Below are 57,671 nucleotides of genomic sequence, written 5' to 3' on the forward strand. Positions count from 1 at the left end.
GTCTACGAGGATGCTTGAGTCTCTTTGTCGATTGCTTGTAGCAAGGTTGCTTCGAACTCACCGTCTTCGATGGCGGCGGCGATCTCGAACGCCAGACGTTGTAGCGATTTTTGCTGCTGCTCTGTCAATGGATAGAGCCGAGCGAGGCGATCACCGCGCGCAATCGGAAGATTGTAACTTTCCCCCACTTTTGCCCACAAGTAAGCATGTTCAAAGCGTTTTAGCGCATGATTAGTGGTCGCCAGTGACTTAATTGCTTCTGGGATCACCTCTTTGCGAACCGTGTCATTCTCACCGTCATAAAGCGACAATGCATGGAGTAGGATCTCTACCGTTTTCGCTTTGTTGCGTGACACATAATAGGTGGCAAGTCCGAGCTGCAATTGTGGCGTTTCGAGGTGGCGTGTTCCCTCTAGCTTTAAAAACTGTGGTAACGCACTGTTATCGCCTTGAGACCAGCGATAGTAAATCACGGGCGGTTGGTAAGATTCTTTCAGTTCGTTCTCTAGTCGCTCAATGGCGTCGTAAGCATGATATACCGCCTCGGTACGCTTAGTTTTGCGCTGTTTTAAGGTGGTGGGCTCAATTTCTGCCACCAGTTCCATGCAGCGCAGGTAGACTTTGGTTTGTTTAAGCTCGGCCAGCTTGTTCATATCGGTGGGGTTTTGATAGACAGATAAGCGATCGAAAATCAAATCAGAGCGCTCAAATCGGCATTGCCCATCACCGGTGTTCAGTCCTGCACATAGCTCTGGGTGGGTTTCGCAGACTTGATTCGTGGTCGGTTCACCTTCACAGCCGGCGAGTAGCAGTAAACTCGCAATCAGACCCAATGGGTAAAAACAACGCGTGAGTAATCGTAAATCCATGGTTTATCGTATCCTGAGTCAGTTGCGATGAGTATACGTGATCTTTGAGTGTAGTTGATGGTCTAAAGCGTGATAAAGCGCACTGAACCAAGCATGCCGTCCACCCACCAAGTTCAGGCATAATAGTCTAATGAGGATCGCCAAGAGGTAATCATGGATATTGAACAAGTGTTAAAGGCAATGACGCCTGAAGTATATGATCGGTTGTGCTATGCCGTGGAGACGGGCAAATGGCCAGACGGTACCAGCTTAAACCAAGCGCAACGTGACCAGGCCTTGCAAGCCGTTATGTTGTATCAATCACGTCACAACAGCCAGCCCCAACACATGACCGTCGCGAAAGGGGGCAATGTGACGTGGAAATCGAAAGCGGAACTGAAGCGTGAATTCGCTCGTCCAGACGAAGCTCGAATTGAGGTTACGACTCAGGACAGTCACACAAAGCACTAGCGATCAGCGATCACGGCGATGGCCGCATCTATCATTGAATCGGCCATTAGCATGCTGATACCTAGATTGTCGCTAGGCTAATCGGGCTGGCGAAAAACGGCGTTAATTGATGATTTTCTTCCTGCGCATAGGCATCGAACAAAGGGTGTTGGTCGAGGGCTAAGAGGTAATCACTCAGTGCGGCGAATCGGTCGTCCAGCACCAATCCTGCCATTTTTGCGCAACGAAACAGACTCCACACACTGATACTCGCCATCGTCACTGTCTGGGTGGGCATTGCCTTTACCTGCTCACCTAAATATTGGCAGCATGCGGGTAATGTTTGCAGGGCTTGGTTCACCGCTTGGTGATCCACCGTTTTGTCTAAAATATGCCCGCGTACTACCCGCTGATAAAACAAGGTATCTGTGATTAAGGGATCAAGCTGATAGCGACAAAACCATTCAATCCAGCGAATCTCGGCGCGATGGGTGGGGTTACCGGGATAAAGCAGCGGATCAGGATAGGCATCATCTAGGTAGGCCGTAATCACTGTGTCTTGGTAAATGGTATGTGATGCTTCGGCGAGCGCGACCACCGTTTGCATCGGTGGGTGATGAATGACACGTTCATGCGCCTCAAAGGGCGAGGTAGGCGCGAGTTGATAGGTGAGATGTTTCAATCTCAATGCGAGTGCGATCTTCCTTGTATGCGGCGACAATGAGTCACCATGTAATACCCTCATTTTGCGCTCCTTTGAGTGGCAACCAATATAAAATGATTGGCTCTGTCTATACGTTAGCAAATAAAAACGCCGGCAACCTTGCCGGCGTCACACACTGAGTGATTTGCTTGGATAGCAACGCATCAGTAATAGCTGAGTTCACCGCGGAGATCTTTTTGTACAAAGGTACGTAGGGTCTCAAACGGCAAGGACTGACTAAGCAGGAAATGAAGCTTAGCCAACGCCGCTTCTGGCGTCATGTCGTAGCCGCTCAATACGCCAGCGTCAGCCAATGCACAGCCTGTGGCATAACCGCCCATATTCACGCGTCCCGCCAAACACTGGGTCAAGTTAAGCACCAAGACGCCACGATCGGTGGCTTGTTTGAGCAAGTCCAGAAGTTCGGGCTGCTGGGGCGCATTGCCCACCCCAAAGGTTAACAAAATCATGGCATTGACCGGCTGCTTGAGTGCGTTTTTCACCACATCGGGAGAGATGCCGGGGTACATCATGATCACCGCAACCGGTTGATCATTGATGGTATGCACTTTAAACGGGCCGACGGATGGCTGGTTAAGCTTATCTGCTTTTACCTCGATATGAATGCCGGCTTCAAGCAGCGCGGGTAGGTTGGGCGAGGTAAAGGCATTAAAGCCATCGGCATGGGACTTGGTACTGCGATTGCCACGTAATAACTGGTTATTGAAAAACAAGGTCACTTCATTGACCGGATAATTGGCCGCAATATGAAGTGCATTTAATAGATTGGCTTGCCCGTCTGAGCGTAACTCTGCGATCGGAATTTGCGAGCCGGTCACGATCACTGGCTTTTCTAGGTTTTCAAGCATGAACGACAGGGCTGACGCGGTGTAAGCCATGGTGTCGGTACCATGTAAGATCACAAAGCCATCGTACTGATGATAATTCTCGCCAATATCGTCCGCAATCCGTTGCCAATCCGTTGGCGTCATATCCGATGAATCAATGAGTGGTTCGTACTCATGAATAGTAAAAAGCGGCATTTCTGGACGATGGAATTCGGGCATTTTCTCCAATTGTTGTTGAAGAAAACCTGACACAGGGACATACCCATGATCGGATTTTTGCATACCGATCGTGCCGCCTGTGTAAGCGATATAAATGTGTTTACGTTCCATCATGTCAAATCTGCATTAAATGAGCGTGGGCACAGTATACATGTAACGATTACATCGATAACACCGAGCGGCACACAGAATAGAAGAAAAACAGGAAAAAGCCCTGACTGTATGGTCAGGGCTAGTCGATTTTATTGGTACTGACAGTTCAAGCAGAATAAGTAACGCCCTTGCGGGTCGTTAAATTTTTCCAACAAGGTCAATGACTGCCACTGTGGTGACGACGCCAGTTGTTGCGCTATCGATGGCATGTTCGCCTGGACCGTCTTGCCAAGCACACTCGCACTTTGTCCGAGCATGTCATTAATAAACTGCTCGAAGGGTGTGAGTGGCTGTTGCATCCAATCGAGCTGGTAGCTCTCAATGCCAGCGAGTTCGGCAGCGGTTGATACCGCATCGTCAAAGTCACCCAACTTATCCACTAAGCCGAGATTCAATGCGTCTTGTCCCGTCCAGACGCGGCCTTGCGCGACCTGATCGGCTTGTTCCATCGACATGTTACGGTGGTTACTGACAACGGAGAGGAAGCGGTGATAGCCGTGCTCGATGCCGAGTTGCATGATTTCTCCTACCTCATCAGGGAGCGCGCGAGTCAGCCCCACTCCGGCAAACGGGGTGGTGCCCACACCATCCGACTGGATACCCAAATCATCTAGCGTGTTCTCAAAGGTGGTGAATAGGCTAAAAATACCAATTGAACCAGTGATCGTCGTCGGTTGGGCAATGATTTGGTCGGCACTGGCCGATAACCAATATCCACCGGAAGCGGCGACGCTTGACATGGAAACCACCACGGGTTTGCCTGCCTCACGCAATGCATCCACCTCATTACGAATGACTTCAGAGGCGAAAGCGCTACCTCCAGGGCTATCAACACGTAGCACCACGGCTTTAACACTGTTGTCTAGACGCGCATCGCGAAGCAAGGCTGCGGTGGTATCCCCCCCCACCGTACCCGGGCGTTGTTGCCCGTCCATGATGGGGCCGCTGGCGACGACGACGGCAATGTTATTGTTGCCTGGCAAGCTAAACCCATTTTGTATCTTCGGCAGGTAATCGTAATAACCTGTGTATTCAAAGCTGTCTTTGCCATCGCTCCCGAACGTCTCGGCGAGATAGCGACGGATTTGCTGGCGCGTCATTAACTTATCGACGATTCCCACGTCTTTAGATAACGCGGCGAAGTCACCTTCGAAACGGCGTAATCGCGTGAGGAGTTGCTCTGCGCTGGGAGACAACATACCGGCTTGGATACCACGGTTCTCCGCGACATCGCGCACATAAGCATCCCACAGCTGAGATAGCCAGGCTTGATTCGCCTCGCGGGCGGGATCAGACATGTTGTTGCGCGTGTAAGGCTCAACAAACGATTTATATGTTCCCACTCGGAACACATGGGTAGAGACATCCAATTTATCGAGTAAGTCCTTCCAGTAAAGGTTGTAGCTACCATAGCCTTGCAGCATCACCATGCCATCAGGTGACATCAACACTTCATCGGCATAGCTGGCCAAATAGTACTGGCTTTGGCTATAGGTGCCGCCGATGGCAATCACGGGTTTGCCACTCTCTTTAAACGTATTGATGGCTTTGGCGATATACCTCAGCTTGGTCAAGCTGGTGGACGGCATGTCGCCTAGGCTGAGTACAATCCCATTGATCTGCTCGTCGGTGGCGGCATGGCGTATGGTGTCGACAATGTCAAACAACACATTTTCACTTTCAACCGGCTGGCCGAGCGCGTTGCGCGACAGCGTATCAATTGGGCTAAGCCGTTGACGCTGTTCAACAATCGGGCCATCAATATTCAGCAAAAGCGCGCGTGGCTCGGGATCAGACTGTGCCACCTTCACGGACTCTGCCTCTTTTTTGGGCGTTAGGGGTGTTTCTGAGGTGAGCGCAAAGTAGATGGCAACAATCACGCCTATGAAAAGGACGTTTAACAAAAGTTGCCGCGCGAAACTGAGCGCACGCCACAGCCATTTAAAAAGGGATGCAATAAAGCGGAACAGTTTTTTCATACTTGAGTCCATCGGTGCATGTCGCTGATATCCTAGCTGATCAGAGCCAAGAGCGATAGGTGCTAGCGATTGTCGATATACGCTAATACTGGGTGAAAGTCCTACCTAGATCATAAATCGCGACACCATGTTGCTAACTTGTAAACGAATGTTTGAAATCACGTATCTGTCAGCGGTATAGTCTGGTCAGACCACAAACAATAAGTGAGCAAGCAATGGAACAGCACCCTTATCCCCACATGCTAGCCCCACTCGACCTTGGGTTTACCACCCTAAAAAATCGGGTCCTAATGGGCTCTATGCATACTGGGCTTGAAGAAGCAAACGATGGTTTTAAAAAGCTAGCGGCCTTCTACGCCGAGCGTGCGAAAGGCGATGTAGGGTTGATTGTCACAGGTGGCTTCTCGCCCAATTTTCGCGGTCGCTTGACCCCATTTAGCGCGCAATTTAGCTCCGGACGCGCGGCACGTGCACATCGTGCCATCACTGAAGCGGTCCATGCCAATGGCGGGAAAATTGCGCTTCAGCTTCTGCATGCGGGGCGTTATGCCTTTCATCCTTTCGCGCAAAGTGCGTCAGCCATTCGCGCACCTATCAGTAAATTCACCCCGTTTGAAATGAGTGAGCGGGCGATTTGGCGCACGATTAAAGCCTTTGGTCGCAGTGCCGCGCTCGCCCGAGAAGCGGGCTATGATGGCGTCGAGATCATGGGATCGGAAGGATACCTCATTAATCAATTTTTCTGTCACCGCGCTAATCGTCGGTATGACCAGTGGGGCGGGGCGGTTGAAAATCGAATGCGCTTTGCCGTTGAAGTGATGCGTGCGGTCCGTCAGGCTGCTGGCGACGACTTTATCGTGATATTCCGCCTATCGATGCTGGACTTGGTCGAGCAAGGCAATACCTTCGAGGATGTGGTTGCCTTAGCCAAAGGCCTTGAACAAGCGGGCGTGACCATTATCAATACGGGGATCGGTTGGCATGAAGCGCGCGTGCCCACCATTGCCACCCAGGTACCACGTGGTGCGTTTAGCTGGGTGACCGAAAAACTTAAAGGTGAAGTGTCGGTGCCCCTAGTCACTTGTAACCGCATTAATACACCGGAGGTCGCCGAATCGATTTTGGCGAGCGGGCAGGCGGATATGGTATCGATGGCACGACCCTTTTTGGCCGATGCGGAGTTTGTTGCCAAAGCTAAGGCGGGACAGCCGGATGACATCAATACCTGTATTGCTTGTAACCAAGCCTGCTTAGATCACGTGTTCAAAGGAAAACGGGCAAGCTGCCTGGTGAACCCGAAAGCCTGTTACGAAACGGAACTAGTGGCGACGCCTGTTCGGCAAGTGAAACGAGTAGCGGTGATTGGGGGAGGCATGGCGGGGATTAGCTGTGCCACCGAAGCGGCTGAGCGGGGTCATGACGTGACCTTATTCGAAAAGTCGGATCGTCTAGGCGGGCAATTTAATTTGGCGATGGCCATTCCAGGAAAAGAAGAGTTTAAAGAAACCATTCGCTATTACCTTCGAAGGCTAGAAAAAGCGGGGGTGACGGTGACACTCAATCAGTCTGTGGATGTGGACGCCTTGCGCGAATTCGACGACATTGTTATCGCAACAGGCGTCAAACCGCGCCGCCCCGCGATTGAAGGTATCGACCATCCAAAAGTGATTGATTACCAAGCGTTTATTCGCGAGAAGCCAGCCCTTGGCAGCCATGTTGCCATCATTGGTGCGGGAGGCATTGGGGTCGATGTTGCCACCATGATCACCGAGCCCAGCGATCAAAGCTTGGATGATTGGCTTAAAGAGTGGGGCATTGATAAAACCATAAGCCACGAAGGCGGCTTGTATCCTGGCCATGATACCCATAGCGATAAGCAGGTGTGGGTGCTACAGCGTCGCGAGGGACGTGTTGGCAAAGGGCCGGGCAAAACCACTGGCTGGATCCATCGTAAAACCTTGCAAAAACGGGGTGTGAATCTTGTAGGAGGGGTGACCTATCACAAAATTGATGATGAGGGGCTGCACGTCAGTATCAAAGACGAGGCGCACTTGATTCCTGCCACTGAGATCATCTTGTGTGCAGGGCAAGAGTCCGTTAACCAGCTCGCTGAGCAGTTGGATGAGGCGAAGGTGTCTTACCATTTGATTGGCGGCGCAGAGCATGCGGGCGAATTGGACGCGAAACGCGCGATTCGCCAAGGGATTGAAACGGCGTTGGCACTCTAAATCCATACACATTGCACGATTTTATCTGTTCACAGCTGTGTTAATCTATTGTAACCGAGTTATACATGGCCGTTTAACGGCAAAAAGGATGAATCATGGACGCACTTGAAATGCTCTTACAGCGTCGCTCGATACCGCGTCTTGCCGCGCCTGCACCGAGCGGTGACGTGCTTGAAAACATCATTCAAGCAGGACTGCGCGCCCCTGACCACGGCGCGTTGACGCCATGGCAATTTGTGATCTGTGAAGGTGAGGGGCTCACCCGGCTTTCCACCATTCTTGCCGACGCCGCACAAACCAATGGCGCGGATGAGGCGGCGATTGAGAAAGCGCGTAATGCCCCGTTTCGAGCGCCTATGGTGGTCGCAGTGATTGCCCGTACGCGTCCGCACGATAAAGTTCCTACCATTGAGCAACATATCTCGGCGGGATGTGCCACGCAAGCGATGCAAATGGCCGCTGTCGCGCAGGGCTTTCAAGGGTTTTGGCGCACTGGCGCCTTTGCTTATCACCCTGCTGTGCGCGACGCGCTGTCGGTAGAAGGTGACGATCAGATTGTGGGCTTTTTATACTTAGGAACGCCAGATTGCGCCCCAGCCAATGCCCCAAAGCGCGATGCCAGCAAGTATGTCACTTATCTCTGAGTGCATACCCATCGCGCTCACCTCGAAAAACCTGTGCATATGTACAGGTTTTTTATTGCGCCCTGATCGGCCTTTGCATACCATGCGCTCAGCGACGGTTAAAAAGGCTTTGTCATGGCACGATTGTTTATAGCGGAAAAACCCAGTCTCGGACGCGCAATTGCGGCTGGATTACCCAAACCGCACAAAAATCACAAAGGTTACATCGAGACCGCTCAAGGCGACGTGGTGACCTGGTGTATTGGCCATTTACTGGAGCAGGTTGAGCCGGATGCGTATGACAGCCGCTATAAAAAGTGGGATCTGGCTGATCTGCCTATTGTGCCTGAAAAATGGCAGCTCCGTCCTCGTCAAGCCGCCGCGGCGCAACTGGCTATTGTTAAAAAGCTGATCAAGCAGTTTGACCAACTGGTGCACGCGGGCGATCCCGATCGAGAAGGGCAGCTGTTGGTTGATGAAGTGATTGATTACGCCAAGGTCAGTGCTAACAAAAAAGCTAACATTAAGCGCCTTTTAATCAGTGACTTAAACCTTTCTGCGGTGAAGAAAGCCCTCGCGCAACTGCAAGACAACAAAGCCTACATGCCACTGTCCGTATCTGCCTTAGCGCGCTCACGGGCCGACTGGTTGTATGGGATGAATTTGTCTCGTGCGTATACCTTGTTAGGGAAACAGGCCGGCTACCAAGGCGTGTTATCAGTCGGACGTGTGCAAACGCCAGTGTTAGGGCTGGTGGTGCGCCGTGATCAGGCGATAGACAGCTTTGTGCCACACCCATTTTTTCAACTGGATGCGATCATTGCTCATCCAGAGGGAGAGATACGGGCACGTTGGCAGCCCAGTGAGGCATGTGCAAAGTGGCAAGATGAACAGGGACGCGTCCTGTCTCGTCCCTTGGCAGAAAATGTCGCACAACGCATCGCAGGACAAACCGCGACCGTCACTGAAGCGGAGCGTCAACAACGCAAACAGACCGCGCCGTTGCCGTACAATTTGTCGGCATTACAAATTGACGCTTCAAAGCGGTTTGGTTTTAGTGCGCAAAAAGCACTGGATGTGTGCCAACAGCTTTACGAACGCCACAAACTGATCACTTACCCGCGCTCAGACTGTCGTTATTTGCCCAAAGGCCACTTCGCCGAGGCAAATAAGATACTCGGTGCCATTAAGCAAGGCTGTGAGGCGCTTAGCCAGGCGTGTGATGAGGCTGATCCTCAGCGTAAAGGTAAGGCATGGAACGACAGTAAAGTAGGCGCTCACCATGCGATCATCCCCACGGCGAAAGTCGCGCCGACAAGCTTGTCAGCCGATGAAGCAAAGATTTATCAGCTCATCGCATGCCAATACGTGATGCAGTTTTACCCTGCTGCCGAATACGCGGAAGGCAAGCTCATATTTGATATCGCAGGCGGCTGTTTTATCGCCAAAGGGAAGGTGCTGACGTTAGCAGGCTGGCGTGCTTTGTTGCCGACTCGACAAACGGCTGACAGTGACGCCGCCCCCTTGCCGCTGATGAATAAAGGCGATCAAGAACGCTGTGAACGCGGTGAGATTAAAGATTGCATGACAGAGCCGCCTGCGGCGTTTACGGAATCGACCCTGCTGCAAGCGATGACAGGCATTGGTCGCTATGTACAAAACAAAGCCCTGAAAGAGATATTGCGTGAGACTGACGGCTTAGGCACCGAAGCAACCCGTGCGGGTATCATTGAGTTATTGGTGAAACGTGGGTTATTAACGCGGCAAGGAAAAACGTTACACGCCAGCGCCAGTGGTAAAGGGCTTATCGCCGCACTGCCAGACAGTGCCACGTATCCGGATATGACGGCGGATTGGGAGCGGCAACTGCAAGATATGGCGGATCGTCAGTGTGGATATCATCCTTTTATGCAAGGATTAACGGCACAAGTGACAGGCTTAATTGAAACCGTGAAAACATCGCCACCGCCGGCCTCGTTAAGCGACTTGCCTGCCGCCCCCTCTAAATCTTTCACGCGTAAAGGGCGGCGTACGTCCGGCTACCGAAAGCGAACAACGAAAGCAAAGCCGGCTGCTAATCAAAAGTCAACGGCGACATCAACGCGTGCCACAAAACGCACACGCAAAGCCACGAGATAGCCTCATGCAGCGGCATATTGCGTAGCCGGTGAGCAAGTGTCGCGCCTGGTCATGCGGCCACCTGACACACAGGCCGGGCGTTAGAACGCATAGGCGGCGATGCAGCCGATCAAGGTCATCACAAATAAGAAGGTTTTTAGCACCTTGGGGTTGGCGGAAATGGCAAAGCGTACCGCAACCCGTGCCCCTAGCATGGCGCCCAATGCCAATATTAATCCGGGAACCCAACGCACCAGGTCATCGGCAATAAACACCACTAAGGATAACGTCGTAAAAGCGAGCGTACAGGCCAGCTTGAGCGCATTGCCACGCACTAAGTCGTAGTGCAGTGTGCCGCACAGCGCTGCCAGTAGTACAAATCCTACCCCGGCTTGCACGAAGCCGCCATAGAAGCCAGCCAGTAAGAGACCCAACCAAGCCATGGGCGTATCTTTCACGCGTTTTGTCGGTGTTCCCTCTGGGGGGCCAAAGGTCGCGGGTTTAATCAGCATCACCAGCGTCATGGTCAGTAAGGTACCAAGCAACAAGGGTTTCACCCAGCTGGTCGGGAGCCAAGCGGCGGCTAATGCACCGCAAAGGCCACCGAGTAAATTGGGGATCAAAACGGGGATAATGTCTTGTGTCTCTAGCTTATTGTGTTGGCGAAAGCCTGACATGCCAGATACACACTGTAACCAAACCGCTACACGATTGGTGGCGTTAGCAACATCAGCCGGCATGCCCATCACCATCAACGCGGGTAAGGTTAAGTTCGAGCCGCCGCCCGCCAACGTATTAATAATCCCTGCGACCAGTCCTAAGCTGACCAGTAGCAGACCATACTCGATGGTCATTGCCATGCACACTCCTTGTTTTGCATCGCTGCGTTGGTGTGGTTACCTTGAGTGAAAGGGGTAACCGCTTGATAGAAAAGCCCCATCAAGCATACTGTTTATGCGCAATGTTGTGAAACCTAATAGTAATACTGGCGAAACTATTCACGCCCTTTATAATCACGTGCTACACCTGAAGTTTGGTTATTTTCGCCCTATTAGTCGTGCGAAATAAGGTTATATCACGTCATGCAGCAAGCTGTTCCATCCGCGCTTGATAAAGTCGCGCGCCGCTCCGCGCGAGTGGGGTTTGTTTATAATGTGCTTATCTCCATCATGGTCTTTGCTTTCTCTGTGGTCTCGGTGGAGTTTTGGCTTTACCAGCAAGCGCATGACCAAGAGGTGAAAGAAGTGCAGCGTGCGCTATTGGCCTATCGCTCTCGTATTGAGCTGAAAGTGACGCAGAATTTGGATTTAAGCCACGGGCTTGCCACCTACATCAGCCTTAATCCGGATTTGGACCAAGAGGATTTTTCTCAGTTTGCGGGCCAGCTTCAAGACAAAACCCCCTATATTCTTAATTTTGGTGCCGCGCGAAACTGGGTGATCAGCCACGTTTACCCCAACACGTTAGAAACTTCCGTATTGGGTACCCATTATCATGATATTCCCGAGCAACTAGAGAGTGTTCGTGCCGCCTATGGCTCGAGACAGCCGGTCATCTCCGGCCCTGTTGAGCTTATACAAGGCGGGACGGCGTTGATTGCCAGGCAGTCAATCGTTAACCAAAACACCGGTCTGCCTTGGGGGGTGTTATCCACGGTGTTAGATATTGATGGTTTGTTCTCCGCCAGTTTTAAGCAAGGTGAAAACTATCCTGTCCGCGCGGTATTACAAGAAAAACGCGAATCAGAATCAGTATTCACGACGGTTTATGGTGACACGTCAGTACTCAGCCAGTCGCCTGAGACGGTCACGGTCAATTTGCCCTCGGGGGATTGGCGTTTACTGGGGGTACCGCAATCGGGGTGGAAAGGGTTGCATCCTCACCCCACGGTCTGGGTTGTGGGTACGATTATTTTGCTTTTTTGGCTGGGTGGCCTGTATGGCCGTTACAATGCGGGGCGCAGTTTTGCCCAATCGATCGGGCGTGTGGTGGATGATAGCTACCGCTTTAGAAGCATTTTTAAACGTCACGATGCGGCGATGATGCTCCTCGATGCGAAAACGGGCGATATTCTTGATGCCAATGACAGTGCGCAGCAGTTCTATGGCTATGACCATGCTGCTCTGACGTCGATGCAGATCAGTGATATCAATACTCAAACCGATAGTGTCCTCAGAGAAAGCCTCTCGCAGGCACAACAGCGCGCGAAAAATTGTTTTATCTTCTCACATCGGCTGAAAAGTGGTGAGGTGCGGCAAGTGGAAGTTCATTCTTCACCGATCACCATTGGCCATGCCAAGCTGCTTTTTTCTGTCATTCATGATGTGTCAGAACGTCTTGAAGTAGAGAGAAAGCTCATGCTGAATGCAAAAATATTTGAGCAGTCCAGTGAAGGGGTGCTGATTACCGATGCGGCGGGAAGGATTGTCACGGTAAATGGCGGATTTAGCGCGATTACTGGGTATAAAGAGGAAGAAGTGCTGGGTGCCACGCCAGCCATTTTGAACTCAGGGCGTCATGATCACGCGTTTTTCAGTGAGATGTGGCAACAAATCGCCGACGAAGGGCGTTGGAAAGGCGAAATATGGAACCGACGTAAAGATGGCGTGGTATATCCCCAATTGCTTTCTATTAGCGTAGTGAAAGACGAGAGCGGAGAGGCCGTTAACTATATTGGTGTCTTCTCTGACATCACTAAGCTTAAGGACTCGGAGAAAAAGTTGATTGATTTGGCCCATTATGACGCGCTGACCGGGTTACCGAATCGTCTGTTGCTAACATCCCGTGTTCGTCAAGCGATGAACATGCAGTCCGTTCAGCGCAATCAGATAGCCTTGATGTTTCTGGATCTCGACCAGTTTAAATTCGTTAATGACAGCCATGGCCATGCGGTGGGCGACGCACTATTGAAGTTGGTCAGTGAGCGCCTGCATGGTTTGCTTGATGAAGGTGACACCTTGGCACGTTTGGGGGGCGATGAGTTTGTCATTCTTCGTTTGATTCACACTGATGACACCGCGTGTATTCGCTTGTCTGAAAACGTGATCCATGCCATGAACCGTTTGTTTGTCCTCGATGGTGGCATTGATGCGCAAATCGGGGTAAGCATTGGTATTGCGCAATACCCAGACGATACGTCGAGTACCGAAGAGCTCCTCACATTCGCCGATTCGGCCATGTATCACGCCAAAAAATCGGGCCGCAACACCTATGCGTTCTATGATGATGCGTTGACCATTGATGCCAACCACAAGCTACGTTTGGCGGTGGAGTTACGCCAATGTGTGCAAAATGAAGAACTGGAGCTCTTTTACCAGCCGCAAGTGGATCTGATGACGGGGCTGATTGTGGGTGTCGAGGCATTATTGCGCTGGCATCATCCTGAGCGCGGCCTGCTGTCTCCCATTGATTTTATCGAGGTCGCCGAAGAGCGTTCAATCATTCATGATATCACGCGATGGGTGGTGGAAACCGGCTGTCGCCAACTAAAGGCTTGGCATGATGCGGGGGCGCCGATCTCCATGGCCGTGAATATTTCACCGCGTAACCTCGCGGATGTCACTTTCACCCAGGTGGTGGCCGAAGCCATCGCACGCACCGGCGCCGATCCACGCTTTTTAGAGCTGGAAATAACGGAAAACACCTTGATCGAAAACCAAGCCAATGCGCTGCGTGTTCTCGAAAAATTGCGTGAGAAAGGTGTCGGGATAGCGATCGATGATTTTGGTACGGGCTACTCGTCCATGGCGTATCTAAAACGTTATCCGATCTCGAAACTAAAAATTGACCGTCACTTTATCAAAGATATTCAAAGCCAGTCTCCCGACGAAGAAGAAGTCGCGATTGTGTCAGCGATGATAGCGATGGCGGATAGTCTCGGGATCGGCGTGGTGGCAGAAGGAATAGAAACGCTACATCAACAAGCCATATTGCATGAGCTAGGCTGCACCTTTGGGCAAGGTTATTTATATCGTCGTCCAGCCCCTGCTGCCGATATTGGCGAGCTTTTGGGGGTGGATAATGATTAATATCTCACTATGCGGTTGCCGATTACGCGCGCAAGGGATAACTGGCTTAGCTCATCCTTTGATGGTCATGGCTCACAGTTTTAGGGCGCAGAAGCAGGAATGATGTCAATCGCTTGCGGTTTTTTTACCCTAAAAGAAAATCGCAAGGAGCACGATCATGACCCCTGTTTTTACTTGGCAGCGGCTCGCTATCGCGATAGCCGCTTCGCTGTCAATGACAGCCGCAGCCTCTCCCCATATCACAGTGACCACCTCAACCACACAAGCCGATAAGCCACTCAACGCAGACGCACCGGCGGTCTTTGCATTGGGAAAAACCACTTACCAAATCACGGTGGACGGTGTGGATGGCGAGTGCCAAGCGAATACACCCTCGAGCGCCAAGTTTAATACGCCGATACCGCTGGTGTGCGGCACGGCCAGCACCTTTGATCTCACCATTCGTTTTGCCGGTGACTATGGGTTTTATTATCAATCGGATACGCGCACATTACGGGTAAAACGAGAGCCGAAAAAGACGGCCTCCACCTTTAAACGGCCTTTGCCGGATGTGCAATGCCAGCAGTATCAAGGCGGGCCTGTCACTTTGCAGCTTGGCGATAGCTTTGCTGAAGGCACTCAGCTAAAAGAAGCACTCAGTGGCCAAGTGGTGCGTGTAAAGGATCACAGTGTCACGCTGACGCCGGCAGCGAACAGCGGTGGCTTGGTGCTGCTGGCCCCCGTTGACGCGCCTTCTTCTGCGTTTAGTTATCGGAATGCCAATATCTATTTTGTGATGGTAGACAGGTTTAACAATGGCGATCCGAGCAACGATCACAGTTATGGGCGTCATCAAGATGATGCACAGAACATCGGCACTTTTCATGGTGGGGATTTGCAAGGCGTGATTGATAAACTGGATTATATCCAGTCGCTCGGCACAGATGTGATCTGGCTATCCCCGATTGTCGAGCAAGTGCATGGCTTTGTCGGCGGTGGTAGCCAAGGCAGTTTTCCTTTTTATGCCTACCACGGTTATTGGTCACGTGATTTTACTCAAGTGGACAACAACTTTGGTGATGATGCCGTGCTCAAAACCCTCGTGGATGAAGCGCATCAGCGCGGCCTAAAAGTGTTCCTAGACGCTGTGGTCAACCATCCAGGTTATGCCACGCTCGCGGACTTACAGCAAGATGGGATTAACGTCGTCAATGACGCTGAGTTGCCAGAGAAATGGCAAGATTGGCAGCCCGATAAGGGGCAAAGTTGGCATGACTTTCATGAGGCCATTGACTACAAGAGCACCCACTGGCACCAATGGTGGGGCAAAGACTGGGTGCGTGCGGGGTTACCGGGTTATGATCAGCCCGGTAGCAGTGATAAAACCCTGACATTGGCCGGGCTACCGGATTTTAAAACGGAATCCGATCAGCCAGTGACGCCACCGCAATGGTTGCTAAACAACCCAGGTACCCGCGTTGAAGCGCGCGATAACTATACCGTGAGTGATTACTTACTTGAATGGCAAACCCAATGGGTAGAGCGTTTCGGTATTGATGGTTTTCGGGTGGATACGGTCAAGCATGTCGATGGCGAGGTTTGGCGAGCATTGAAATCGCAAGCTTCGGCGGCGCTAGAGACTTGGCGGCGTCAGCATGACAAAACGGGAGAGCCGTTCTGGATGATGGGAGAAGTATGGGGCCACCGTGCTTATCGCAGCCCTTACTTTGACCAAGGCTTTGATGCGTTGATTAATTTCGATTTGCAAAAGCAGATGGATAAGGGAGCGTACTGTTTGAGTGAAATGCAAGACACTTATCAAGCGTATGCAGACACCATGGCAAAAGAGGCGGATTTCATACCGGTAAGCTATATGTCTTCCCATGATACTGAGCTATTTTTCAGTCGCTTTAAAGACGCCAGCATGCAGCGTGGTGCCGCCAACGCATTGTTGCTAGCGCCCGGTGCGGTACAAGTGTTCTATGGTGATGAAGTCGGGCGTGACTTGGGCCCTTACGGGGACGATTTCCATCAAGGCACTCGTTCAGACATGATATGGCAGCGCAACGCTATGCAAGCTGACTTGCTGAACCATTGGCGTAAAGTGGGCCAGTTTAGGCAAGATCATCCGGCGATTGGTGCAGGCAAGCATCAAGCCATCCCCCAAGCGGGTGCCTATGTGTTCTCTCGTCAACTAGGCGAAGATACCGTGGTTGCGGCATTTATCGGGCGACAAGCGAAGTAACCGCCTTTAATTCGCACACACGAAAAAGCCCACCGTTCGATGAACGGTGGGCTTAAATATTGGTCGGTCTGACTGGATTTGAACCAGCGACCCCTGACACCCCATGACAGTGCGCTACCAGGCTGCGCTACAGACCGACTAAGCGCTATATTACGAATCGGCCTAGTGGGTGTCAATTGCCAAGGGGGATTGTTTTTCGGTTTTTCAACCGTTTGGCTATTAAAGCGTCAACATAGCATGGCGAAGTGACGTTTTCCTCTGCGCCTTGCTAATCACGACGACGGCTCTTCGGGATAATAAAAGCGTTTCAGTTCATGCATCACCTGCATCAGCAGTGACAACTGCGGTTTCCCCTCTGGCAGCGGGGTGTAGTGCTTATCAAACACTTTATAGTTGCCAAACTTATCCACCACAGTGGTTTTTTGCGGTTGTACCACCACGATATCTCGGCTATCGCCAGCAAGTACCCACTTGCGTGGACGGTTTTTAAGCTCGAACAAGTTGGTTCCACTGCTATACGTCTCCGCCGGAGAGCTGACCGATAGCATTGACTCCATCAATGTAGGGGCCACGTCTAGGTGGCTGCTGTAATGCGCAATTTGCTCCGCATCTTGGTTGGGCCAATGCATAATCATAGGGACTTGTAACTGATATCGGCTGTAGTTTGAGTTTGAGCCCCAGCTGTTGAGTCCGGTTTCGTTAAACTCCATTCCGTGATTGGCGGTGATCATCACCACGGTGTTGTCCAGCTGCCCTGCCTGGTCTAGGTGCTCAAGCAAGCGGCCAAGCTGCTCGTCAACGTAATGTGCGGCGTTATTATAACTGTTTTTTAGTACCAAGCTTGTCTGGGTATCGACCCCTGCCATGGCACTGTCAAGCGCCGGCTGAAAAGGCTGTGGGTAGTCCCCACCTTGCTCGTATTCATTCACCGTTGCCAATTCCAGGTAACCAAACCATGGCTTGTCGGTTTCGCGGTGCGCCAGCCAGTTGCGCATCGAGGCAACCGCGTTGGCGTCCGCCTGCCAAGCGGGTTGATCCGATTGGCTGTCGCGTTCAAGCGCTTGGCTGAAAATGCTTTGATAATAAATGGGGTTGGCAAAATGATCGCCACTAAACAATCCCCATTGATAGTCTCGCTGTTTGAGTGTTTCTATCAGTACGGGGCGCAGTCCCTCGGTACGGGCACTTTGCGCATAACTGCCAGGCAAGCCGTAGAAAAAGCCAAACAACCCCGCCATGTCATCATTGCTGCTGCTAAAGTGATTTTTAAACCACAGGTTTTGATTGGCAAACTGGTGGAGGTGAGGCATGGTTACCGGGTTTACCATGTCCGCACGCAGCCCCTCTACCATCACCATCAGTAAGTTTTTCTGATACTTGTTGGCATCCGGGGCGAACGCAAGTGGTTTGAGAGGGTAGCGGATTACTTCGCTGGTTTCCTGCCCACGTTGTTCGCGCAAACGTTGATACTCTTGCCTGTCGAGTAAGCCGTACTTTTCCATAAAGGTTTTCGCGGTCATCGGATAGGAGACCGGGAAGGTAGAGCGCTGTGCGGTGACCGGGCTGTATATGAAGGCATCCGCCCAAATATGGATAAGGTGGCTAGAGATAAAGCAAAGCGCAAAGACGGCAGCCACGGGGATACCGATACGTTTACGCGTCAGTTTACGCAGTTTGCGCCACACCCATTCAGCAATAATCAGCTCTAAGATAAAAATAGCAGGCACGGCAATAAACAAGTACTGCCAATGCGCATTCATATCGGTTTTTTCGCCACTTAACAGCAGCTCCCACACCAATGGGTTAAGGTGAAGGTGCAGGGTTTGGTAAGCGTAAATATCAAGCAGCAGCACCATCATCCCAATGGTGGCAACCAGTACGGCAAACAGCCGCATTAACCGCTGGGAGGGGATAAGAAAACTGGCCGGGAAAATAATCAGAATATAAAGCGCAAACACCAGAAAGCCAAAGTGCCCAACCCAGTTGAACACCAAGTAGCTTTGCCCTAATAGCGTTTCAGGCCATCCTGATTGGCTGATGTAGCGCGTGCCCAGCAACATAGCGGCAATGATGTTAAAAAAGCTAAACCAATGCCCCCAACTGATTAGCTGGGATACTTTGTCACGATACGATGTTCCGCTATCAACCATACAAATTTATTCTTCTCTTATTAGCGACTGCTGCTTTTTGCATTATTGCTTATCGATGGATGCCATTAATGCCTGGGCAAACTTGTCGGCAAATGCCTGGCGTTGGGCGGCAGGAATATTGTGATTAAGGATGTTAGTGGCGACATTCCCGATCACCATCAGCGATAAATCCGTAGAGGCACCGTGTTGTTCTAACACGTTGACAACATCACTGATAATACGTTCCACTTGCTCGTCGTCATATTTTGAAGTTACAGGCATAAATTCGTCTTTTCTTCTTAAAACCAAAGCAGCGTATAATAACTCACACTTTAGTCTTACTGAAAATCTTTTCAATCATGACCCTCACGCTTTCTAACGTAATATTGCATCAAATCGTTAAGCAAGATGATGATTCGCTTAACGTTCACCTTCGAGACGGCCCGTTGCCGCTCACCGAGCAGACGGAAAACCTGATGGGAGATATTCATCGGGTTTATCATGCAAAAGCAGGCAAAGGGTTTGCTTTGTTTGACACCGAGAGTGACTTCCAGCAGTGGTTAAAGGCCTATCGCGCCGACACGCTCGACTTTCAAGCGTTGTCCGAAAGAGCGGTGGAGCGCTTGCGCGCTGAATTAGCAAAATACCCTTTTGCCGACAACGGTACCCTGGTGATGGCGCACTACCGAGCGCTCGCGACGGACTATCTGTTTATCGGCGTGCTCGAGTCGAAGCACAGTTTACGTGTCACTGATGAACTGGAGGTGAATGCCACCGAGTATCTCGATGTGAGCAAGATGGATATCGCTGCGCGCATTGACTTATCGACGTGGGAGACAGATGCCGAATCAAATCGCTATCTTTCCTTTATCAAAGGCCGCGTGGGGCGCAAAGTCGCTGATTTCTTCCTCGACTTTCTGCAAGCGGAAGTGGGAATGGATAGTAAGCAGCAAAATCAGGTGCTGATGCAAGCGGTAGAAGACTACTGCGACGATGCCCGCCTCGACAAGGAAGAAAAGCATAATACCCGTAAGCAAGTGTTTGATTATTGTAATGATCAGCTCAAAGCCGGTGATGAAGTGGTGGTGAAAGAGCTGGCCGGTGAACTGCCAGCGACGCCTGACGGCACTGACTTTTATCAGTACGCTAACCAGCAAGGGTATGAACTTGAAGCGCAGTTCCCGGCTGATAGAACCACGATGCGAAAGCTCACCAAGTTTGTCGGGGCCGGCGGTGGTTTGTCGGTCAACTTTAACGCCATGCTGTTAGGAGAGCGTGTGTTTTATGATCCAGAGACAGATACGCTGACCATTAAAGGCACGCCGCCGAACTTGCGTGACCAGCTTCAGCGTCGTTTATCGAGCCGAGATGATGACTAGCGTCTAGAGCATTGACCATGGCTGGGTCAGTGTGGTCTATATGATAAAAAGCGGGACACCTGATGGTGTCCCGCTTTTTCTTTACTTCACTTAGCGACGCATTGACCACAATATGTGATCTGCGTTTTCATGCGCGCTCGGGCGCGGCGTCTAGGGTCGCTGCGTCGTCAGTGTGCGCGTTCTGTGCTGGCTCGACTTTGTCGACAAACCAACCCATGTAGCTAGTTACGATAGTTACAGCGATACAAACAAAGCTTAGCCACATAAACGGCGCATACGACAAGGTGGCGACCCCTAAGATGCTTGCCATATAAATGCCGTTGTCACTCCAAGGCACCATCCCGGATGTCAAGGTACCACCGAACTCGGCGTTACGGGATAAGTTCTTGCGCTGATAACCCAAGCGGTCGTAGTTTTTCGCACAGATTTTGGGGGTTAAGATCAGTGATACATACATCGCTGAGCCAAAAATGTTCCCCATAAAGGCCGTACCAATGGTGGAGGTGGCCAAGCTTCCAGCACTATTGACGCGGCGCTCAAAGAGATTAGCGATGGTATGGAGTACGCCCACTTTTTCCAACAAGCCACCGAAACCGAGACCAAACACAATCACGGCCACAGAACCAAGCATGGATGACATACCGCCGCGATTGAGAATGGCATCAATGAAATCCACTCCTGACGCGACAGAGAAGGGGGCCCAGGCGGTATTAATCGCCGCAACAGGGGCCATGTCTTGCAGCATGACTGCCCACACCACGCCCAGTAACGAGCCAAAGCTGATCACCGGGAAGGATGGAAGGCGCATGGCGAGCAGGGCAAGGACAATGAGGACAGGAATAAATGACATCGGGGTGATGACAAACTGATCTTGCATCGCTTGTTTCACCATTTCTACCTGGCTCATATCCACATTGCCGGCATAGTGCCAGCCAACAAGGGTAAACAGAATGCCGGTAATGATGTAGCTGATAAGCGCAATCGGAAGCATGCCTTTAATATGCTCGACAATTTCCACCCCTGACATCGATGATGCCAGGATCACCGAATCAGACAGCGGAGACATTTTGTCACCGAAATAACACCCTGACAGCACCGCACCCGCAGTCATTGGCGCTGGAATGCCTAGGCCTTGACCAATGCCCATCATTGCAATCCCCGCAGTACCGGCTGCGCCCCAAGAGGTTCCTGTCGCCAAAGCGGTTAATGAGCAAATCAACATGGTCGCTAAAAGGAAGATAGAAGGGTGGATAGCTTTCAGACCATAATAAATGATGGTGGGGACAATGCCGCCTGCAATCCAGGTACCCACGAGAGCGCCCACGGACAGGAGGATTAACACCGCCCCAAGACCGTTGGAAATACCTTTGGTTGCTGCCGATTCAAGGTCTTTGTATTGGTGGCCTAATTTGAGCCCCAAGCCCATGATCACAAACCAGCCAATAAATAATGCCAGTTGGATGGGTAAATCGAGTTTTGCGGTAAACGAAAACGCGAGCGCCAAAAATGCACCAAGCGCCAGAATGACCTGAACGATGGATGGTAATCGAATTTGATGTGTTGTCATAACTGAACCTTCTTCACGTCGCACTCGGTGACAACCGATAGGGCGAACGTATCAATATCATTATCGGAAGGTGGATCGTCTGTGATTGCGCGACTACTCCCTGCGCGATTTAGCGATGCAACTAGCAACAACCAAACTCACATCACTGTCCGTGTGTCAGTATCCTTTGTTCCATTTGTGAGGCGTCATACTCTAGCTAACAGAACAATGAGATGGGAAACATTTTTGTCGCTTATGTGAGTCGAACGCGAGCGAGGTTAATGGCCATTGCTATATGTTGTTTCATCGTGTCTTTAAGGTTAATTATCTGTTTTATATTGATGATTTTTATGTGTATGAGGGCAGTGTTTTTCGACGTATGTACGTTAAACCAAGTAAGGGATCAGTGACGGAATGTTTAAGAAATGGTGGATAATTGAGCAGAAAAAGGGGCTAACCTGACGACTGAGAAAAGACGTGTTAGTATCAAAAACGTTTTTTCACTGACTGTCGAACTTTATACGACGGTCACACAACATGGAGTGTGAAAATTATGATGCGAGTAGGTTTAGTTGGCTGGCGTGGCATGGTGGGATCTGTGCTGATGCAGCGTATGGTAGAAGAAAAAGATTTCGACCATATCGAACCTGTCTTTTTTAGTACCTCTCAAGTGGGTATCGACGCACCTAACTACGGTAAGGATGCGGGCACGCTAAAAGACGCTTACGACATTGAGATGCTAAAAACCCTCGATGCTATTATCACCTGCCAAGGCGGAGACTACACCAACGATGTTTACGCAAAGCTGCGTGAATCAGGTTGGAAAGGCTATTGGATTGATGCGGCGTCATCACTACGAATGGCAGATGATAGTATCATCACCTTGGATCCGATTAACTTCAAACAAATCCAAGCGGGAATTCATAAAGGCACGCGCACCTTTGTTGGTGGTAACTGCACCGTGAGTTTGATGCTGATGGGCTTGGGTGGCCTATACCAAAATGGCCTAGTCGAGTGGATGACCGCCCAGACTTATCAAGCTGCGTCAGGCTCAGGCGCCAAGCACATGCGCGAGCTGATCAGCCAAATGGGCGTGATTAATGATGCTGTCAACACTGATTTGGCCAGCCCTGCCACTTCTATCTTGGACATTGACCGCAAAGTTGCGCAAACCATGCGCTCGAGTGACTTCCCAAGTGACAACTTTGGCGTGCCGCTTGCCGGTTCACTGATCCCTTGGATTGACGTGAAGCGCGAAAATGGTCAGAGCAAGGAAGAGTGGAAAGCCTCGGTTGAAACCAATAAAATCTTGGGGTTAGACAATAACCCAATCCCTATCGACGGTACGTGCGTTCGCGTGGGAGCGATGCGCTGTCATAGCCAGGCATTGACCATTAAGCTGAAAAAAGCAGTGCCAATGGATGAAATTGAAGACATGATTGCATCTCATAACGACTGGGTCAGTGTTGTCCCTAATGAACGCGATGTGACCATGACGGATCTGAGCCCGGCGAAGGTGACAGGCACCATGTCTGTGCCTGTGGGTCGTTTGCGTAAACTGGCGATGGGTGACGATTTCCTTAATGCCTTTACCGTGGGTGACCAGCTGCTGTGGGGCGCGGCAGAGCCTCTACGTCGTACGTTGCGCATTATCTTGTCGGAAAAAGAGCAAGGCTAATGGCCGTGTAATAGCCACATTAAGCCGTCAACGGAGTTGGCGGCTTTTTTGTGTCCGATGTTCTGTATCGCTTAGTCCTAGCGTATCAAGCGTGCATAAAAAAGGAGGCGATAGACGCCCCCTTAACTTCACGCTTTTTCGTAAGCTGACTTAACCTGCGAAGTTTTTCGCAACAAAGTCCCAGTTGACCAACTTCCAGAAAGCAGCCAGATAGTCTGGACGCACGTTGCGATAGTCGATGTAGTAAGCGTGCTCCCACACGTCCACGGTCAGTAGTGGCGTTTCACCGTCGTGAGTCAGTGGGGTTTCAGCGTTTGATGTGTTGACGATCGCCACTGAACCATCTGCTTTTTTCACCAGCCACGTCCAGCCTGAGCCGAAGTTAGTGACCGCGGCGTTGGTGAACTGAGTTTTAAACTCGTCAAAAGAGCCAAAGGCTTTAGTAATTGCCTCTGCAACGTCACCAGTAGGCTCGCCGCCACCGTTAGGGCTTAGGCAGTGCCAGTAGAAGGTGTGGTTCCACACTTGCGCAGCATTGTTAAATACACCGCCTGAAGAGGTTTTGATGATCTCTTCCAGTGATTTACCTTCAAAGTCAGTGCCTTCAATCAGACCATTAAGCTTCACCACATAGGTGTTGTGGTGCTTGTCATAGTGATAGTCCAGCGTCTCTTTTGAGATATGTGGCTCTAGCGCATCTTTTGCGAAAGGGAGTTCAGGTAGTTGGAATGACATTGCTTATATCTCCGTTTTTATCGTGAGAGTGCTTCCTGTAGTCCATCACCGGCCGCTCAAGCGTGTCGTTTGTCATCAATGAGCACATCAACAACTCACCACCTAAGCATCGGGTGTGGCTACTATTTTCGTTTTGCTGAGTGTAGTTTAGCAAGTTTTTACTTTATTAAAAGGATCGCAGTAAAATTTTTATGCCTAATCCCACAAAAGATTTAGGCATTTTTTTCCGGCCTGTTAACCAGTAGAATCAAGGCAAGATTCACAGACAGTGTTCGAGGAAGCAATGGAAACAACGGACAAAATCAAGCAGCAAATCGAAGAAAATGCGATTCTGCTTTACATGAAAGGGTCGCCAAAACTGCCAAGCTGTGGTTTTTCTTCACAAGCCTCTCAAGCGCTTATGTCGTGTGGCGAGAAGTTTGCTTATGTAGATGTCTTACAAAACCCAGATATCCGCGCAGAGCTGCCTGTATACGCGCAGTGGCCGACCTTCCCTCAGCTTTGGATTGAAGGTGAATTGGTCGGCGGTTGTGACATCATTCTGGAAATGTTCCAAAAAGGTGAGCTACAGCCATTGGTCAAAGAAGCGGCTGAGCGCCGTGATGCGAGTGACAACGAATAACGCGGTTATTGATGTGACAAACATTGAAAAGCCACGTCCTGGACGTGGCTTTTTTGTATTCATCTATGTCTGACATTGCGCGTTACGTTTGTTTAGCGTACCCGCTCAGAGCACCATGGCCGCTAGCCAGCCAAACGCAATTAATGGCAAGTTGTAGTGAATAAAGGTGGGTACCACAGTATCCCAAATATGCTCGTGCTGACCGTCGGCATTCAGCCCCGATGTGGGACCCAAGGTGGAGTCAGATGCCGGCGAGCCCGCGTCGCCCAATGCGGCTGCCGTGCCTACCAAGGCAATCGTCGCCATCGGTGAAAAACCAAATGCCAGTGAGAGGGGGACATAAATAGTGGCAATAATGGGAATGGTTGAGAATGACGAGCCGATCCCCATGGTGACCAAAAGCCCCACCACTAACATTAAAAAGGCTGCAAGCGGCTTGTTCTCACCAATTGACCCCGATAGGGACGCGACCAAGGATTCGACGCCCCCCGTGGCTTTCATGACGGCAGCAAAGCCCGCGGCGGTGATCATGATAAAGCCAATCATCGCCATCATGTGCACCCCTTTGGTAAACACATCCTGGGTGTCTTTCCAGCGGATCACGCCACCAAAGGTAAACACCATAAAACCAGCCAACGAGCCCACAATCATTGAGCCTGCCATTAGTTGCACGCTTAATGCGGCGACAATGGCAATCGCGGCGACCCACAAGTTGCGCGATTGAATGCCTTGGTTTTCCGGCTCAGCGCTCAAGACGTCTTTTTCACTGTATTGGCGCGGCTGACGGTAGCTAATAAAGGTGGCGATCAACAGGCCAACCACCATACCCGCTGCAGGCAATAACATGGCGGTAGGAACCTGGCTCGCGACCACATCTAAGCCATTGTCATTGAGGTTTTTGAGCAAAATGTTGTTCAAAAAGATGCCGCCAAAGCCGACCGGTAACACCATATACGGCATGATTAAGCCAAAGGTGAGTACACAGGCGACCAGACGACGGTCGAGCTTTAGGCGTTGGAACACATGCAATAGTGGGGGGATCACGATAGGGATAAAGGCAATGTGGACCGGAATCGCATTTTGCGACGAAATCGCTAACAGCCCTAAAAGGACTAAAACAACATATTTAAAGGTGGCGGTGTTGGCATCGGTTGGACGCGCGTTTAACTTGCGGATCACCGAGTGCGCAAGCACATCCGTGATCCCAGAACGGCTGATAGCGACCGCAAAGGTGCCGAGCATCGCATAGCTCAGGGCAATGGTGGCGCCGCCACCCAGTCCGCCCTCAAAGGCACTAATGGTGTCGGAAATACTAAGACCACCGACCAAGCCACCAAGGACGGCGCTGAACGTGAGCGCGACAACGACATTTACACGCATAAGCGCCAATGCCAGCATGACGCAGACTGAAATGACTACCGGGTTCATTAAACATTCCTGTTATGGGTGTGGTGACTGCAGCTTCACTGCAGTAATTATCTATGGTTTTGTAATTAAGCTACCCAGTTTGCGCAAAATTTTGTCTGTGTCGAGGGGTAATCGGTTTTTTTTGGTTACTTTCTTTCATGCTTGTCAGCGTTGCTGAAAGTCGCGACCAGTAAAGTAGGCAAAAAGGGCGCGGCGGCGGCCCCAAGGATGGGTTCACGGCATGTCTGTGTGCGGGGCTTGGTCGCGTTATTCCATCATAGCGGCCAGCCATCGCTTTTAATGTCATTCAGGATGGGACAATAAGATCAAAAAAGCCGACCTTAATAGGCCGGCTCCTTGGGTTTAGGTTAAGCAGTCGGGATTAGAACAAGTAGTTCAGCTGCAAACCATAGATGTAGGCATCGCCACCGGCTGAAAAATCAGTATCTGATGGTTGTAAATCAGTTAAAGCTTCAGTACCACCGACTTGATCACCATCGAGGAAGGCAAACCCGGCATCGATAGAAAGGTTTTCATTAGCAGTATAAGTAGCACCTAAGCTCCACCACTGGCGGTCAGAGTCTGGGATGCTTAACGTACGTTTTTCCGCCGGTACTGGGCTCTCATCGTGAGCGTAACCAGCTCGGAATGCCCAATGCTCATCCATGGTGTAAGTGGCGCCTAACGCATAACGCCAGCTGTTATCCCAACCTTCGTCTTTTTGGAAGCAGGTGTTATCGCTACATTGAGAGCCGGTTGCTTTAAGCTCTTTTAGGCTATCCCAGCCGGTGTACATGGCGCTGTAATGGACGGCGAATTGTTGGTTTAACTGATGGAAACCCGAGAATTCGATGATTTCAGGTAGGTTAAGTTCTAACTCACCGTCAACGGTTGAGCCCGGGACGCCTGTTTTAGTGCCTGTGCCATCTGTGAACTTACCATCAAGCGTGACATCGGTTTGTGACCGATAGGTGAGACCAAAACGGTTATTTTCGTCCAATTCCCAAAGAGTGCCGAGATTCCAGCCAAAACCCCAACCATCGCCGGTTAGTTTTGCCGCCTGATCGGTTGCAGATGCTCCTCCCAATGCCCCTTTTTGACGTTTTAGCTCTGCATCAGCATAAATAGCACTGATCCCCGCACCAATACTCCACTGATCATTAAGCTTGTAGGCAATATTCGGGTTGAAATTCATGGTCACCAGTTCGGTTGACCCTGCAATGGACCCCGCGTAAAAGTCTTTTGGATAGTCGGTGGATAGACCAAAATTAGAGAAGGCAGAGAAGCCCACGGCTAATTTGTCATCAATCGGCTGAATAATATGAATATTAGGCACATACTCAGTCGGCGCAATATCTTTTGCGTCCGTTGTGAGTGGTGAGGTTGCCTCCACATCCGCATGCACATCTGGGTCAATGATGCTTAAGCCGCCCGAGAAAGCGGTGGTGTTAAAACGGGTTAGGGCAGCGGCGTTACGTGCGCCCACTGCGGCATTATCTGCGATAGCGGCTTCACCGGCAAAAGCACGCCCCAAACCGGATACCGAGGTTTCTGATACTTGGAAGCCGGCACTGTGTGCTTGCACGGCTAACAAAGATAAACTGGTTGCCACTAGCGATTTCTTAAATAGTGATGACATAACGCGCCTCACTCCTTTGTTAATTAGCTTCTTGTTCTTTGGGGCCGCCGCTTCAGTGCCCATCTTACGTGGGCGTGAGAAGTGGTCGGATGTTCTACAGGTTCAATAGTGGCACCAATTTCACGTTTGTTAAAGGTTGGTTTCAAAACGGGTAACACAATATTTCACCTGGTTGGGCTGACAATGTTTCTATCAGTTGTTTTAAGTAAATACTCTATTTGAGTTATACCTATGCTCAGCCCCTATTTAACGTGATTTTCACACTCGTTTTTTGTCGCTCACTCCTTATGTGCCTGTTTAATAGTGGTTAGTCTGATAACGAAATAAAGACCAAAATAAGATCACAAAAATGTGACCGCAAACAAATTGTTAACAACTATAAGCTGAACTTTTTGTGGTTTGTGAACACGTTTGGCGTCAAGCATGCAGGGTCGGTAGCAACGCAAAGGTTGCGTTGCTACCGACCTGACTGTGCGTATACGGTCTTTACACCAGCGTGATTAGGTAGAGGGGGACGCTGTGCTCTCCGAGGTGGAAGGCAGGGGCCAACCGCCCAAGCGTTTCCAACGATTGACGATTTCACAGAATAGCTCAGCGGTACGCTCGGTATCATAGAGCGCACTGTGCGCCTCTTTATTATCGAACGGGATTTGCGCCGTTTGGCAAGCTTTCGCCAACACGGTTTGACCGAGCGCCAGTCCGCTCAGGGCGGCGGTATCAAAGGTGGCGAAAGGATGGAACGGGTTACGTTTTAATTGCGCCCGCTCGGCGGCGGCCATCACAAAGCTGTGATCGAAATTAGCATTGTGGGCGACCATAATGGTGCGTTGGCATTCCGCTGCTTTTTGTTCTTTACGGATAAGCTTAAAGATTTCCCGCAAGGCCTCGCCTTCATCAACCGCGCCGCGTAGTGGGCTATAAGGGTCACGGATACCGGTGAACTCTAGGGCGGCGGGTTCAAGGTTAGCGCCCTCAAACGGGGTGACATGAAAGTGCAGCTTTTTGTCTGGCGATAGCCAGCCTTGCTCGTCCATTTTTAAGGTGACAGCACAAATCTCTAGCAGTGCATCGGTTTGGGCATTGAAGCCGGCTGTCTCAACGTCGACAACGACAGGGAAATAACCACGGAATCGGGCTTTGAGACTATTTGGATCACTTGCTTGGCTCATGCTGATGTCACTTTACGAATAATAAGAAAAGGGTGATTATCGCAAATAGTGGCGTTAAGCTAAAGTCGGCGTGTAACGTGTCGATAACTTTATAACCATTTGTTTGTGTCTAAGCCATGTTTTGGTCACTGCAGCAGCGGTGACTCGCGCAACCTTTCAAGCAGTAAACTGTGCGTGAAGACAGAATCACGCGACGTACGGAGTCTGTAATGGCGTTTTGTCCTGTTGATTTAATGAAATGGCGCTTTATCCCAGTGGTGGTGTCATGTGTTGCTCTTCTTTTGCCCAACCAGGCGTCTGCTAACAAGCAATACGTGGCATCGTTGGGGGAGTCGAGCTGGACCGTGACAATTGATACGCCCATTGAGTGCCGTCTAGAGCATGACGTGCCAGGGTACGGGCAAGCATCGTTCACATCACGAGCCAGTAAGGACATGAATCTCGATTTCTCACTCGATATGCAGCGGCCTATGGGTGAGACCGCGCAGGTGTCACTGCTTTCCATGCCCGCTGACTGGATGCCCGGAGAGCCGGCACGCTATATGGACCAACTCCAGTTCTTCAAACAATTTGATGGCTATGTGGGCGGTCAAACGGCTTGGGCGATGCTGAGCGAGCTAGAGGCGGGACGATTCCCCACGTTTAGCTTTAAAGACTGGCAGCGTCAGCAGCGACAGGTGGATGTGGCGTTATCGGCGGTGGCATTTGGCTCGCCATATAATGAATTTAGCCGGTGTCTGAATAAGTTATTGCCGTATGCGTTTGAGGACATTTCCTTTACCGTCTTGCGTTATCAAGAAAACAGCGATGAGTTGACCAAAGCAAGCCGCCAACGATTGACGCAGATAGCCGAGTTTGTTCGTTACAGCGATGATATCGATTTGGTGCTAGTGGCGACCTACTCTGATGCGCGTGGCACCCGTGAAGCCAATCAGCAAATGTCAGAGCGACGAGCGAAGAAATTGCGCGACTACTTTACCTCGCTGGGCTTACCTGAAGATCGGATTACCGTTGAGGCTTATGGCGAACGCCGTCCGATTGCTGACAACGACGACCCAATTGGGCGCAGTAAAAACCGCCGTGTGGTGATTTCGTTAGGAAGAACCTTGTTATAGGCGACAGCCACAGAGGTTATCACAGACAGTGTATGCCTCCGATACAACATAGACAGCACGAAAAAGCCCGGCATCGAATGCCGGGCTTATTTTTGTGACGTGTCTTGCTGTGTTAGCCGTTCAACCCCGCAGAGGCACTTTTGTTTTGGATAAGCTCCAATTTGTAGCCATCAGGGTCAGTCACGAAGGCGATTTCAGTACTACCGCCTTTGACAGGGCCTGGCTCGCGGGTGATATTGCCGCCCGCTTGACGAATTTGATCGCAGGTCGCGTAAACATCATCCACACCGATCGCGATATGGCCAAAGGCGTTACCGTGATCGTACTCGCTTTCGCCCCAGTTGTAGGTCAGCTCAATCACGGCGCCTTCTGATTCATCGCTATAGCCGACAAACGCCAAGCTATATTTGTACTGCTCGTTTTCATTGGTGCGTAACAAACGCATTCCCATTACTTCGGTATAAAACTTGATAGCACGGTCTAGATCACCGACGCGGATCATGGTGTGTAGAATTCTGCCGTTTGACATGACGTTGCTCCTTTTTGGCTTGCCAGTGCTCGCCGTTGACGGCGTTAGCTATCTGGATAAACTTTTTCTTTGTACTCACATAAATCTTCAATGATACAACTGCCACAGCGAGGTTTTCGTGCGAGGCAGGTGTAGCGTCCATGCAGAATTAGCCAGTGGTGCACATCGACCTTAAATTCTTTAGGCACCACCTTGATCAGTTTTTCTTCCACGTCATTGACGTTTTTACCCATCGCGAACTTGGTACGATTGGACACGCGAAAAATATGGGTATCCACGGCGATAGTGGGCCAACCAAACGCGGTGTTGAGTACCACATTGGCGGTTTTGCGTCCCACGCCGGGCAGGGCTTCTAGCGCCTCTCTACTTTCTGGTACCTCGCCATGGTGTTGTTCAATCAAGGCGCGGCAGGTTTTAATCACGTTTTCCGCTTTGGAATTGAATAAGCCAATATTTTTGATATATGACTTCACCCCATCCACGCCCAATGCCAGTAGCCCTTCGGGCGTATTGGCCACCGGATACAGCTTATCGGTGGCTTTATTGACACTCACATCGGTCGCTTGCGCAGACAGTAACACCGCGATCAATAACTCGAAAGGGGTTGACCAATTGAGCTCCGTTTGCGGATTCGGGTTGTTATCGCGCAGGCGCTCCAGAATTTGTCGTCGTTTTTCTTTATTCATTTACCCTATCCTGTGGATCATTGATTACCCGTCACCCGTGCGCGCTCAATCACCGGCTTGTCGTCTTTTTCTGTTTTACTGGCAAGGTGTGTATCAATGATGTTCTTCAACGCGATAAGAAAGCCGACCGCGAGAAACGCGCCCGGTGGTAATATGGCTAACAGAAACTTGGTGTCGAATTGAAAAATCTCAATCCTAAGCGCGGCAGCCCAGTCGCCGAGCAAAAGGTCGGCACCATCAAACAAGGTGCCATTGCCGATAATTTCGCGAATAGCCCCTAATATCACCAAGGCTACTGTCATACCGGTGCCCATCCAAAAACCATCACTCACCGACAAGCCGACAGGGTTTTTAGAGGCAAAGGCTTCGGCGCGGCCGATGATGATACAGTTGGTGACAATCAATGGGATAAAAATACCGAGCGATTGATAAAGGCCGTAAGCATACGCGTTCATGACCAGTTGCACGCAGGTCACCAGTGAAGCAATCACCATCACGAAAATAGGAATGCGCACTTCTTTGGGTACCCAGTCCCTAATCAGTGACACAATCAAATTGGAGCCGACGAGTACGGCCAAGGTCGCGATCCCAAGGCCAAGTGCATTGGTGACGGTAGCGGATACCGCCAACAGTGGGCACAAACCTAGTAGCTGCACAAACGCTGGGTTATTACTCCATAAGCCATTTTTCATTAGCTCTTTGTGGGCGCTGTTCATGACGCTCCTCCGCAATTAACCGGTTGGTTGATCAGCGCGTCTTGGTGTTGACTCACAAACCAAGCCGCTTTTTTGACGGCGCCGACAACCGCGCGCGGGGTAATGGTGGCGCCGGTAAACTGATCAAACTGCCCGCCGTCTTTTTTGACCGCCCAACGCGCATCGTCTTCGCTGGTGACGGTTTTGCCGCTAAAGCTACGGATCCAATCTGACACCCGCAAACTCACTTTATCTCCCAGTCCTGGGGTTTCGTTATGCTCGAGAACCCGCACACCCAGCACCTGATGGCTGGTCGCATCCATGCCAATTAATACCTTAATGGCACCATTGTAGCCATTAGGGGCAATAGCTTGAATAGCAACGGCAATGACCTCACCGCCTAGGGTGGCAACATAAAAAGGCTGGGCGTCATCGGTGCCCAGTGCATCCTTATTTTCGATAAGGCGGCAGCTTTGATGCAGCGGATTATCGTGCCTGTCTTCAGGGATCACCTGATTGAGCGCCTTTGATAATTGAATTTGCTGCTGCTCTTTAATGGTGTCTTCGGTCAGCGCGTGAGTGACCGCCACCAGTGCTGTCGACAAGAGGGCTGCGATTGCGAGAATGCCCCCATGTTTTTTTATAGTATCAATCATGACTTTGACTTCTTCTCCGCACGGTTTGTGGCATGCCCATACGTTCTTGGTTTGGTGTAATAATCAATCAATGGAACGCACAAGTTGGCAATGATCACCGCAAACGCGACACCATCTGGGTAGCCGCCCCAAGTGCGGATTAAATACACCAACACCCCAATCAGGCCACCAAACCATAAGCGGCCACGGTCGGTGGTGGAGGCCGACACCGGATCGGTGGCGATAAAAAACGCCCCGAGCATGGTCGCGCCAGACAACAAATGAATCAGGGGCGACGCGAGTTGATCCGGTGCGACCAAGTGGCCGAGTAATGAACAAGCAAACAAGGCGACGAGTACCGCGACAGGAATATGCCAATTGATAATGCCACGTTGGATAAGCACCAAACCACCGAGTAGGTAAAGCGTGTTTACCCAAGCCCAACCTTTACCGCCTAGCACTGAGAAAATGGGCTGTTGCAAGGCTTCACTGACGGTTTGACCGCCTGCGAGCGCAGTTTTAATGGTATCCAGAGGCGTCGCCATGGTGGCGCCATCCACGGTCATACGCAATTGGTTGACACTAAAACCATCTAAGGTATAGCCGCCAAAAATCGCCGCGAGGGTATCGGTAATGGTCAAACTATGGGTGGCGAGACTCTCGGGCGGTAACCAGGTGGTCATTTGCACCGGAAAAGCGATGAGGAGTACCACATAGCCAACCATGGCTGGATTGAAGAGGTTCTGTCCTAATCCGCCATAGATATGCTTGGCAACAATAATAGAAAACGCGGTACCAATGACGATCACCCACCAAGGCGCCATCGGTGGGATCGCGACGGCCAATAAAAACGCTGTGAGTAGGGCGCTATTATCGCGAAGGTAAGCCATCACGGGGCGATGACGTAATCGCATGACCAATGCTTCGGTTGACCATGCCGTGATTACCGCCAAGGTTAATTGAACCAGCACGCCCCAGCCGAAGAAATACCACTGTGCGGCCAAACCGGGCAGGGCACAGAGAAGCACCGTCAGCATAATATGGCTGGTGGAACGTTTGTTGTGGGCGTGTGGTGAACTTGCAATGAAAAACGCCACGTGGGTTATTCCTTATCTTCTTGTGATTGTTGTGCGGCTTTACGCGCCTTAGCACGCGCGACGGCGGCTGCGACAGCGGCTTTTTTGTCGTTCGCTTCGTCGGTTGCAGTCGCGGTGTCTGCAGCGTCGGATGGCGTATCGGCAGCCGTCTCAGGTTGTGCCTTGGTGTCGCCTTGCTGGGCCGCTTTACGTGCTTTGGCACGGGCAACCGCGGCGGCGACTGCGGCTTTTTTATCGCCAGCGTCATCCGTTTGTGCCGTCGTGTTTTCTGCGGCGGATGATTGCTCGGCCGCCGGTGTTGGCTCTGCCTTGGCATCGCCTTGCTGGGCCGCTTTACGTGCTTTGGCACGGGCAACGGCGGCGGCGACAGCCGCTTTTTTATCGCCAGCATCATCCGCTTGTGCCGTCGTGTTTTCTGCGGCGGATGATTGCTCGGCCGCGGGTGTTGGCTCTGCCTTGGCATCGCTTTGCTGAGCGGCTTTACGTGCTTTGGCACGGGCAACGGCGGCGGCGACAGCCGCTTTTTTATCGCCAGCGTCATCCGTTTGTGCCGTCGTGTTTTCTGCGGCGGATGATTGCTCGGCCGCGGGTGTTGGCTCTGCCTTGGCATCGTTTTGCTGAGCCGCTTTGCGTGCTTTGGCACGGGCAACGGCTGCGGCGACTGCGTCTTTCTTGCCGTCTTGACTCTCGGTGCTGTCGGATGTTGCCTGTGAATCAGCAGCTGCTGAAGCTTTTTGCGCCTCTTTGGCCGCCTTACGCTCTCGCGCTTGACGCTTACGCTCTTCGCGCAATTTCATCATTTCACTGTTGTCTGGCTCATCACTGCCGGTTTTTGCCGCTTCGGCTTGTTTCGCTTTGGCCCGTGCGATCGCCGCCGCAACAGCAGGTTTGACATCACTCGATGCCGATTGCGCGGCTTTTTTCGCCTTCACGCGCTCTACCGCAGCGTTAAGGGCATCACCCGAGCCAGTGTTTTGTTGCGCCGCTTGCTTGCGACGCTCGGCCGCTTTGCGATGTTTTTCTTCTCGTTCCTGTTTTTCACGTTCCATTCGCGCTTTTTTGGCTTCAAAACGCTGACGTGCGCGCTCCGCGGCTTCTTTTTCCGCTTCAATTTCACGAATTTCTGCTTTGGCCTGGCGGTAGTATTGCACCAGTGGGATCTCACTCGGACACACATAGGCACAGGCGCCGCATTCAATACAATCGAAGAGATCATAGTCTTGGCACTTGTCGTAGTCCTGATCTTTGGCATACCACTGCAATTGTTGGGGCAACAGGTGAGCGGGACAAACATCGGCACAGGCACTGCAACGAATGCAGGCCATCTCTTGCTTGGCAGGCGCAATTTCCTTGCGCGTTGGCACCAGTACACAGTTAGTGGTTTTAGTCACAGGCACTTGTGTATGTGGGACGGTAAAGCCCATCATCGGGCCACCAATAATCACCCGAGACAGTTTTTTCTCAGCCTTGTAACCATGATGCGCCAACAATTCGCCAATTGGCGTACCAAGTAGTGCCCACCGGTTCTGCTGGGTTTTGAGTGTTTTCCCTGTCAAAGTAACCACACGCTTGATCAGCGGCTCGCCATCTAGCACGGCGCGTTTGATCGCATAAGTGGTCCCGATGTTTTGCATAAGCACACCAATACTGGCGGGAAAGGCTTTGGCTGGGACTTCTTTGCCGGTAATGATTTGAATCAGCTGCTTTTCACCGCCAGATGGGTACTTGGTAGGTACTACCTGGATGAGTATGTCCTCATCGACGGCTTTCACCGCTGCTTTAAGCGCAGCGATAGCCTCTGGCTTATTATCTTCAATGCCAATCACGGTCAGCTTAGGCTTAACAATGTGATTAAGAATTTGTACCCCTGCGATGATTTCATCGGCGCAATCTTGCATCAGCCGATCGTCGGCGGTGATATAAGGCTCACATTCTGCGGCGTTGATGATAAGTACTTCAGTACGCGCCAAGCCACTTTGCAGTTTTCTTGCGGTTGGAAAGCCAGCGCCTCCCATTCCAGCAATGCCCATAGAGCGGATATGATCGATCAATTGCTCTGGCGGCTGGGTTTGATAAGCCGGTAGGGCAGGTTTAGGTCCCCACTCATCTTTTCCATCGGGCTGAATCACCACGCAACGGTCGGACAAGCCTGAAGGATGCGCGATGGTTCTATCTTCGATGGCAATCACGGTGCCCGATGTCGGCGCATGTACCGGCACACATTGTTGAATATCCGTCTCAGTGAGGGCTTGCCCCGCGAATACCCGATCGCCCTGGCTCACGCATAATTTTCCCTTGCTGCCAATATGTTGCTTTAGCGGGATAACCAGCTCGGTAGGGAGTATCTTTTCTAAAATGGCGCCGTGATTCGACTGAGTTTTATGCTCAGGCGGGTGAATGCCGCCATGGAAATCCCAGATCTGGCCATGTTTTATTTGTTCTATAAGGCTGTCCATCAGGCGCGTGCTCTCTGACTCTCAGTGACATCTACAACGGGAATTTGTTCAAGCTTCCATTTCCAGGTTTCAGGGGTGTCCTGAACGGGGATCATTTCAATACAGTCGGTCGGACAGGGGGCAACACATAAATCACACCCAGTACAATCTTGCTCGATCACGGTATGCATCGCTTTGGTACTGCCGACAATCGCATCGACCGGACAGGCCTGAATGCACTTGGTGCAGCCGATGCAATCTTCTTCATGAATGAAGGCAACGGTTTTGATACTTTTTTCTTCATCGTGGGCGAGTTCGGTCGCTTCGACGCCCATCAAATCAGCCAAATTTTCAATCGTTTGCTGGCCACCTGGCGGACACTTGTTAATCTCGTCACCATTGGCAATGGCTTCGGCATAGGGGCGACAGCCAGGGTAACCGCATTGGCCACATTGCGTTTGCGGCAGAATGGCATCAATTTGATCGACAATCGGATCCGCCTCCACCTTAAAACGAATCGAGGCGAAACCTAGGATTGCACCGAATATGGCGGCGAGCGCGGCAAGCACAACCACCGCTATCACTATTCCACTCATGATAAAGTCACCAGTCCTGTAAAGCCCATAAAGGCGAGCGACATTAATCCTGCGGTAATCATTGCCACTGACGCGCCTTTGAAAGGCGCGGGTACGTCAGCGGCTGCAATACGCTCGCGCATTGCAGCGAATAAAACGAGAACCAGCGAGAAACCACAGGCCGCCCCAAAACCGTAAATAATCGATTCGATAAAGCTGTGCTGTTGTTTCACATTGAGCAAGGCCACCCCGAGTACCGCACAGTTTGAGGTAATCAAAGGTAGGAATACGCCCAATAGTCGGTGCAGTGTTGGACTGGTCTTATGCACCACCATTTCCGTAAACTGCACCACCACGGCAATCACTAAGATAAAGCTCAGTGTGCGCAGGTATCCGAGATCAAGTGGGATAAGAATATAGGTTTCAACCAGATACGAGCTCACTGATGCCAAGGTCAACACGAAGGTTGTGGCAAGCCCCATCCCAATTGCTGTTTCCAGTTTTTTTGATACGCCCATGAATGGACACAAGCCCAAAAACTCCACCAGTACGAAGTTATTGACCAATACTGTGCCCACCAGTAGCAACAAATACTCAGCCATGCTGTTTAATCATTTAATGTTTTTGTGATCTGCCTATTATCGACCTTTGAGGCGGCTATAACAACCGCCATCAAGCAGGGTTTTTGCTTGGTTCGCTGTAAGCTGTTAGTAACGCTTTACGCGCGCACCTTATTCTAGGGGTAGTGGCAGCATAGCGTGTTCGATCACGGTAAGAGTGTGTGATGAGATCACGGAGAAAGTAGGATAGGTCAAGGAGAAGAGAGACATAGAATTGGCTCCCCCAACTGGACTCGAACCAGTGACATACGGATTAACAGTCCGCCGTTCTACCAACTGAACTATGGGGGAATCGTGTCGCTATTGTGTTCTGTGATGTCTCAAGATAGTGGCTCCCCCTGCGGGATTGGACGGGGACGCCATGTAATGGACGCCTAGTCCTGCGACATATTCTGCGCAGCAGAACGGGTGCTCACTTTTGCAATGTCTATCTTATCTCAAGATAGTGGCTCCCCCTGCGGGATTCGAACCTGCGACATACGGATTAACAGTCCGCCGTTCTACCAACTGAACTAAGGGGGAATTGCCTTGAGAACGGGGCGAATGTTAGCGAGCACCTCGAAAGGTGTCAACTGATGAAAAGCAATAAAATCTGTCTTTTCAATCGACTGCTGAAAAGCTAGCCAGCGACGCTGATAAAAGCATCATAGTGGCGAGTGATTGAGCATAGAGGCTATTCTTTTCTTGACTTTTTACACGGCCGGTTATGAAAGGGCTCTCAGCGGTTACCCACAGATTCTGTGGATAACCATGTGTGTGGATCTTGATCAACTGATTATGTGACTGATTTTATACCAGCTTGACGCAGCCATTGTCGGCATGGGAATGACTGTAAGGTATTGATTTTTAGTGTTTGTGCTTTTTTTTAAACACAATCAGTTTGAAAAAAAAGATCGTGGATTATGCACAGGTCGCTATTTGTTCAACCCTTGAGTATCGGGGATAAAAAAGTGATAAGAGAGGATATTCAGCAGAAATACGCGCGAAAACGCATGATTTAGAGGCTTTATCTTTATTGCACTCTATGCGCTTTGCACTTGATTTGCTTCGTGCTCGATGCGTTTAGTGCTTTGTTCTAGCTTAGAGCTCGTCTTCGCTCAGAGCTGTCTTTGCTTAGAGCTTTGTTTTCGCTTGGACAAGCTGGCTGCAATGGCTGCATACCAAAAGAGGAAAGATAGGTTACCTAGACACCTTCATGAGATCAAGCGTCCAAGACGAAAAAGATCGCAATTGGCAGTTTATCAGTAGTTAACCGCAATCGTTGACTCCGCAGGGCGAGTCAGGACAATAGACTTTTCGCGTTAGCGCCCCAAGCTGGACATCGTGGTCAGCCCCAAACAGGATAGGTTCATGAGTAAAACATTTACGCTGCATTCTGCTTTTAAACCATCAGGTGATCAGCCTGAGGCCATCCACCGCCTGTGTGAAGGGTTAGAGGCCGGTCTTGCCCACCAAACGCTGCTGGGGGTAACAGGGTCGGGAAAAACGTTCACCATGGCCAATGTCATTGCTGAACTTAATCGTCCGACGATGATATTGGCTCCCAATAAAACATTGGCGGCGCAGCTTTATGGGGAGATGCGCGAGTTTTTCCCTGACAATGCGGTGGAGTACTTTGTTTCTTACTACGATTATTATCAACCAGAGGCATATGTGCCTTCGACAGACACCTTCATAGAAAAAGATGCGTCGATTAATGATCACGTTGAGCAGATGCGTTTGTCGGCGACAAAAGCGTTGATGGAACGCCGTGATGTGGTGATTGTGGCGTCGGTCTCTGCTATTTACGGCTTGGGTGACCCTGATTCGTATTTAAAAATGATGCTTCACATTCGCCGCGGTGACTTTTTAGACCAGCGTACCATTTTACAACGCCTCGCTGAGTTGCAATACACCCGCAATGATATGGCCTTTGAGCGCGGAACTTTTCGCGTTCGCGGTGAAGTCATCGATATCTTTCCGGCTGAATCGGACAAAGATGCCATACGGGTGGAGCTGTTTGACGACGAGGTGGAAACCATCAGCGTATTTGATCCCTTAACGGGGCAGGTGAGTGTCAAAGACATGCCTCGTTGCACCATCTACCCTAAGACGCACTATGTCACCCCACGAGAGCGTATTCTCGAAGCAGTGGAGCAGATAAAAACGGAGCTATCGGCACGTAAAAAAACACTGCTTGAGCATAATAAACTGCTGGAAGAGCAGCGCATCACACAGCGAACGCAGTTTGATATTGAGATGATGAATGAGCTGGGCTATTGCTCGGGTATCGAAAACTACTCGCGTTATTTGAGTGGTCGTGCAGAAGGCGAACCACCACCGACCTTGTTTGATTATTTACCCGCCGATGGACTGTTGATCATCGACGAGTCGCACGTCACGGTGTCGCAAATTGGTGCCATGTACAAAGGCGATCGCTCGCGTAAAGAGACCTTGGTGGACTATGGGTTTCGGCTGCCTTCAGCGTTGGATAACCGACCGCTAAAATTTGATGAGTTTGAGGCACTCGCGCCACAAACCGTGTATGTTTCCGCCACGCCGGGTAACTATGAAGCTGAGAAATCGGGCGCGGATATCATTGATCAAGTGGTGCGTCCAACGGGGCTTATCGATCCTGAAATAGAAGTGCGTCCGGTCGCGACTCAAGTGGATGACTTGCTCTCTGAGGTGCGTGCTCGTCGTGAGCGAGACGAGCGCGTGCTGGTGACGACCTTGACCAAGCGTATGGCAGAAGACTTAACCGAATACATGCAAGAGCATGATGTGCGAGTGCGTTACCTTCATTCTGATATTGATACGGTGGAGCGCATGGAAATTATTCGGGATCTCCGTCTTGGTGAGTTTGATGTCTTGGTCGGGATTAACTTGCTTCGTGAAGGGTTAGACATGCCTGAGGTGTCTTTGGTCGCGATTTTGGATGCGGATAAAGAAGGCTTTTTGCGCTCTGAACGTTCATTAATTCAAACCATTGGCCGTGCAGCACGTAACCTTCACGGTAAAGCGATTTTATATGGCGATTCGATCACCAAGTCGATGAAACGCGCCATTGATGAAACGGAGCGACGCCGGGCGAAGCAAATTGCACATAATGAGGCGCATGGTATCACGCCACAGAAACTGAATAAGAAAGTGATGGACGTGATGGAGATAGGCACGGGTAAACGGGGTAAAAGCGCGAAACCAGCAGTCAAATCGTTGCGTGCCGTTGCCGAGCCTGATGCGGACTATGCGTTGAAGTCACCACAACAAATTGATGCTGAAATCAAAAAACTGGAAAGTCAGATGTTTGAGGCAGCGCAGAACCTTGAGTTTGAAACCGCGGCACAATTGCGAGATCAGTTACAAGCGCTGCGCGAGCAGTTTATTGTAAACAGCTAATGGGATGAAAAAGCACCGCGTGAAGTAAAAAAAAGCCAACCTAAATGACAGGTTGGCTACAGTGTTTCAGTGAGTGAAAACTCACAAACAACGTCAGTTGGCTAGGTGACCCCTGAGGATCACTGGAATGGATGCATTTGGCGTGCCAAAAATAAAAGATAGCCATTACATCGACAAAACGTGTGGTTTTAACGGACTCGCCCAGCTACAATGAGGGCAAAATTGCATAATGCAACGCATTTCGCATACGCTCGTGCAACTGAGTGAGTTATCGCTACACGCCGCGATGCGATTCTTGGAGGATACATGCCAGCACTATCACCCAGTAAACGAATATTGATGGTGGAAGATACGGCGTCGGTGGCGGCGTTATATAAATCCTACCTTAACCCCTTAGATGTGGATGTCACCATTGTAGGGACGGGTCAGGATGCGATGGCTTTTTTCGAGCAAGAAGGCGATCAGTTAGCACTGATGATCTTAGATCTACGCCTGCCGGATATGTCGGGCATTGATGTGCTTGCCAAAGTGCGCGCAGTCGCGCCCGATTTACCCGTGATTATTATGACCGCTCATGGCTCGATTGATGCCGCTGTCGATGCCATGCGTCATGGTGCCAATGACTTTTTGATCAAGCCTTGTGAAGCCGATCAGTTGCGTGTCACCGTCAATAAGTCGCTCAAACCCAAGCCGAGTCATCCGGGGAAAGCGACTAAACAGGAAAGTGAATACCACGGGTTTATTGGTCGCAGTCTGCCGATGCAGGCGGTGTACCGTGTGATCGAATCGGCTGCGCCCAGTAAAGCCACGGTGTTTATTACCGGTGAAAGCGGGACCGGTAAAGAGGTATGCGCAGAAGCGATTCATGCTGCCAGTACGCGAAGTAACAAGCCAATTATTGCACTGAATTGCGCGGCTATCCCGAAAGATTTGATTGAAAGTGAGTTATTTGGTCATGTGAAAGGAGCCTTTACTGGCGCTGCGTCCGAGCGTGAAGGGGCCGCAGAAATGGCCAATGGTGGCACCTTGTTCTTGGATGAAATTTGCGAAATGGACATGGATTTGCAATCCAAACTGCTACGTTTCATTCAAACGGGGAGTTTTCAAAAAGTCGGCTCCTCGCAAGTGAAGTCGGTGGATGTCCGGTTTGTCTGTGCCACTAACCGCGATCCCTGGCTCCAAGTACAGCAGGGGAAATTCCGGGAAGATCTCTACTACCGCTTGCACGTTATTCCACTCGAGTTGCCGCCTTTAAGAGAGCGTGGAGACGATGTGATTGCCATTGCCAACGCCTTACTCGCGCTGTTTTCCGCTGAAGAAGGCAAAGATTTTTGTCGTTTTAGTGACGAAGTGACCACTCAGCTCCTTCGATACGACTGGCCAGGCAATGTTCGGCAGCTGCAAAACGTGATCCGTAACATAGTGGTGTTGCATAACGGCGAAGAAGTCAGCAAAGAGATGCTACCATCGCCAGTCGCTCGCGTTTCTGGTGCTGAAATTGCATCTACAGGGGATAACACGCGATCGGAAGCGGCGAACAGCGCATCAGCAACTCACGAGCCCGTCAAGCCAGCATCGCCAGCGGTGATGAAAGCCGATATAGAACCATTATGGAAAACGGAAAAACGTGCTATTGAAGTCGCGATCGACGTGTGTAATGGCAATATCCCGCAAGCGGCGGGGTTACTTGAAGTTAGCCCTTCAACCTTGTACCGAAAACTACAAGCTTGGCAAAAATCTGCGGCGCATGAATGATAGGAATGGATGTATGGCCACCACAGTAAATACTGAAACATTACGTCGACTGAAATCAGAAGTAGGCGAGGATACGGTGACGGTTTTGCTCACTGTATTTAGCGACGAGCTATCGCAATACCATTCTCAATTGTCTGGTTCGCCATCGATCGAGCAAGTTCGTGAGATCAGCCATGCGATCAAAAGCAGTGCTGCCAGTTTTGGTGCGGATGATCTGGCCGAGATGGCGCGTGAGTGTGAATCACGCGTCAAGCAAGGGCAACAGGAGTGGATGACACATCATTTAGATGAGCTGACCGAGATGTTACGAGGAACGGCCTCTACCTACCGAGAAATGGCCGTCGAGCAAAACTTCATCAACAGCTTGACGTAGTTTATCCCTGTCATGACGCCAATGATGATTTGAGGAGGCCAAGCTGGCCTCTTTTTGTTGGTAACATGTGGCGAGCTGCGACGCATTTTGTTCTCCGATCACAATGTCGATTTCTTTCCCACCCATTGCACGCTCGCACCAAGCAAGCATAGTGGCTAATGACATGTCACCCGCCGGCCCGATTTCCTTGCCAAGGTTTCTAATAAACGCCAGTTTAGCCTGTGTATGTTTCAACGCACGACTGAGTTCGGGGACGAGCAGCGGCGGCATTACACTGGTTAAAAAACTGCCAGGGCCGAGCAAAATCAAGTCAGCCTGCTCGATAGCCTCAATGGCTTCGCGGGTCGCGGGGACGGTTGGGGACAAAAAGAGACGCGTCGGGGGAGCGCTTAGCTCATCAATGTGTGTTTCCCCCGACACCGTCTCACCCTCTGGCGTTAACGCGGCAAGCTCAGCAGGGTGCTCGGACATCGGCAGTAAATTAGGGCGGATATCTAGCAGATCGCGAATAAGTTGGATGGCTTCAAGCGGACGGACTGAGAGGTTATCCAGTGCCGTAAGGATCAGGTTGCCTAAATTATGCCCGTTCAGCTCACCTTTCCCTTTAAAGCGATATTCAAACAGCATGGAGCCGACCGAGGGCTCGGTGATTAATTGGTTGAGGCAGTTACGAATGTCGCCCCAGGCTATCCCACCTTGGCATGCACGGATACGGCCAGTGGATCCCCCATTATCGGTTGTGGTGACAATGCCTGTTACCTGCTCGCCATATATTCCCAATGCCGATAAGACGCGCCCCAGACCATGCCCGCCACCGATCGCGACGATACGTTGTGAATGTTGATCTGAAACCTGTTGGATCATTGCGTCGTTTCCTGAGAAAAAATCAATGTGCCTAGTTTACCTGAAGCTCAAGCGACTAGGTATTTACCGGAGCAGTAAAGTGTGAGCAAGTCAGGAAAGTGGGACCAAAGGGTGAAGGCAAAAAAAAGAGGTAACGCGTCGCGTTACCTCGCCCAATCAAGCAGATGTATAAAAAGGGCAAATAGCAAGGCAGCAATAAAAACGGTTTAATGGGGATCTTGCATCATGCTCAACAGATAATCCCGTGTGGCGACACAGGAGCTGTTCGCCATTAACTGTTGTTTTTCCCCGGTGGGGAGCGGCAGCAGCTCTAACCAGCGCTGGCATAACCACGCCAAATTGGAGAACTCGGTCTCTCGGTGCATTTGTTGTAGTTCAGGGTAGCGCTCAAACATCGACTGTAAGCGCTCCACGAGAGGCTCGCTTTGTTTGTCGACGTGGCAATCAGGCCACCGAGGTAATGCGTTGACCGAGGCAAACAAGATGTGGTTGTGCTGCTGGTTAAACGCATGAATCGCAAAGCGTGCGGTTCCCCGTGCCGTGATCACTAAGCAGCCATCTTCTTGGCTTCGGGTATAGTCCTCAATTTCTATAAAGGTGCCAATATCCACGTGAGAGCGCTGGGCTTGTGTTTCCGCCATACACACTCCGATAGGGAGTCCATGCTTTAACGCGAATACGAGTGTGTCTAACGAGTCGCCTGCTGGGATCCGAAGAGGTATCCGGCCCCCGGGCAAGATGTGACGATCATTAAACAAAATTGGTGTGGATTGTCCCATGTGACACCCCCTGACAAGCAATGGCGTTGGTCTAGTAATCTAGATATTGCAAAAGGGGTGCCTACTTTTTGAAACGCCCGTATACCAGCGGTTCGGCATGGTGATGTCGCGATTGCGTAGCGCTTGAGGGCGAGAACTCGCAATTTGCAACGCAAATCCGCTCGCGATAACGCATTGTGCAAACGCTAACTTGCTCGCGTTGCGGTCGCCCGTGAGTAGGATTACGCCCTGACTCGTCGTCAGCATCGCGATATAAAGACAAAAAAATAGCCTCCATTTGGAGGCTATTAAAGAGGTGTTTTTAACATCAACACCGCGTTAGCGGTTAACCTGTGGTTTTTTTCCTTTATTTGGGTTGTAACCATGGCGAACGCGTGCGCATAAAGGGCGCGAGGTTGAGCTTTGTGGTCTCATAGTCTTGCTTTTTACTCTCTTGTCGGAAGAAAAATTAGGTTGATGATCGGGAACAGCTCATCAACAACACAATGATGGGGGATAGAGCGCCGAATAACAACATCGTTTGTTTAAAAAAGCGTCAATATTGGTATTTCGTCTAAACAGCCGCTTATTATCAGCAAATGTTATTAAACTAAGGCAAGAGCGGGCCGATATCCGCTATGGCTCTGGGTTGAGACGTCGAGATGTTGTGGAGGCGAAGATGTTTGGCGTGCCTTTTCGGCAATATTTTGCTTTATTGACGATGAGGGTGTAGCTTAAAAATTGCACAAGCGGTTTGTACTGGCGTAACAGCCGAGTGGACTCGGTCGTTGTTCTGCGAGTGACTGTGCCAAATACTGATGAGTTCAGGAGGACACAATGAAACACAAGCGCTATAGCAACAAGAAAATCAAAGAAATGCTTAACGAGGTCATGCCAGAAATGGAAAAAGCACGTGAGGACAACCGTGTTCTGCGCGATCAGGCGAATGATCGTTCATCCGATAGTGGCCCCATTTTTAGTCCCGACGATGCCAAAAAATAGTGGTTTATAGAACAAAGCCAGCCTGCGAAGCTGGCTTTGTTGCGACATTATCACCATTCAAGCCTACCGAAGCAGCCGTTTCTACGTTCTCCCTCCGTTCGACATCCGTGCCTGATCCTCGCATCTATTCGCGGTGAGCGTTTCCTCTGACAGACACCATTACCGCTTATTCAATTCAGATTTTGTGACCGTGATAGCTGTCTGACATCACGTGCATGTGTTTCTGTTGAGTTTTTTTGACAAATAACGTTTAGTATCGGCTTTACAATTAAGTAACATTTGACGCATATTGGCAGTCAAAGTCACTGAGATTGCGAAGATAGAGAGAGGCTTGTGTGTTTTTTCGACCGCAAGCTAGTTCAGCATTAGTGCCAATGCCCCCAGATTCAGTATAAATAGCAATTTGTTCCGTATTTTGTTTCTTGTGGTGAATAAAGCGCTAATGCGGCCTCGTCTTACCAGCTTGAAATTCCTTTATGCGACTTTTAAGTAGTGAAAGATGAGTTTTTAATCTCATTCTATGGCAAAATACTTCAGATTTATGGCAAAACACAGCGTTGCTTGGTAATGTTTTGCCTCTAATCGCGCAGCGAGGCGTAGTACATCTTTTTAGATTGTGCAAAACGGATTCCCCCGCCACGTGGCGTCGATTGTCATGGATGCAATAGCGATTGTTATGGAGTTACACGATGAAGCTAAACACGATCACCCGAACCCTCTTTATGGGCGCTGGCCTTTCTCTGGCTCTAGCAGGATGCAGCGAACCAGAGCAAAAACAGACCTCTCAATCTAACCCTGAAACCAAACAACAAGCCGAGTCCGCGACAGGCGAGCCGCAACTGGCGGCAGAGCAAGAGCTCGTGCGTGGTAACGGTGCCGAAGTGGCGTCGTTGGATCCACATAAAACTCAAGGCGTGCCTGAGTCGCATGTTATTCGTGACCTGCTAGAAGGCTTGGTCAACCAGGATGCAGACGGCAATGTTATCCCTGGCGTCGCTTTGCGCTGGGAAAACGAAGACAACAAGGTGTTTACCTTTTATCTCCGTGAAGACGCCAAATGGTCTAACGGTGATCCTGTTACTGCGCAAGATTTTGAGTACAGCTTTAAGCGCGTGGCTGATCCGATGACAGCGTCACCTTACTCTTGGTACCTTGGCTACACCCACATGGAGAATGCCAAAGCCATTATTAAAGGTGACAAAGATAAAGACACATTGGGCGTTGAAGCGCTGGACGATCACACCCTTCAGGTAACGTTAGATACCGCCGTGCCTTACCTGGTGAAGATGATGGGCCACACCACCATGAAGCCGGTGCATAAAGAAACGGTAGAAGAATATGGCGATCAGTGGACCAAGCCTGAAAACTTCGTCGGTAATGGTGCGTATGTGGTCGACGAATGGGTGATAAACGAGCGCCTTGTATTAACGCGTAATGAGCAATATTGGGACAATGAAAATACCACGCTCGATAAAGTGACCTATTTGCCGATTGAAAACCAAGTATCGGAAATGAACCGCTACTTGGCGGGCGAAATCGACATGACGTATGAGATCCCTAACGAGCATTTCCGTCGTCTTAAAAAGGAACATCCTGAGGATCTTTCAATCGTCGGCAACCTGTGTAGCTATTACTACATCTTCAATACCAAGCGTGAACCTTTTGATGATGTCCGTGTGCGTAAAGCCTTATCTTACGCGATTGACCGTAACGTGGTCACTGATGCTTTGCTGGGTCAGGGACAAAAGCCGGCGTACTTCTTGACGCCTGAAATCACTGCTGGATTTGATCCTGAGCTGCCAGCGTACGCCAAGATGACACAAGAAGAGCGTGATGCAGAGGCCAAGCGTCTGCTCAAAGAAGCTGGGTTCGGTGAAAATAATCCGCTCGACTTCTCACTGCTTTATAACACCAGCGAAAACCACAAAAAGCTTGCCGTCGCAATCGGTCAAATGTGGAAAGACAAGCTGGGTGTGGATGTTGCACTTAATAACCAAGAGTGGAAAACCTACCTGAACACCAAAGATGAGGGGAACTTTGATGTGGCACGTGCCGGTTGGTGCGGTGATTACAATGAAGCGTCTACCTTCCTCAGCTTGATGCGTAGCTCTAACACATCAGGTGGTGTGCATTATGACAGTCAAGCTTATGATGCCATCATGGAAAAGGCCATGACCACCACAGACGACGACAAGCGCACACAACTGTACTTGGATGCGGAAGCCCAGATGGCAAAAGACATGCCGATTGCGCCGATTTACCAGTATGTAAAAGCGCGTCTGCTTAGCCCACAAGTCGGTGGCTTCCCTGCCAATAACGCCGAAGAGAAGATCTACTCAAAAGATCTTTATATCAAGGCGGAGTAACGCCTGATTCACAGCTGATAAGGGAGCTGCATCATGCAGTTCCCTTGGCCAGTTGTCGCTATGTAGGTATCGCCTAGGTAGCGGACGCTGTGAGGCTCAAAACGAAACGGTACAGTTATGTTGAAATTTATCGCCAAGCGCCTTTTGGAAGCTATTCCAACCTTGTTGGTCTTAATTACTATCTCTTTTTTCTTGATGCGGTTTGCGCCAGGCAACCCTTTTTCAAGCGAACGTCCATTGCCCCCTGCCGTAATGGAAAACATTAATGCCAAATACGGCCTCGATAAGCCTGTGTTTGAGCAATACACCACCTATTTGGGCAATATCCTACAAGGGGATTTTGGTCCCTCATTCAAGTATGTGGACTACTCGGTGAACGAGTTGATCGCGGGCTCACTCCCCGTATCAGCGCAAATTGGTGCGGTCGCATTTATCTTCACACTCTTATTCGGCGTGACGATTGGCACCATTGCTGCGCTCAAACAAAACACCTGGATTGACTACACCATCATGTCCACGGCGATGTTAGGGGTGGTGATGCCATCCTTTGTGCTCGCGCCAGTGCTGATTTATATCTTCGCCATTAATCTTGGTTGGTTCCCCGCCGGTGGCTGGCAAGGCGGTGGTTGGCAATTCATGGTGTTGCCAATGATCGGTATGTCCTTGCTGTATGTGGCCACATTTGCGCGTGTGACCCGCGGTAGCATGATCGAAACTCTAAACAGTAACTTTATTCGCACCGCGCGTGCCAAAGGGCTCAGTTACCCTAAGATTATTGTTAAACATGCGCTCAAGCCTGCGATGCTACCGGTTGTGTCCTACATGGGACCCGCGTTTGTGGGCATTATTACTGGGTCGGTGGTGATCGAAACCATTTTCGGCTTGCCTGGTATCGGTAAGCTGTTTGTGAACGCCGCGTTTAACCGTGATTATTCATTAGTGCTTGGCTGTACCATTTTGATCGGTACGCTGACCATTCTTTTCAACGCGATCGTCGATATCCTGCTGGCGTATATCGATCCTAAGATTCGTTACTAGGGGTGACATGATGCTGACGAAAAAAGAAAACATTGACGCCCTCGAAAACTTTGCTGAAGAAGTCGATGTCAAGGGGCGTAGCCTTTGGCAGGATGCGGCGATTCGTTTTAAACGAAACCGTGCCGCGATGGCGAGCTTGGTGATTCTGGTATTGATTGGTTTGAGCGTGATCCTTGGGCCGTATATCAGTGCCTACGCGTTTGACGCGACCGATTGGTATGCCATTCATGCGGCGCCTTCATTGGGCGTAGACGGACATTGGTTTGGTACCGATGCGTTAGGCCGAGATCTCTTTACTCGCACCATGATGGGCGGGCGTATATCGATCATGGTAGGCGTCATGGGCGCCTTTGTCGCCGTCTTGATTGGTACCTTATATGGTGCCACATCAGGCTTTATTGGCGGCCGCACCGATGCGGTGATGATGCGCTTGGTGGAAATCCTCCAATCGATTCCGTTCATGTTCTTCGTGATTGTATTGGTAACCTTCTTTGGCCGTAATATCGTGCTGATCTTCGTGGCCATTGGCTGTATTGCTTGGCTAGACATGGCACGTATTGTGCGCGGTCAAACACTCAGCTTACGCAGCAAGGAGTTTGTCGAAGCCGCGCACGTTTCAGGGGTGAGCACGCGCCATATCATTACGCGCCATATCGTGCCAAACGTACTTGGGATTGTTGCGGTTTACTCGACCTTACTAGTGCCGAACATGATCTTGTTTGAGTCTTTCTTGAGTTTCTTGGGCTTAGGTGTGCAAGAGCCAATGACCAGTTGGGGCGCCTTACTACAAGAAGGCTCGCAAACGATGGAAATTGCGATTTGGCAGCTACTGTTCCCTGCCGCCTTTATGGTCATGACATTGTTCTGTTTTAACTATGTCGGCGATGGGCTTCGTGATGCCTTGGATCCAAAAGACAGATAAGCGACGTTTTTTGTCATCGTAAAAAACGCAATAATATGAAAAGCGCAGGTTTATTTCCTGCGCTTTTTTGTTACTGTTAAATGCGTGTTTCAAGGATGAGAATCGATAGCAGTGGTGGCTGTCGATAGAGTGACAAAGGAGCTGTCATGCGATCCCTCTCAATTCAATGGAAGGTCACCCTCGTGGCCAGTTTGTGCGTTGCTGTGACCGCGGTGACGTTATTAACCTTCTCAACCTACGTTAATAACCAGTTTCAGCAAACGGTCGGTCAAGCGAGTACCCAAACGCTGCGTAGTGCTGCTCAACGTCTTGCGACCAGTCAAGCCCAAGTTCAAGCGACCCATGTGCAACGTTCTTTAGATGAGGCGGTGTACCGCGCGCAAATGCTGGCGCAAAGTGTGGTGTACCTACAGTATAACGCTGAGCAAAACTTTACCGACAGTGGCGAACTTCGCGGCTCAATCAATGAGCTGGTGCGTCGCTCAGTGGAGAACTTCGATACGGTTCAAGCTGCGTTCGTGGTGTTTAAACCCAATGCGCTTGACCAAGAAGATGACTTTTATCAGCTCGATACAGAACGGGGCGCGAATGCCGCAGGACGTTTTGCCAGCCGCTGGCAAAAGCGGGATGGCGAGCTGCAAGGTACCGTGCTGAGCGAGAAGCAAATTAACAACGGCAATAAAAATGGCAATGGGCAAGCGGCGAATCATTGGTATCAGTGCCCATTGAACCAAGGCGCAGCTTGTGTATCTGCGCCCAAACAAGCGGGCAGTAGCCTGAGTGTCACCATTTCCTCACCGCTGATGCGCGACGGACAAGTGCTGGGGGTACTAGGCATTGATATTGCGCTTGGCGGGTTACAGTCAGTGATCTCAGAGGCGGATAAAGCCCTATTTGACGGCGCTGGCAATGTCAGTGTATTGAGCCAAGGTGGCCGTTTAGTGGCGTCTGATAACGCCCAAGTGAGCGGCGGCACTGTCGACGATTTATCCACCAGCCCTGATGCGATGAGCTCCTGGCTGATGCAGGGACAGCCACAGACCGTGTGGGAAAAAAGCCAGTTGATGACCTACGTGCCGATTGCCTTGCCAGGCACCACGTGGGGAGCTCTTATCACCTTGCCGGAAGATGTCTTGCTCTCTGAGGCAAACCAATTAAGCCAACAAATTACCGCGCAACGCAGTCAAGCCGCGTGGACAGAACGTAGCTTAGGGGTTGTGGCAACCCTGCTTGCCTTGGTTATCGCCGGATTAGCGGCGCGCCAAATCGTTAAACCCCTGAAGCTACTGGCGGAAAGACTGGCAGAGATTGCCGACGGCGATGGCGATCTCACGCAGCGTATCCAGCTTAAAAATCGTGATGAAATTGGGGTACTGGCGGGGCGCTTTAACCGCTTCCTCGATAAGCTTCAGCCTATTATGGCGAATGTGATTAATAGCGTTGAAGAAGCGGAACATACAGCCAAGGAAGCCGCACGCGTGGCCGTGCAAACCCGAGATGGTAGCCGTGAACAAGTATCAAGCTTGGATGCAGTAGCGACAGCATCCGAAGAGATGACGCAAACCGCCTCACAGGTTGCCAGTCATACCGAATCGGCGCTAACTGCGGCCACCGCGGTGAATACAGCGACGGAGAAGGGTGAAAAAATTGTGACTGGTTCGTCGCAAGCGATGACGCGTTTGGTGGAGACGCTGAATGGCGCGACCCACGATGCGCAAACCTTACAAAAGAGTAGTCAGGATATCACCGAGATCCTGACGGTGATTGACACCATGTCAGAGCAAACCAACTTACTTGCGTTAAATGCGGCGATTGAAGCGGCGCGTGCGGGTGAGCAAGGGCGCGGGTTTGCGGTGGTCGCTGACGAAGTCCGTGAACTATCACAGCGTACTAACCAGTCAATCACCCAGATCCGTACCGTGATTGATTCGTTGCAGTCGGGGGCAGAGTCAGTGGTAGCAGCGATTCATGAAGGGAATCAGTTAGCGGATGACACCGCTGAAAAGGTGCAAGAGACGGTGGCGAGCTTGGACCAGATTCGTACCGCGATGCAAGACATGATGGGGCTTAACAGTGAAATTAGCGCGGCGGCGGAGCAACAAAGCGCGGTATCAGGCGATGTGACGCAAAACGTGACCCATATTCGTGAGCGCAGCGATGAACTCTTGTCGCATGCCGAATCGGCGGCGAGTATTGCCAGCCAATTGGAGGCGCTGGCTGGCCGTCAGCGTGCTCTAACGGCCCAGTTTAAAGTCTAATCTTGGTGATGCGCGGTTACTCTGGCGCTTCCTCGAGGGGATACCAGTAGCCGCGATTGACCCACAGCGTCAGCATCGGCCAAAACAGGCTATGGTCGGCGGCATCGCCGAGGATTTCCCAATCAATAAAGCGTTGATTGCATAACGCTGGGGTGAGTGACTCACATCCTGTGGGTAAATCAAAGCTTTCACCCAGCATAAAAATCATTTCAGGCTGGTCTGGGTGATAAAACGCACGCAACCCACTGAGTTTTTCCAGACAAAGCCCGTCTTGCATCGCGGCTTTGAGACTATCCGGTTGCCACTGTGGATCGGGGCTGAGTAAGTCGAGCTCATGCCGGGCTTGAGAGAGAAACTCGCCAATCCAGCGCTTTTTGCGGGTCTCGTCGTGCATGAGTGCGATCATCATCTCGTTCATTTGCGCGAGATGTTGTGGATCCAATGCCGCAGGCGCATCGGCTTGCGCTGGCATGGCTGGCCAATGGAAATGATTGTCTCCGGCTTCGTCGACAATCACTTGGTCAGCATAACTGCTCAGTAGCTCGCGGGCTTTTGGTGAGCGATAGCCAATCGAGTAGCTGAGCGAGGGCTCCAGCGTATCGCCTTCGTGTGGAAAGCCTGGCGGGATATAAAGAATATCGCCTGGTTCTAGCTCCACATCGATAATGGCGTCAAAGCCGGTGATCTGCTTGAGCCCGGTGTCTAAGTTAGCTTCTTGGTAATCACCTTTTGGCCCCACACGCCAACGGCGACGCCCTTGGCCTTGCACAATAAACACATCATACTGATCAATATGAGGCCCAACGCCGCCCTGAGGCTGGGAATAACACACCATGACATCATCAAATAGCCACTGTGGTAGCGAGGTAAATGCCTCAGCGAGATCACGCACGCCTGGGTGCCAGTGGTTAGCGGCTTGTACCACCAGTTGCGCATGCGTCGCTGGGAAATCATCGAAGTGCTCGAAAGGACCGTTCGCGACTTGCCACTTGCCGTTGGCTTGGGTCACGAGACGTGAGTCAATGTCTTCTTCCATCGCGAGTCCTGCGACTTCTTCAGGCTCAATGGGGTCGTTAAAATCGACTAACCCCTGGCGGATAACGGTGGGGCTTTGATGCCAATGTGTGGCCATGAATTCGGTGAGCGAGAACTGAAACTGATACATAACGACTTAGTTTACGAAATTTGCGGCAGTATAACGTGACGAGCAGGGTGGTGCGAGTGGGATAAAAAAACGGCCCCCATTATGGAGGCCGTGAGCATTGGACGCATTTTGCTTACAGTTTGTCAGTGAGCTTGACCGCATCGCCAATGTAGTTAGCCGGTGTCATTTGCTTCAAGCGTGCTTTCTCGTGCTCAGGCAAATCAAGGCTATCAACAAAGGTACGCATCCCCTCGCCATCAACTCGTTTGCCACGTGTCAGCTCTTTGAGCTTCTCGTAGGGCTTTTCTATCCCATAACGACGCATCACGGTTTGAATAGGCTCGGCAAGGACTTCCCAGTTCTGATCCAATTCCGCTTCGAGTGCGGCTTGGTTCACCTCCAGCTTGCTGATCCCTTTAAGGGTCGACGCATAAGCAATCATGGTGTAGCCCACACCCACACCGAGGTTACGTAATACGGTGGAGTCAGTCAGGTCACGCTGCCAGCGAGAAATCGGCAACTTTTGCCCAAGGTGAGAGAAAATGGCATTGGCTAGGCCGAGGTTACCTTCCGAGTTTTCAAAATCAATCGGGTTAACCTTGTGCGGCATGGTCGATGAGCCAATTTCACCCGCGATGGTTTTTTGCTTAAAGTGGCCCAGCGCAATGTAGCCCCAGATATCACGGTCAAAATCGATCAAAATGGTGTTAAAACGCGACACGGCATCAAAAAGCTCGGCAATATAGTCATGCGGCTCAATTTGGGTGGTGTACGGGTTCCAGTCAATACCTAATGAGGTCACAAAGGCTTCGCTGTAGGCATGCCAATCGATCTCTGGATAGGCCGACAAGTGCGCATTGTAGTTACCCACAGCGCCGTTGATTTTACCTAGGATTTCGCTACTTTGAACCTGCTTGATTTGGCGCGCCATGCGGTACGCCACGTTTGCCATCTCTTTACCCATGGTCGATGGAGACGCAGGCTGACCGTGGGTGCGTGAAAGCATGGGTACGTCGCGGAATTGTTGCGACAGGTCTTTGACGGCGTCCGCCAGACGTTGCATTTCTGGCAAAATTACCGTATCGCGTGCTTCTTTTAGCATCAGTGCATGCGACAGGTTATTAATGTCTTCAGAAGTGCAGGCAAAGTGAATGAATTCACTGACTGCGTTGAGTTCTGCGTTATCGGCAATCTTTTCTTTTAGAAAATACTCAACGGCTTTGACATCATGATTGGTGGTGCGCTCAATCTCTTTAATACGTGCGGCATCTTGTTCATCAAACTCAGCAGCAATGCGGTCGAGTTGGGCATTGGCGTCATGACTAAAAACAGGCACTTCTGCGATGCTGTCTGTCGCTGCCAGTTTTTGCAGCCAACGGATTTCCACGATGGTGCGGTATTTAAGCAATCCAAATTCACTAAAAATCGATCGCAACGCAATCGTTTTCGTACCGTATCGGCCATCGACCGGTGAAACAGCAGTCAGCGCTGACAGTTCCATTTTTTGTCTCCTGAGTTCAATCTGATTAGCTTCGGGCTAGAATGAGTTTGGCCTGCTCAACCATTTGTTTGCGACCAAAGATAAGGTGCCGGCGCTTACCGCCTACTTGACGCCATAGGACAGCACTGCGGATACCGGAAAGCAAGATGGCACGCACACGGTGTTGCACGCCAGTTTGCTGTAAATGTTGTGGGTCACCAGACACTTGAATGCGCGGTCCGAGAGGACTGATCACGTCGAGATAAATGCTGGCGAGATTGCTGATCATTTGCTCATCAAGCAAATCAAAATGGCTTACTTGACGCTCAATCGTTTCAATGCGATCGCCCAGTTGTGCCATGGCATCACGGCGGCTGGACAGTTTACGCTCCAGCGCCAACAAATTAATCAGGTAGCGCATGGTTTCGCTACCATTGCGGCTATTATCGAGTTGGCCAATGAGGGTTTCTAAACCAACATGAAGGCCCGACTCACCGCCACCGGTGACATTCCCTACTTCTCCACGAAATACGTCTAGGGTAGAAGAGGGATTGGTGATGATAATGCTACTCAGGCTCGTATTTAACGCGTCTTGGTCACAATATCCATTTCGAGATACGTCTTGCACCAGTTTTGCTGCCTGACAAATGCTGGCAAAAGCCAGGGTGCGATCATAAATCGTCTCTGCCACTGATCACGGCTCCTTAAATACGTTGCTCGATAATGCCACCGCCTAGGCACACATCGCCATCGTAAAAGACAGCGGATTGCCCCGGCGTTACCGCAATTTGCGGCTCGTCGAAGATAACTTTCACTGTATCATCACCAACGGGCGTGATAGTACACGATATATCGTGTTGACGGTATCGGGTTTTTACCGTGCAACGGCGGGTCTCGGTCACAATCTCACGATCGACCCAGTGCAATTGCGCCGCGATGAGCCCTTCTGAATAGAGTCGAGGATGATCATGGCCTTGACCGACGAGCAATACATTACGCGCGACATCTTTATCGACCACATACCAAGGGGCTTCGCTACCGTTGCCCCCCTTTAAGCCACCAATCCCTAAGCCTTTGCGCTGACCCAAGGTGTGGTACATCAAACCTTGGTGTTCACCAATGACGTCGCCCTCAGTGGTTTCGATAGGGCCGGGCTGCGCGGGTAAGTACTGCGACAAAAAGTCAGTAAACTTACGCTCGCCGATAAAGCAAATGCCGGTTGAATCTTTTTTCTTCGCCGTCACCAAGCCTTGCTCTTCCGCAATTTGGCGTACCTGCGGTTTTTCTAAATCGCCCACAGGGAACAGGCTACGTGCCACCTGATCGTGGCTGAGGGTATAGAGGAAGTAGCTCTGATCTTTGTTATTGTCCAAGCCGCGCAGCATTTGCGCTTTTTCGCCTTTTTCAGGGAAGGTGCGACGGACATAATGCCCCATGGCAATATAATCGGCATCCAGCACTTCGTCGGCAAACTCGAGAAACGCCTTAAATTTGATTTCTTTGTTGCAAAGAATATCAGGGTTGGGCGTACGACCTGCTTTGTATTCGGTTAGAAAGTGCTCGAAGACATTGTCCCAGTACTCAGCGGCAAAGTTAATGGTGTGGAGCTCGATGCCAAGCTTGTCACACACATCTTGCGCATCAGCCAAGTCTTCTGCAGCAGAGCAATACTCCTCGTTGTCATCCTCTTCCCAGTTTTTCATAAACAGGCCTTCTACCTGATAACCCTGTTGTTTCAACAAGTAGGCAGAAACGGAGGAATCAACACCGCCGGACATTCCGACAATCACTTTTTTGCTGCTGTTATCTGACATGGTGATCACAAATGCTGCTATCAATAAACGGACGCTGAGTTTAACAGAATCAAATCGCCGGATACAGATGTGATAGGGCTCACATGTTAGCCGTTATCCAAAGTGAGTAGATGAGTGGGTAGATGGTCGCGTGCCCTGCGACCGATGCAGCTTATATTAATACTATTGCTATCAATGGGGGTAAGTATTTGTGATTGGGTGCCGCGCAAAGACTTGTGAACCCCTTAGGTTTATCGACCGACTCCCGCACGCAGACACGCCGTATACCCATCCCTGGGGGCTCCGCCGCGCCATCCTTGGCGCGGAGGGTCTGTGTGCGAAAATCGGACGATGGTATGTTCAGGTATTCCTAGCGCTTATCTCGTTTCTTTGACGGTGCGCGCTTGGACGAGCGAGTGCGCCCACGCGGTGCTTTCCCTTTTGCGCCTTTGGGTTTAGGGGTGAACTGCTCGAAGCCTTTCGGGGGCGCAACCTCACGCCACTGGCCCGGTTGCAAATCATCCAGCTGCCATGGGCCGAGTTGGGCGCGAATCAAGCGCAATGTCGGGTGGCCGATGTGCGCGGTCATCCGGCGTACTTGCCGATTTCGCCCCTCTTGTAGCACCACCTTTAACCAAGTGGTGGGAATGTTAGCGCGATAACGCACCGGAGGGTGGCGTTCCCAAACGGCGGGTGGTGCCATTTTGGTGACATCGGCGGGCAGGGTGAGACCATCTTTCAGTTCGACACCGTTACAGAGCGCCTGAATTGCTTCATCGCTAGGCTCGCCTTCGACTTGTACCCAATAGGTTTTGGGCGACTTGGATGAAGGCTGGGTGAGTCTGGCTTGTAAAGCGCCGTTATTGGTGAGCACCAGCAACCCCTCGCTATCTTTATCAAGTCGACCAGCCGGGTACACATCTTTTACCGATACAATGTCGGCCAATGTACTGTCGCCTGGTTCGCCACTAAACTGGGTCAACATGTTATAAGGTTTGTTAACAAGTATCACTTTTGTGGCGAGGGCGGCCGCTCGGGGAGCCTTTCCACCCTTGGCCGATGGCGCTTGGGTGTTTGAAACAGCCTTTGACGCTGGCTGGGGGCGGGCTTTATATGGCATGAGGGCTGTCAAATAGATTAAACGGCAAATGAGACTTCCGTATTATACACGTAATAATCTGTTTGGCGTGTTGTATGAATTCGAGTATCCTCGACTCGCATCTTACACAAAGATAACAAATGGACGCTAGGAGATTAAAATGGAAAGTAAAGTAGTTGTACCGGCGGAAGGTCAGAAGATCACACTCGACGGCACAAAACTGGTAGTCCCTAACCACCCTGTGATCCCTTACATTGAAGGGGATGGCATCGGGATGGATGTTAGCCCTGCAATGATCAAAGTTGTTGATGCAGCTGTTGCTAAAGCCT

General features: G+C 50.8%; 46 protein-coding genes and 3 tRNA genes (1 of these 49 only partly in view). 19 read left to right on the top strand and 30 right to left on the bottom strand.

Annotated elements, in window-relative coordinates; all coding sequences use genetic code 11:
- Window positions 1-2 precede the first annotated feature (2 nt).
- Complete coding sequence (locus EHW56_RS11320) at window positions 3-869, bottom strand: DUF2989 domain-containing protein (protein WP_152795680.1); 867 nt, start codon at window positions 867-869, stop codon at window positions 3-5.
- Window positions 870-1,022: 153 nt separating this feature from the next.
- Here EHW56_RS11320 and EHW56_RS11325 point away from each other — a divergent pair, with 153 nt between their 5' ends.
- Entirely contained in the window at window positions 1,023-1,319 is a 297-nt protein-coding gene (locus EHW56_RS11325) for a YeaC family protein (protein ID WP_046075290.1), read from the top strand.
- 61 nt (window positions 1,320-1,380) lie between these two features.
- Here EHW56_RS11325 and EHW56_RS11330 read toward each other — a convergent pair whose 3' ends face one another.
- From EHW56_RS11330 to sppA, 3 genes are all read right to left on the bottom strand, one after another.
- Window positions 1,381-2,043, bottom strand: a complete 663-nt coding sequence (locus tag EHW56_RS11330) for a glutathione S-transferase family protein (RefSeq protein ID WP_152795682.1) — start codon at window positions 2,041-2,043, stop codon at window positions 1,381-1,383.
- Between the two features lie 122 nt (window positions 2,044-2,165).
- Window positions 2,166-3,179: an asparaginase gene (gene ansA, locus EHW56_RS11335; RefSeq protein ID WP_152795813.1), complete on the bottom strand. Its 1,014-nt coding sequence runs from the start codon at window positions 3,177-3,179 to the stop codon at window positions 2,166-2,168.
- A gap of 131 nt (window positions 3,180-3,310) precedes the next feature.
- Complete coding sequence (gene sppA / locus EHW56_RS11340) at window positions 3,311-5,200, bottom strand: signal peptide peptidase SppA (RefSeq protein WP_152799666.1); 1,890 nt, start codon at window positions 5,198-5,200, stop codon at window positions 3,311-3,313.
- A gap of 215 nt (window positions 5,201-5,415) precedes the next feature.
- On the opposite strand from sppA, the gene EHW56_RS11345 reads away from it, so the two are divergent.
- The 3 genes from EHW56_RS11345 to EHW56_RS11355 all read left to right on the top strand — a co-directional run bounded on the left by EHW56_RS11345 (window position 5,416) and on the right by EHW56_RS11355 (window position 10,190).
- Window positions 5,416-7,428 (top strand): NADPH-dependent 2,4-dienoyl-CoA reductase, encoded by a 2,013-nt coding sequence (locus EHW56_RS11345; RefSeq protein WP_152799664.1) that lies wholly within the window; start codon window positions 5,416-5,418, stop codon window positions 7,426-7,428.
- Between the two features lie 95 nt (window positions 7,429-7,523).
- A complete protein-coding gene (locus EHW56_RS11350; RefSeq protein WP_046075294.1) occupies window positions 7,524-8,072 on the top strand; it encodes an NAD(P)H nitroreductase in 549 nt (182 codons plus the stop codon).
- A 114-nt stretch (window positions 8,073-8,186) separates the two neighbouring features.
- On the top strand, window positions 8,187-10,190 hold the full coding sequence (locus tag EHW56_RS11355; protein ID WP_152795686.1) for a DNA topoisomerase III: 2,004 nt from the start codon (window positions 8,187-8,189) through the stop codon (window positions 10,188-10,190).
- An 80-nt stretch (window positions 10,191-10,270) separates the two neighbouring features.
- On the opposite strand, the gene EHW56_RS11360 is transcribed toward EHW56_RS11355, so the two are convergent.
- Window positions 10,271-11,029 carry a sulfite exporter TauE/SafE family protein gene (locus EHW56_RS11360; protein ID WP_152795688.1) on the bottom strand — a complete coding sequence of 253 codons (759 nt, stop codon included), beginning with the start codon at window positions 11,027-11,029 and terminating at the stop codon, window positions 10,271-10,273.
- Between the two features lie 222 nt (window positions 11,030-11,251).
- Here EHW56_RS11360 and EHW56_RS11365 point away from each other — a divergent pair, with 222 nt between their 5' ends.
- Both EHW56_RS11365 and EHW56_RS11370 read left to right on the top strand, forming a co-directional pair.
- Window positions 11,252-14,197, top strand: a complete 2,946-nt coding sequence (locus EHW56_RS11365) for an EAL domain-containing protein (protein ID WP_152795690.1) — start codon at window positions 11,252-11,254, stop codon at window positions 14,195-14,197.
- Between the two features lie 157 nt (window positions 14,198-14,354).
- Window positions 14,355-16,421, top strand: coding sequence for an alpha-amylase (locus EHW56_RS11370; protein WP_152795692.1), 2,067 nt, complete (start codon window positions 14,355-14,357; stop codon window positions 16,419-16,421).
- Between the two features lie 60 nt (window positions 16,422-16,481).
- Here the strand turns inward: EHW56_RS11370 and EHW56_RS11375 are convergent.
- The 3 genes from EHW56_RS11375 to EHW56_RS11385 all read right to left on the bottom strand — a co-directional run bounded on the left by EHW56_RS11375 (window position 16,482) and on the right by EHW56_RS11385 (window position 18,832).
- A tRNA-Pro gene (locus EHW56_RS11375) sits at window positions 16,482-16,558 on the bottom strand.
- A 135-nt stretch (window positions 16,559-16,693) separates the two neighbouring features.
- Window positions 16,694-18,571: a DUF3413 domain-containing protein gene (locus tag EHW56_RS11380; protein WP_152795694.1), complete on the bottom strand. Its 1,878-nt coding sequence runs from the start codon at window positions 18,569-18,571 to the stop codon at window positions 16,694-16,696.
- A gap of 42 nt (window positions 18,572-18,613) precedes the next feature.
- On the bottom strand, window positions 18,614-18,832 hold the full coding sequence (locus EHW56_RS11385; protein ID WP_152800428.1) for a YejL family protein: 219 nt from the start codon (window positions 18,830-18,832) through the stop codon (window positions 18,614-18,616).
- 77 nt (window positions 18,833-18,909) lie between these two features.
- Between EHW56_RS11385 and yejK the strand changes: the two genes are divergently transcribed.
- A complete protein-coding gene (yejK, locus tag EHW56_RS11390) occupies window positions 18,910-19,929 on the top strand; it encodes a nucleoid-associated protein YejK (protein ID WP_152795696.1) in 1,020 nt (339 codons plus the stop codon).
- 127 nt (window positions 19,930-20,056) lie between these two features.
- Here yejK and nhaC read toward each other — a convergent pair whose 3' ends face one another.
- The gene (nhaC, locus tag EHW56_RS11395) at window positions 20,057-21,496 is read right to left on the bottom strand and encodes a Na+/H+ antiporter NhaC (RefSeq protein WP_046075301.1); all 1,440 of its coding nucleotides are present in this window, start codon (window positions 21,494-21,496) and stop codon (window positions 20,057-20,059) included.
- Window positions 21,497-22,031: 535 nt separating this feature from the next.
- Here nhaC and asd point away from each other — a divergent pair.
- A complete protein-coding gene (gene asd, locus EHW56_RS11400) occupies window positions 22,032-23,153 on the top strand; it encodes an aspartate-semialdehyde dehydrogenase (protein WP_102505349.1) in 1,122 nt (373 codons plus the stop codon).
- A gap of 150 nt (window positions 23,154-23,303) precedes the next feature.
- On the opposite strand, the gene sodB is transcribed toward asd, so the two are convergent.
- The gene (sodB, locus tag EHW56_RS11405) at window positions 23,304-23,888 is read right to left on the bottom strand and encodes a superoxide dismutase [Fe] (RefSeq protein WP_046075303.1); all 585 of its coding nucleotides are present in this window, start codon (window positions 23,886-23,888) and stop codon (window positions 23,304-23,306) included.
- Window positions 23,889-24,171: 283 nt separating this feature from the next.
- Between sodB and grxD the strand changes: the two genes are divergently transcribed.
- On the top strand, window positions 24,172-24,510 hold the full coding sequence (gene grxD / locus EHW56_RS11410) for a Grx4 family monothiol glutaredoxin (protein ID WP_046075304.1): 339 nt from the start codon (window positions 24,172-24,174) through the stop codon (window positions 24,508-24,510).
- A gap of 105 nt (window positions 24,511-24,615) precedes the next feature.
- On the opposite strand, the gene EHW56_RS11415 is transcribed toward grxD, so the two are convergent.
- From EHW56_RS11415 to rnt, 3 genes are all read right to left on the bottom strand, one after another.
- Window positions 24,616-25,938, bottom strand: a complete 1,323-nt coding sequence (locus tag EHW56_RS11415; protein WP_046075305.1) for a Na+/H+ antiporter family protein — start codon at window positions 25,936-25,938, stop codon at window positions 24,616-24,618.
- 361 nt (window positions 25,939-26,299) lie between these two features.
- Entirely contained in the window at window positions 26,300-27,556 is a 1,257-nt protein-coding gene (locus tag EHW56_RS11420) for an outer membrane protein transport protein (protein WP_152795698.1), read from the bottom strand.
- Between the two features lie 500 nt (window positions 27,557-28,056).
- Window positions 28,057-28,725: a ribonuclease T gene (rnt, locus tag EHW56_RS11425; protein ID WP_046075307.1), complete on the bottom strand. Its 669-nt coding sequence runs from the start codon at window positions 28,723-28,725 to the stop codon at window positions 28,057-28,059.
- 233 nt (window positions 28,726-28,958) lie between these two features.
- On the opposite strand from rnt, the gene EHW56_RS11430 reads away from it, so the two are divergent.
- Window positions 28,959-29,840, top strand: a complete 882-nt coding sequence (locus EHW56_RS11430; protein WP_077606926.1) for an OmpA family protein — start codon at window positions 28,959-28,961, stop codon at window positions 29,838-29,840.
- 112 nt (window positions 29,841-29,952) lie between these two features.
- On the opposite strand, the gene gloA is transcribed toward EHW56_RS11430, so the two are convergent.
- The 10 genes from gloA to EHW56_RS11480 all read right to left on the bottom strand — a co-directional run bounded on the left by gloA (window position 29,953) and on the right by EHW56_RS11480 (window position 37,634).
- Window positions 29,953-30,369: a lactoylglutathione lyase gene (gene gloA, locus EHW56_RS11435; protein WP_046075308.1), complete on the bottom strand. Its 417-nt coding sequence runs from the start codon at window positions 30,367-30,369 to the stop codon at window positions 29,953-29,955.
- Window positions 30,370-30,413: 44 nt separating this feature from the next.
- Window positions 30,414-31,055, bottom strand: coding sequence for an endonuclease III (gene nth / locus EHW56_RS11440; RefSeq protein ID WP_046075309.1), 642 nt, complete (start codon window positions 31,053-31,055; stop codon window positions 30,414-30,416).
- A gap of 17 nt (window positions 31,056-31,072) precedes the next feature.
- Complete coding sequence (locus tag EHW56_RS11445; protein ID WP_152795700.1) at window positions 31,073-31,771, bottom strand: electron transport complex subunit E; 699 nt, start codon at window positions 31,769-31,771, stop codon at window positions 31,073-31,075.
- Window positions 31,768-32,406 (bottom strand): electron transport complex subunit RsxG, encoded by a 639-nt coding sequence (gene rsxG / locus EHW56_RS11450; protein ID WP_152795702.1) that lies wholly within the window; start codon window positions 32,404-32,406, stop codon window positions 31,768-31,770. Before rsxG ends, EHW56_RS11445 begins: the two co-directional genes overlap by 4 nt.
- Entirely contained in the window at window positions 32,403-33,482 is a 1,080-nt protein-coding gene (rsxD, locus tag EHW56_RS11455) for an electron transport complex subunit RsxD (RefSeq protein ID WP_172970020.1), read from the bottom strand. Before rsxD ends, rsxG begins: the two co-directional genes overlap by 4 nt.
- A 5-nt stretch (window positions 33,483-33,487) precedes the next feature.
- Window positions 33,488-35,938 (bottom strand): electron transport complex subunit RsxC, encoded by a 2,451-nt coding sequence (gene rsxC, locus EHW56_RS11460; RefSeq protein ID WP_152795704.1) that lies wholly within the window; start codon window positions 35,936-35,938, stop codon window positions 33,488-33,490.
- Window positions 35,938-36,513, bottom strand: coding sequence for an electron transport complex subunit RsxB (gene rsxB, locus EHW56_RS11465; RefSeq protein ID WP_046075314.1), 576 nt, complete (start codon window positions 36,511-36,513; stop codon window positions 35,938-35,940). Before rsxB ends, rsxC begins: the two co-directional genes overlap by 1 nt.
- Window positions 36,510-37,094: an electron transport complex subunit RsxA gene (gene rsxA / locus EHW56_RS11470; protein WP_046075315.1), complete on the bottom strand. Its 585-nt coding sequence runs from the start codon at window positions 37,092-37,094 to the stop codon at window positions 36,510-36,512. The genes rsxB and rsxA overlap by 4 nt, the downstream gene beginning before the upstream one ends.
- A 233-nt stretch (window positions 37,095-37,327) precedes the next feature.
- Window positions 37,328-37,403, bottom strand: a tRNA-Asn gene (locus EHW56_RS11475).
- A 155-nt stretch (window positions 37,404-37,558) separates the two neighbouring features.
- Window positions 37,559-37,634, bottom strand: a tRNA-Asn gene (locus tag EHW56_RS11480).
- A gap of 828 nt (window positions 37,635-38,462) precedes the next feature.
- On the opposite strand from EHW56_RS11480, the gene uvrB reads away from it, so the two are divergent.
- From uvrB to EHW56_RS11495, 3 genes are all read left to right on the top strand, one after another.
- Window positions 38,463-40,490 (top strand): excinuclease ABC subunit UvrB, encoded by a 2,028-nt coding sequence (gene uvrB, locus EHW56_RS11485; protein WP_046075316.1) that lies wholly within the window; start codon window positions 38,463-38,465, stop codon window positions 40,488-40,490.
- Between the two features lie 306 nt (window positions 40,491-40,796).
- Window positions 40,797-42,245 (top strand): quorum-sensing sigma-54 dependent transcriptional regulator LuxO, encoded by a 1,449-nt coding sequence (gene luxO, locus EHW56_RS11490; protein WP_227486512.1) that lies wholly within the window; start codon window positions 40,797-40,799, stop codon window positions 42,243-42,245.
- A gap of 13 nt (window positions 42,246-42,258) precedes the next feature.
- Window positions 42,259-42,618 (top strand): Hpt domain-containing protein, encoded by a 360-nt coding sequence (locus EHW56_RS11495; protein WP_046075318.1) that lies wholly within the window; start codon window positions 42,259-42,261, stop codon window positions 42,616-42,618.
- On the opposite strand, the gene yvcK is transcribed toward EHW56_RS11495, so the two are convergent.
- Window positions 42,550-43,482, bottom strand: coding sequence for a uridine diphosphate-N-acetylglucosamine-binding protein YvcK (gene yvcK, locus EHW56_RS11500; RefSeq protein ID WP_152795706.1), 933 nt, complete (start codon window positions 43,480-43,482; stop codon window positions 42,550-42,552). The genes EHW56_RS11495 and yvcK overlap by 69 nt on opposite strands.
- A 206-nt stretch (window positions 43,483-43,688) precedes the next feature.
- The gene (locus EHW56_RS11505; protein WP_077578076.1) at window positions 43,689-44,261 is read right to left on the bottom strand and encodes an LON peptidase substrate-binding domain-containing protein; all 573 of its coding nucleotides are present in this window, start codon (window positions 44,259-44,261) and stop codon (window positions 43,689-43,691) included.
- A gap of 816 nt (window positions 44,262-45,077) precedes the next feature.
- Between EHW56_RS11505 and EHW56_RS15325 the strand changes: the two genes are divergently transcribed.
- The 5 genes from EHW56_RS15325 (at window position 45,078) to EHW56_RS11525 (ending at window position 51,826) form a co-directional block, all read left to right on the top strand.
- Window positions 45,078-45,242, top strand: a complete 165-nt coding sequence (locus EHW56_RS15325; RefSeq protein WP_172970019.1) for a hypothetical protein — start codon at window positions 45,078-45,080, stop codon at window positions 45,240-45,242.
- A gap of 689 nt (window positions 45,243-45,931) precedes the next feature.
- Window positions 45,932-47,608 (top strand): ABC transporter substrate-binding protein, encoded by a 1,677-nt coding sequence (locus EHW56_RS11510; RefSeq protein WP_152795708.1) that lies wholly within the window; start codon window positions 45,932-45,934, stop codon window positions 47,606-47,608.
- 117 nt (window positions 47,609-47,725) lie between these two features.
- Window positions 47,726-48,646, top strand: coding sequence for an oligopeptide ABC transporter permease OppB (gene oppB, locus EHW56_RS11515; protein WP_077771405.1), 921 nt, complete (start codon window positions 47,726-47,728; stop codon window positions 48,644-48,646).
- 10 nt (window positions 48,647-48,656) lie between these two features.
- On the top strand, window positions 48,657-49,568 hold the full coding sequence (gene oppC, locus EHW56_RS11520; protein ID WP_152795817.1) for an oligopeptide ABC transporter permease OppC: 912 nt from the start codon (window positions 48,657-48,659) through the stop codon (window positions 49,566-49,568).
- Window positions 49,569-49,714: 146 nt separating this feature from the next.
- Entirely contained in the window at window positions 49,715-51,826 is a 2,112-nt protein-coding gene (locus tag EHW56_RS11525; RefSeq protein WP_152795710.1) for a methyl-accepting chemotaxis protein, read from the top strand.
- 16 nt (window positions 51,827-51,842) lie between these two features.
- On the opposite strand, the gene EHW56_RS11530 is transcribed toward EHW56_RS11525, so the two are convergent.
- From EHW56_RS11530 to EHW56_RS11550, 5 genes are all read right to left on the bottom strand, one after another.
- Window positions 51,843-52,991: a cupin domain-containing protein gene (locus EHW56_RS11530; protein WP_152795712.1), complete on the bottom strand. Its 1,149-nt coding sequence runs from the start codon at window positions 52,989-52,991 to the stop codon at window positions 51,843-51,845.
- A gap of 112 nt (window positions 52,992-53,103) precedes the next feature.
- Window positions 53,104-54,471, bottom strand: coding sequence for an adenylosuccinate lyase (gene purB, locus EHW56_RS11535; RefSeq protein ID WP_152795714.1), 1,368 nt, complete (start codon window positions 54,469-54,471; stop codon window positions 53,104-53,106).
- A 25-nt stretch (window positions 54,472-54,496) separates the two neighbouring features.
- Window positions 54,497-55,141: a high frequency lysogenization protein HflD gene (hflD, locus tag EHW56_RS11540; protein ID WP_046075327.1), complete on the bottom strand. Its 645-nt coding sequence runs from the start codon at window positions 55,139-55,141 to the stop codon at window positions 54,497-54,499.
- 13 nt (window positions 55,142-55,154) lie between these two features.
- A complete protein-coding gene (gene mnmA, locus EHW56_RS11545) occupies window positions 55,155-56,264 on the bottom strand; it encodes a tRNA 2-thiouridine(34) synthase MnmA (RefSeq protein ID WP_152795716.1) in 1,110 nt (369 codons plus the stop codon).
- Window positions 56,265-56,613: 349 nt separating this feature from the next.
- Window positions 56,614-57,228, bottom strand: coding sequence for a pseudouridine synthase (locus EHW56_RS11550; protein ID WP_370517147.1), 615 nt, complete (start codon window positions 57,226-57,228; stop codon window positions 56,614-56,616).
- Window positions 57,229-57,502: 274 nt separating this feature from the next.
- On the opposite strand from EHW56_RS11550, the gene icd reads away from it, so the two are divergent.
- Window positions 57,503-57,671 carry the 5' end (the start) of an NADP-dependent isocitrate dehydrogenase gene (gene icd / locus EHW56_RS11555; protein ID WP_077638817.1) on the top strand. The gene runs 1,082 nt beyond the window's last position, so only the first 169 of its 1,251 coding nucleotides appear in the window; its start codon is at window positions 57,503-57,505; the stop codon falls past the right edge of the window.

The sequence above is a fragment of the Salinivibrio sp. VGrn1 genome (assembly GCF_009377995.1).
GTDB lineage: Bacteria > Pseudomonadota > Gammaproteobacteria > Enterobacterales > Vibrionaceae > Salinivibrio > Salinivibrio siamensis.

Excerpts from the sequence above, each read along its gene's own strand:
- EHW56_RS11320 (WP_152795680.1), bottom strand. The coding sequence starts at position 869 with ATGGATTTACGATTACTCACGCGTTGTTTTTACCCATTGGGTCTGATT.
- EHW56_RS11325 (WP_046075290.1), top strand. The coding sequence starts at position 1,023 with ATGGATATTGAACAAGTGTTAAAGGCAATGACGCCTGAAGTATATGAT.
- EHW56_RS11330 (WP_152795682.1), bottom strand. The coding sequence starts at position 2,043 with ATGAGGGTATTACATGGTGACTCATTGTCGCCGCATACAAGGAAGATC.
- ansA (WP_152795813.1), bottom strand. The coding sequence starts at position 3,179 with ATGGAACGTAAACACATTTATATCGCTTACACAGGCGGCACGATCGGT.
- sppA (WP_152799666.1), bottom strand. The coding sequence starts at position 5,200 with ATGAAAAAACTGTTCCGCTTTATTGCATCCCTTTTTAAATGGCTGTGG.
- EHW56_RS11345 (WP_152799664.1), top strand. The coding sequence starts at position 5,416 with ATGGAACAGCACCCTTATCCCCACATGCTAGCCCCACTCGACCTTGGG.
- EHW56_RS11350 (WP_046075294.1), top strand. The coding sequence starts at position 7,524 with ATGGACGCACTTGAAATGCTCTTACAGCGTCGCTCGATACCGCGTCTT.
- EHW56_RS11355 (WP_152795686.1), top strand. The coding sequence starts at position 8,187 with ATGGCACGATTGTTTATAGCGGAAAAACCCAGTCTCGGACGCGCAATT.
- EHW56_RS11360 (WP_152795688.1), bottom strand. The coding sequence starts at position 11,029 with ATGGCAATGACCATCGAGTATGGTCTGCTACTGGTCAGCTTAGGACTG.
- EHW56_RS11365 (WP_152795690.1), top strand. The coding sequence starts at position 11,252 with ATGCAGCAAGCTGTTCCATCCGCGCTTGATAAAGTCGCGCGCCGCTCC.
- EHW56_RS11370 (WP_152795692.1), top strand. The coding sequence starts at position 14,355 with ATGACCCCTGTTTTTACTTGGCAGCGGCTCGCTATCGCGATAGCCGCT.
- EHW56_RS11380 (WP_152795694.1), bottom strand. The coding sequence starts at position 18,571 with ATGGTTGATAGCGGAACATCGTATCGTGACAAAGTATCCCAGCTAATC.
- EHW56_RS11385 (WP_152800428.1), bottom strand. The coding sequence starts at position 18,832 with ATGCCTGTAACTTCAAAATATGACGACGAGCAAGTGGAACGTATTATC.
- yejK (WP_152795696.1), top strand. The coding sequence starts at position 18,910 with ATGACCCTCACGCTTTCTAACGTAATATTGCATCAAATCGTTAAGCAA.
- nhaC (WP_046075301.1), bottom strand. The coding sequence starts at position 21,496 with ATGACAACACATCAAATTCGATTACCATCCATCGTTCAGGTCATTCTG.
- asd (WP_102505349.1), top strand. The coding sequence starts at position 22,032 with ATGCGAGTAGGTTTAGTTGGCTGGCGTGGCATGGTGGGATCTGTGCTG.
- sodB (WP_046075303.1), bottom strand. The coding sequence starts at position 23,888 with ATGTCATTCCAACTACCTGAACTCCCTTTCGCAAAAGATGCGCTAGAG.
- grxD (WP_046075304.1), top strand. The coding sequence starts at position 24,172 with ATGGAAACAACGGACAAAATCAAGCAGCAAATCGAAGAAAATGCGATT.
- EHW56_RS11415 (WP_046075305.1), bottom strand. The coding sequence starts at position 25,938 with ATGAACCCGGTAGTCATTTCAGTCTGCGTCATGCTGGCATTGGCGCTT.
- EHW56_RS11420 (WP_152795698.1), bottom strand. The coding sequence starts at position 27,556 with ATGTCATCACTATTTAAGAAATCGCTAGTGGCAACCAGTTTATCTTTG.
- rnt (WP_046075307.1), bottom strand. The coding sequence starts at position 28,725 with ATGAGCCAAGCAAGTGATCCAAATAGTCTCAAAGCCCGATTCCGTGGT.
- EHW56_RS11430 (WP_077606926.1), top strand. The coding sequence starts at position 28,959 with ATGAAATGGCGCTTTATCCCAGTGGTGGTGTCATGTGTTGCTCTTCTT.
- gloA (WP_046075308.1), bottom strand. The coding sequence starts at position 30,369 with ATGTCAAACGGCAGAATTCTACACACCATGATCCGCGTCGGTGATCTA.
- nth (WP_046075309.1), bottom strand. The coding sequence starts at position 31,055 with ATGAATAAAGAAAAACGACGACAAATTCTGGAGCGCCTGCGCGATAAC.
- EHW56_RS11445 (WP_152795700.1), bottom strand. The coding sequence starts at position 31,771 with ATGAACAGCGCCCACAAAGAGCTAATGAAAAATGGCTTATGGAGTAAT.
- rsxG (WP_152795702.1), bottom strand. The coding sequence starts at position 32,406 with ATGATTGATACTATAAAAAAACATGGGGGCATTCTCGCAATCGCAGCC.
- rsxC (WP_152795704.1), bottom strand. The coding sequence starts at position 35,938 with ATGGACAGCCTTATAGAACAAATAAAACATGGCCAGATCTGGGATTTC.
- rsxB (WP_046075314.1), bottom strand. The coding sequence starts at position 36,513 with ATGAGTGGAATAGTGATAGCGGTGGTTGTGCTTGCCGCGCTCGCCGCC.
- rsxA (WP_046075315.1), bottom strand. The coding sequence starts at position 37,094 with ATGGCTGAGTATTTGTTGCTACTGGTGGGCACAGTATTGGTCAATAAC.
- uvrB (WP_046075316.1), top strand. The coding sequence starts at position 38,463 with ATGAGTAAAACATTTACGCTGCATTCTGCTTTTAAACCATCAGGTGAT.
- luxO (WP_227486512.1), top strand. The coding sequence starts at position 40,797 with ATGCCAGCACTATCACCCAGTAAACGAATATTGATGGTGGAAGATACG.
- EHW56_RS11495 (WP_046075318.1), top strand. The coding sequence starts at position 42,259 with ATGGCCACCACAGTAAATACTGAAACATTACGTCGACTGAAATCAGAA.
- yvcK (WP_152795706.1), bottom strand. The coding sequence starts at position 43,482 with ATGATCCAACAGGTTTCAGATCAACATTCACAACGTATCGTCGCGATC.
- EHW56_RS11505 (WP_077578076.1), bottom strand. The coding sequence starts at position 44,261 with ATGGGACAATCCACACCAATTTTGTTTAATGATCGTCACATCTTGCCC.
- EHW56_RS15325 (WP_172970019.1), top strand. The coding sequence starts at position 45,078 with ATGAAACACAAGCGCTATAGCAACAAGAAAATCAAAGAAATGCTTAAC.
- EHW56_RS11510 (WP_152795708.1), top strand. The coding sequence starts at position 45,932 with ATGAAGCTAAACACGATCACCCGAACCCTCTTTATGGGCGCTGGCCTT.
- oppB (WP_077771405.1), top strand. The coding sequence starts at position 47,726 with ATGTTGAAATTTATCGCCAAGCGCCTTTTGGAAGCTATTCCAACCTTG.
- oppC (WP_152795817.1), top strand. The coding sequence starts at position 48,657 with ATGCTGACGAAAAAAGAAAACATTGACGCCCTCGAAAACTTTGCTGAA.
- EHW56_RS11525 (WP_152795710.1), top strand. The coding sequence starts at position 49,715 with ATGCGATCCCTCTCAATTCAATGGAAGGTCACCCTCGTGGCCAGTTTG.
- EHW56_RS11530 (WP_152795712.1), bottom strand. The coding sequence starts at position 52,991 with ATGTATCAGTTTCAGTTCTCGCTCACCGAATTCATGGCCACACATTGG.
- purB (WP_152795714.1), bottom strand. The coding sequence starts at position 54,471 with ATGGAACTGTCAGCGCTGACTGCTGTTTCACCGGTCGATGGCCGATAC.
- mnmA (WP_152795716.1), bottom strand. The coding sequence starts at position 56,264 with ATGTCAGATAACAGCAGCAAAAAAGTGATTGTCGGAATGTCCGGCGGT.
- EHW56_RS11550 (WP_370517147.1), bottom strand. The coding sequence starts at position 57,228 with ATGTTGACCCAGTTTAGTGGCGAACCAGGCGACAGTACATTGGCCGAC.